Genomic DNA, 52,711 nt, shown 5'->3' on the forward strand with positions numbered 1-52,711 from the left:
CGGGCCCTGGCCACATAGGCGTCGTCGATGTGTCCGGTCAGCGCGCTGGTCTGGGCCCACAGGCCCCAGGCGAGCGAGACGGCGGGCAGCCCCTGGATCCGGCGGTGCCGGGCGAGGCCGTCCAGGCAGGTGTTGGCCGCCGCGTATCCGGCCTGGCCCGGGCTGCCGATGACGCCGGCGGTGGCCGAGAACAGGACGAAGCCGGCGAGGTCGAGATGCCGGGTCAGCTCGTGCAGATGCCGGGCCGCGTCGGTCTTGGGCCGCAGCACGGCCCGCAGCCGCTCGGGAGTCTGCGACTCGATCACACCGTCGTCGAGGCCGCCGGCGGAGTGGATCACCGCGATCAGCGGGTGCTGCGCCGGCAGGGAGGCGAGCAGTGCGGCCAGCGCGTCGCGGTCGCCGACATCGCAAGCCGCGACGGTCACCTGCGCGCCCGACGCGGTCAGCTCCTCGCGCAGCGCCTCGGCTCCCGGCGCGTCCGGTCCGCTCCGGCTGACCAGCAGCAGGTGCCGGGCGCCGTGCTCGGTGACCATGTGGCGGGCCATCAGACCGCCGAGCACGCCGGTGCCGCCGGTGATCAGCACGGTGCCCTCGGGGTCCCAGGCACGCGGGACGGTGACCACGACCGGGCCGTGCCAGTCCGCGGAGCCGGCCGCCTCGCGCACGTGCCGGACGTCCCAGGCGCGAACCGGCCCGCCCGCGACCGCCACGGCCTGCGCGAAGGACCGATCCGCCGCGATCGTGGTGAGGCGCCCGGCGTCCGCCACGGCGTGCGAGCCGATCGCGCCGGGCACGGTGCCGGCCACCCGGGCTCCCGCCGCCAGTTCCCGCACGCCGGGCCCGGTCTCGCTGACCACGCCCGCCAGGACCGCTTCGGGCGAAGCCGCGGGATCGAGGCTGCCGAGCGAGTCCAGGCGCGCGGCGCGGACCGCGATGCGGACCTGCCCGTCGCCCAGCGGCCGCGCCGCCTCCGGGTCGGGTGCCGTGGCCGGCGCGCCCGCCTCGCCGAGCACGACGCGCCAGGGCCGCCCGTCGTCGGGCAGGTGGAGCACGTCGCCGGCGGGCGGGCGCACGAGGCGTGGCACGTGCATGTCGCCGAGGCGCAGCGCCAGTTGCGGCTCGCCGGCGCGGACGGCGTCGGGCAGCGCGCGCCAGGACGCGGGATCGTCGTCGAGGTCCGCGATGACGATGCGGCCCGGGTGCTCCGACTGCGCGGAACGCACCAGGCCCCACACCGCGGCGCCGGCGAGGTCGGCGACATCCTCGCCGCCGTTCACGGCGACGGCCCCGCGGCTGAGCACCACGAGCAGAGTGCCGGCGAGCCGCTCGTCCGCGAGCGCGGCCTGCAACCGCGTCAGGACGCCGGCCAGGGCGTCGTCGACCGCCGTGTCCCGTCCGCCGGCCGGGATGACGACCACCTCGGGCGCCGCGTCCTCGGACAGTTCGTGCAGCGGACGCGCGTCGAGTCCGGCCCCGGCGAGCGCGGCCGGCACGTGGTCGAGGCCGTCGCCGGCCACCCGCCAGCCCGCGGTGCCCCGCTCGGCGAGGACGTCGAGCGGCGCCAGCGGCCAGTCGACGGCGAACAGCCAGTCCTGGACCGCCGCGTGGTGGTGTCCGGCCGCCACCGGCCGCAGCGCCACCGAACCGATCGAGGCGACGGGGCCTCCGGCGTGGTCGGTCAGCTCCATGGCCACCGTGTCGGAGCCGTCGGTGCGCACCCGTACGCGCAGCGCCGTGGCACCGCCCGCGTGCAGCGTGATGTCCTCCCAGGAGAACGGCACCTCGACGCGGCTGGTGTGGAGCTGACCGCGCAGGGAGGTCACCTGGAGCGCGGCGTCGAGCAGCGCCGGGTGCAGGCCGAAGCGCGCGACTCCCGCGTGTTCCGTCTCGGGCAGGGCCACCTCGGCGAAGACCTCGCCGTCGCGCCGCCAGGCGGCTCGGACGCACCGGAACATCGGGCCGAATTCGTGGCCGCGTTCGCGCAGCGCCGCGTAGAAGTCGTCGACGTCCACGGACTGCGCGTCGGCGGGGGGCCACGCGGCCGGCTCGGCGGCGTCCCGGACGGCGGCCGGAGCGACCGTGCCCGACGCGTAGAGGGTCCAGCCGCCGGCGTCCTCGCCGCCGGTAGGGTCGGCGGACCGCGCGTGCAGCGTCACGGGCCTGAGGTCCGCCTCCGGTGCGCCGCCGATCACGATCTGGACCTGCACATCGCCGCGCCTGGGAAGGATCAGGGGCCGGTGCATGGTCAGCTCGGCGATACGGCCGCAGCCCACCTCGTCACCCGCGCGGATCACCGCTTCGACCAGTGCGGCACCGGGCACCACGACCGTTCCGGACAGCACGTGGTCGGCGAGCCAGGGCTGGGCGCGCAGCGACCAGCGGGCCGTGGCGAGCGCTCCCTGGCCGGTGGCGAGGCCGACCGACGCGCCGAGCAGGCCGTGCTCGGGTGTGTCCAGCCCGGCGGCGGTGACGTCGCCGGGCTGCCCGGCCGAGGCGGGCCAGAGGTGTTCGTGGCGGAAGGGGTACGTCGGCAGGTCCACGCGGCGGGCGCCGGAACCGGCCCAGTACGCGGCCCAGTCGACCGGCACGCCGTGGCACCAGCCGTCGGCGAGCGAGGTCAGGAAGCGGTCCATGCCGCCGTCGTCGCGGCGCAGTGTGGGCGTGACGGCGGCCTCGACGCCGCTGTCCTCGATGGTCTCCTGCACGCTGGTGGTGAGCACCGGGTGCGGGCTGATCTCGATGAAGTGCCGGTGGCCGGCCTGCAGCAGCGTGCGGACGGCCGGCTCGAACAGGACGGTCTGCCGCAGGTTGTCGAGCCAGTACCCGGCGTCCAGGGCCGCGGACTCGACCAGGGATCCGGTGACGGTCGAGTAGAACGGGATCCGCGCCGCCCGCGGCGTCACCGGGGCGAGCACATCGAGGATCTCCGGTGCGACCTGGTCCACCTGGGCGGAGTGGGAGGCGTAGTCGACGGCGATCCGCTTGGCCCACACGCCGTCCGCCTGCAGGGCGGCGAAGAGTTCGTCCAGTTCCCCGGGCAGACCCGAGACCACGGAGGTCGCGGGGCCGTTCACCACCGCGAGCGACAGACGGTCGCCGAGGCCCGCGATCCGCACCCGCACCTCGTCCGCGGGCAGCGCGACCGACATCATGCCGCCGCCTCCGGCCAGCGCCCGCAACGCCCGGCTGCGCAGCGCCACGACCCGGGCGGCGTCGTCCAGCGACAGGGCACCGGCCACACACGCCGCGGCTATCTCGCCCTGGGAGTGGCCGATGACGGCCGACGGCTCGACCCCGCAGGCCTGCCACAGCGCGGCCAGCGAGACCATGACCGCGAACAGCATCGGCTGGACCACGTCGACCCTGTCCAGGCTCGGCGCGCCCGGAGCCCCGCGCAGCACGTCCGGGACCGAGAAGTCGACGTAGGGCCGCAGCGCCGCCGCGCACTCGGCCAGCCGGTCGGCGAACACCGGCGAGGTCTCCAGCAGGGCCTGTGCCATGCCCGCCCACTGGGCGCCCTGGCCGGGGAAGACGAACACCGGCCCGGCGCCGCCGGCCGACCGGATCGCGGGCGTGTGTGCCGCGGCGAGGTCGTCGAGGCCCGCGAGGAACGCGTCCACGCCGGCGGCGACCACGGCCGCCCGGCACTCCATCGCGGACCGGGACGTCGCCAGCGTGCCCCCGACGTCCACCGGGCCGGCGTCCAGGCCCGCGCGCACGCATGCCGCCAGCCGCGCCGCCTGATCCCGCACGGCCTGCGGATCGCGGCCCGAGAGCACCCACGGCACCGGCCCCCGGGCGACGCCCGGCTCGGGGCCGGGTTCTCGTTCCTGCGCGGGTGGCGCCTGTTCGAGGATCAGGTGCGCGTTGGTGCCGCTGACCCCGAACGAGGAGACGCCGGCCCGGCGGGCGCGGCCGGTGTCCGGCCACGCGACGGCCTCGGCGGCCAGCTCGACCGCGCCGGCCGACCAGTCCACGTGTGAGGACGGCGCGTCCACGTGCAGCGTCGCCGGTACGACGCCGCGGCGCATGGCCATGACCGTCTTGATCACGCCGGCGACCCCGGCGGCCGCCTGCGCGTGGCCGATGTTCGACTTCACGCTGCCCAGCAGGAGCGGCCGTGTGCGGCCCTGCCCGTAGGTGGCCAGCAGGGCCTGGGCCTCGATCGGGTCGCCGAGCCGGGTGCCGGTGCCGTGTCCCTCCACCACGTCCACGTCCGGCGCCTGCAGGCCCGCGCTGGCCAGCGCCTGCCGGATCACCCGCTGCTGCGAGGGGCCGTTCGGCGCGGTCAGGCCGTTGCTGGCGCCGTCCTGGTTGACCGCGGAGCCGCGCACCAGGGCGAGGATCGGGCGGCCGTTGCGCAGCGCGTCGGAGAGCCGCTCCAGGACGACGACGCCGGCACCCTCGCCGAATCCCATGCCGTCCGCGGCGTCCGCGTAGGCCTTGCAGCGTCCGTCGGCGGCCAGCCCGCGCAGTCGCGAGAACTCCCAGAAGGGTTCGTCGGTCGCCATCACCGTGGCGCCGCCGGCGACCGCCATCGCGCATTCGCCGTGCCGGACGGCCTGCGCCGCCAGGTGCAGCGCCACCAGCGAGGACGAACACGCCGTGTCCACGGTCACCGCCGGGCCTTCGAGCCCGAACGTGTAGGAGATACGGCCGGAGACGACGCTGGTCGCGTTACCGGTGAGCATGTGCCCGACGACGTCCTGCCCGGAGTTCTTGAGCAGCGACTGGTAGTCCTCGGAGAAGGCGCCCATGTAGACGCCGGTGGCGCTGCCGCGCAGCGCGGCCGGGTCGGTCCCGGCGCGCTCCAGCGCCTCCCACGTGGTCTCCAGCAGCAGGCGCTGGTGGGGGTCCATGGCCAGTGCCTCACGCCGGGAGATCCCGAAGAACCCGGGGTCGAACAGCGACGCCTCGGCCATGAACCCGCCCTCGCGGGCGTGGATGAAGCCCTCGCGCTCCGGGTCGGGGTCGTAGACCGCGTCGAGGTCCCAGCCGCGTTGTGGCGGCGGTTCGCCGATCGCGTCGCCGCGCCGCTCCAGCAGTTCCCACAGCTCCTCCGGCGACCGCACGCCGCCCGGGAAGCGGCAGGCCATGGCGACGATCGCCACCGGCTCGTCGGCCGCACCGGGACGGGACTCCGCCACCAGGGGCGCCGCCTGCTCGCCCAGCAGCCGCGTGTGCAGCTGCCGGGCCAGCACCGTCGCCGTGGGGAAGTCGAAGAGCAGGGTCGCGGGCAGCCGCAGGCCGGTCACGTTCATCAGACGGGTACGTGCCTCCACCGCGGTCAGCGAGTCGAGGCCCATCTCCTTGAAGGCCCGGCCGACGTCGACGTGCTGCGGCGAGGCGAGCCCGAGGACCGTGGCGACCTGGGCGCGGACCAGGTCGAGCAGCACGCGGTCCTGTTCGGCGGCGGGCAGTGCGGCCAGCCGCTCGCGCAGCGCGTCGGCGGGTTCCGCCTCGCCGGCGGCCGTGGCCGGCAGGCCGCGGGCCTCGACCAGGCCGGCGAGCACCGGGGCGGGCCGGGTGAGGGCCGCGGCGTAGGCGTTCCAGTCGACATCGGCGACGGTCAGCTGCGCCGCACCGGACGACACCGCGCGTTCCAGGGCGGCGACGGCGTCTTCCGGGGCCATCGGTGTGAGGCCGTTGCGGCTCATCCGGCTGTCCAGCACCGCGTTGCCGGCCGCGAGCCCGCTCTCGGCCCACGGTCCCCACGCCACCGATGTCGCCACCAGTCCCTCGGCCCGGCGGCGTTCGGCCAGCGCGTCGAGGTAGGCGTTCGCCGCGGCGTAGTTCGCCTGGCCGGCGCTGCCGAGCGAGCCGGCGATCGAGGAGAAGAGCACGAACATGGTCAGGTCGTGTCCGCGGGTGAGCTCGTCGAGGTGGGCCGCCGCCGCGGCCTTGGGCCGCATGACCGTCTCGAACCTCTCCGGCGTGAGCGACTGCAGCACCCCGTCGTCGATGACTCCCGCGGCGTGCACGACTCCGGTCAGGGGCAGGTCCGGCGGAATCCGCGCGAGCAGCCGTGCCAGCGCGTCGCGGTCCGCGGCGTCGCAGGCCTCCAGGGTGACGCGCGCCCCGAGGCCCTCCAGTTCCGCCGTGAGTTCGGCCGCGCCGGGGGCGGCGGGGCCGCGCCGGCCGGTGAGCACGAGATGCTCGGCCCCGGCGGCGGCCAGCCAGCGGGCCACATGCCCGCCGAGGGCGCCCGTGCCGCCGGTCACCAGGACGGTGCCGCCGATCGCCGGCCGCGTCCCGTCGGTGCCGGCCGCGGTCCTGGTCAGCCGGCGGGCGTAGCTCCCTTCCGGCCGTACGGCGACCTGGTCCTCGTCGCGGTCGGCGAGCACGGCGGCGAGCCGGGTGGCGACGCCCGGGCCGGCCTGTTCCGGCAGGTCGACGAGCCCGCCCCAGCCCTGGGGCTGCTCCATCGCGACGACTCGGCCGAGGCCCCAGATCTGTGCCTGGGCCGGGCTCGGGGGGGCGTCGCGCGGATCGGCGGCGACCGCACCGCGCGTGAGGCACCACAGCGGAATCCCGGCGTCGGCCGCTGCCATCGCCCGCACGAGTTCGAAGGTGGCGGCCAGACCCCGGGTGATCAACGGGTGCCGGGAATGCGGCGTCTCGTCGGGGGCGAGCAGCGAGAGCACTCCGGCGGGCCGCTCGGCGAGGGCGTCACCGAGCCGGCCGGCGAGCGTCCCGGTGTCCTCGGCGGACACGGCCAGCCGCTCGATGCGCATACCGAGGTCCGTGAGGCCGTCGAGGATCCCGGCGGCCCACACGTCGTCGGCGGGCGCCAGGGCAAGCCACCGTCCCGGCGGCGGGGCACTGCCGCCACCGCTCAGCGGGATCCACGACGGACGGTAGAGCCGGCCGTCCGCGGCACTGGGGCCGCGGCGCCGCCGGTGCCAGTCCGTCAAGCCGGCCAGCAGGTCGTCGAGGGACGCCGCGCGCTCACCCGGGAGCCCGAGCAGGGCGGAGAAGGCTTCCGCGTCGCCGCGCTCCACGGCGTTCCAGAACTCGGCCTCGGCCGGGTCCGGCGCGGTGCCGGGTGCCGTCGCGGGCCGGCCCGGCCAGAGGTGCTGGTACTGGAAGGGGTAGGTCGGCAGGTCGACGCGGCGTGCCCCGGTGCCGGCGTAGTGCGCGGTCCAGTCCACCGGCACACCGTGGCTCCAGGCGGCGGCGACCGACGCGGCGAGCCGGGCCGGCCCGCCCTCGTCGCGTTTGAGCGTGGGGACGGTCGCAGCGGTGATCCCCGCGTCCAGCGCGGTCTCCTCCACCGCCGCCGTCAGCACGGGGTGCGCGCTGACCTCCACGAAGTGCCGGTGCCCGGCGTCGAGCAGCGCCCGCACGGCTCGCTCGAAACGCACCGGCTCCCGCAGGTTGCGGACCCAGTACTCCGTGTCCATGTCGTTTCCGTCGACGACGGCCGCGGTCAGCGTCGAGAACACCGGCACACGGCCCGGTCGCGGCGAGATCCCGGCCAGCGCCTGCGCGATCTCGCCCGCGACCTCCTCCACCTGGGCCGAATGCGACGCGTAGTCCACTCGCAGGCGCCTGCACCACACGCCCTCGGCGTCCAGCGCGGCCTGCGTCGCCTCCAGCGCCTGCGGCGTGCCGGAGAGCACCACCGCGGACGGGCTGTTGACGGCGGCGACCGAGACCGCGCCGCCGGCCCGCCCGATCCACGCCTGCACCTGCTGTTCGCCGAGGGCCACGGACAGCATCCCGCCCGCGCCCGCGAGCGCGGTCAGTGCGCGCGCCCGCAGGGCGACCACCCGTGCCGCGTCCGGCAGGGAGAGCACACCCGCGACACAGGCCGCCGCGATCTCGCCCTGGGAATGTCCCACCACGGCGGCGGGACGGACGCCGGACGCCTCCCACACCGCCGCGAGGCCCACCATCACCGCGAACAGGATGGGCTGGAGCACGTCCACGCGGTCCAGCAGTTCGGTCTCGTCGCGCTGTCCCCGCAACACCTCCAGCACGCTGATCCCGAGATACGGCTCGAGTTCCCGGGCGCACTCGGCCACACGCGCCGCGAACACCGGCGAGCTCTCCAGCAGCGCCCGTGCCATGCCGGCCCACTGCCAGCCCTGGCCCGGGAAGACGAAGACCGCACCCGTGCCGTCCACCGCCTGCGACGGCTCCGTCCCGCCCTGCGCCACGGCGTCCAGGCCCGCGAGCAGACCGCCCGTGTCCTGCCCGGTGACCGCGACGCGCCACGGGAGGGCCGCACGCGTGGACGCCAGCGAGAAGCCCACGTCCACCGCGTCGGCGTCCGGACCCGCGCCGCGCACCCGGGCCGCCAGGCGGCCCGCCGCCTGCCGCACCGCGGTGGCATCGTTCGCCGAGACCACCCAGGACAGCGCGCCGCCCCGGTTCTCGGGAGTCCGGCTCACCTCCGCGGCGGGCGTCGGCGGGGCCTGCTCCAGGATCACGTGGGCGTTCGTGCCGCTGATCCCGAACGACGACACGCCGGCCCGGCGCACCCGGCCCGCGTCGGGCCAGGCGACCGGTTCCCTGACCAGTTCGACGGCACCGGCCGACCAGTCCACGTGCCTGCTCGGCTCGTCGACGTGCAGCGTCGCCGGCACCACGCCCTGCCGCATCGCGCACACCATCTTGATCACACCGGCGACCCCCGCGGCGGCCTGCGTGTGCCCGATGTTGGACTTGACGCTGCCGAGCAGCAACGGCGTCCGCCGGTCCTGGCCGTAGGTGGCCATCAGCGCCTGCGCCTCGATGGGGTCGCCGAGGGGGGTGCCGGTGCCGTGCGCCTCCACGACGTCCACGTCCGCGGGGCTCAGCCCGGCCCTCGCCATCGCCTGACGGATCACCCGCCGCTGCGACCGGCCGTTCGGCGCGGTCAGCCCGTTGCTCGCGCCGTCCTGGTTCACCGCCGAGCCGCGCACCACCGCCAGGACCGGATGCCCGTGCGCCAGCGCGTCGGAGAGCCGCTCCACGACGACGACGCCCGCACCCTCACCGAAGCCCATGCCGTCCGCGCCGTCGGCGAACGCCTTGCTCCGGCCGTCCGGCGCGAGGCCGCGCAACCGGGAGAACTCCACGAACGGCATCGGTGTCGACATCACCGTCACGCCGCCCGCCACCGCGAGGCCGCACTCCCCGTCGCGCACCGCCTGCGCGGCCAGATGGAGCGCCACCAGGGACGAGGAGCACGCGGTGTCCACCGTCACCGCCGGCCCCTCGAAGCCGAAGGTGTACGCCACGCGTCCCGAGGCGATGCTCGGCGAGGCGCCGTTCTGCCGGTGGCCCTCGAACTGCTCGTCGGCCAGCAGGGTGGCGTAGTCGCCGTACATCACACCCGCGAACACGCCGGTGTCGCTGCCGTGCAGCGAGGCCGGGTCGATGCCGGCCCGCTCGAACGCCTCCCACGTGGTCTCCAGCAGCAGCCGCTGCTGCGGGTCGGTGGCCAGGGCCTCGCGCGGGCTCATCGCGAAGAAGCCGGGGTCGAAGCGTGCCGCGTCGTACAGGAAACCGGCCGCACGGGCCGAGCAGGTGCCGGGCCGGTCGGGGTCGTCGTGGAAGAGCGCGTCCAGGTCCCAGTTCCGGTCGCCCGGGAACGCGGACACCGCGTCGCCGCGCCGCTCCAGCAGCTCCCACAGCTCCTCCGGCGAGCGCACACCGCCGGGGTAGCGGCAGGCCATCCCGACGATCGCCACCGGGTCCTCGCCGACGGGCGCCGCGCGAAGGCTCGTCACCTCGGCGGGGCTCTCCCCGGCGAGCAGCTTCGCGACGGCCGCCGGCGTGGGGCAGTCGAACACCAGCGAGGCCGGCAGCGCCGAGCCGGTGGCCTCGCTCAGCTCGCCGCTCAGGCGCGCGGCCAGCAGCGAGTTCACGCCCTGGCTGCGGAAGGTGGCCCCGGCCGCGAGCTGCCCGGGGCGGCGGCCGAGCAGCCCGGCGGTGCGCTCCAGGACCAGAGCGAGCGCCTGCGGGTACGTGAGCCGCGCGGGCTCGGAGCCTGCCCGGTCGCCCGCGTTCTCGTCACCAACCGCCACGATCCCTCCAGGTTTGCAGAAACAGGCTCGGCACACCGAACGGACCGAGGCTCATGATCAGGTGGCGCAGCAACCGGTCGTCGGCCGAGCCGGCCGAGGTGCACGCCGGCTCGGGATCCGAGTGCGCGGTCTTCGCCGCCGGCGCCGCGGCCGGAGCGAGGGAGTGGCGCTGCATCGCGGCTAGCCGCGCAGGCTGACCGGCAGCGCGCGCAGCGCGCGGAAGGTGGTCGACGGCTTCCACTGCGGATCCGGGTCGAGCAGCCGCATCTTCGGGAAGCGGGTGAACAGGCGTTCAAGGGTCTCGCTCGCGATGACCCGGGCCAGGCCGGCGCCGAGGCAGTAGTGGGGGCCGACGCCCATGGTGATGTGGCCGAGCGGCTCGCGGGACAGGTCCATCCGGTCGGCGTCGGCGGCCCGCCGCAGGTCCTGGTTGGCGGCCAGCACGTCGATGTAGACGATGTGCCCCTTCGGCACGACGTGTCCGGCGATCTTCCGGTCCTCGGGGGCGATGCGGATCAGCCGCTTGCTGGTGCCCTGCATCCGCAGCAGTTCCTCCACAGCCCGCGCCGGGTCGGCGAGCAGCGCGGGGATCTGCTCGGGCTCGCGCAGGATCGCCAGCGTCGCGTTGCCGATCAGCTTGCCGGTGGACTCGCCGCCGGCCGCGAGGATGATGAAGCAGGTGGTGAGCACCTCGTCGATGCTCAGGCCCTCGGCGGCGACCAGGGCGCTGAGGAAGTCGTCACCGGGCTCGGTGCGGCGCGCCTGCAGGATCGGGGTCAGGAAGGCGGCGAGGGCGGCCTCGGCATCGATGGTCGACTGGATGTCCGCGGGCGTCGGCCGCAGCTCCATCCAGCGCACCAGCCGGGGCGACTGCTCCAGGATGAGCAGCGCGCCGTCCACGCCGATGTCGAAGAGCTCCGCGATCACCGAGGGCGGCACGACGGTGCTGATGTCCGCGATGATGTCGGCCTCGTCCCCGCTCTCGAGGCCGTCCAGGGCGGTGTCCACGATCGCGGCGACGCGCGGCCGCAGCCGCTCGACGACGCGCGAGGAGAACGCGGGGGCCATCCGCGAGCGCATCCGGGTGTGGTCCGGCGGGTCCCGGAGCACGATGGCGCTGCGCAGATACGGCGTGCTGGAGCGCAGGCCGGCGCCGAGTACGTTGCCGGGGTCACTGCTCCACAGGGAGTTGTCGCGCAGCACCGACGCGGCCAGGTCGTAGCCGGTGATGACGTAGGCGTGCGACTGCTCTTCCCAGTACAGGGGCTCGGTCTCGGTGGCCGGGTCAGTGGGAGTGGGCATCAGGCTTCTCCGTCCGTCCCGCCTGCGCGGCGGATTCGAGCTTCGGGGTGGCGGGCGCGCCGCCGCGGTCGTGCTCCGCGCGGATCGCGTCCCAGTCGGCGGTGGCGCGCAGCGCCGCGAGCACGGCGGCGAGGCCGGTGTCGGCCTCGCCGGCGAACAGGCACGCCCGGCGCGCCTTCGGGCCTTCATGGGCGGCGGCGCAGGGCCGGTTCGCGGGCAGCGCGGCCTGTGCCGCGTCGACGGCCCATTCGGGGGTGCAGGCGGCCGGTCCCGGGCCGGCCAGCGGTCCGCGGATCCGGCGGTGCCAGGCCCACAGCGACTCGGCGTCGGCACCGGGATCGTTGTGGCCGCAGTGCTCGGCGTGCAGCGCACGCAGTGCTTCCACGTCGTGCTGTGCGACCGCCCGGTCCCGGCGCGCCAGGGCTTCGCTCTGCTGCGGATCCGGGCGGTGGCCGGCCGTACCGAAGCCGAGGACGGTCACCTTGCCGCCGTCGTCGAAGAGGTAGTTGCCGGGAGCGGGGTCGAGGGCGATGCGGGAGCGGTCGGCGAAGTGGAAGAGGGCCTGCCCCCACAGGTACCGCTCGGCGGCGGGGGCCCGCACCGCCTGCGCCCAGCTGCGGCCGGTGGCCAGGTCCATGGTCAGCATCCGGTCGGTGGACAGCTCCTCGATCACCCCGGGAACGTGGATCAGCGGATGGCGCCGGCCTGCGGCCGCGAGCCGTGCCCGCAGCGCGGCCTCGGCCCTCAGCCCGACGGCGTCCTCGACGCGGCCGCGCAGCTCACCGGCGGCGGAGTGGATCTGCGCGGCGGTCCGCTCACCGGCGGCGGCGCGCACCAGCGGCTGCAGGGCCCGGTGCAGTTCCGGTGCCGCCAGCGCGCTGCGCACGGCCTGGCTGAGGCCGCGGTAGCGGATCTTGACCGCGACCCGGCGGCCGTCGTGCAGCAGCGCCCTGTGCACCTGCCCGGTCGGCCCCGCGCCGAAGGGCTCGGGGGCGAACTCCGCGTAGGCCTGCGCCGGAGTCCGGCCGAGCGTGCCGCGGACCGTCCGTGCCGTCAGGTCGGCCGACATGACGGCGACGTCCTCGTCGTAGCCGGCCAGCTCCTGCTCGATCGCCGCCGCGTACCCGGCCGGCATCGCGGTGCCCACCAGCGCGGACCACAGCAGCCGCGCCGCTCTGAGCGCCACCGGCCTGGCCCGGCCGAGCCGGCGCGCGTACCGCTCGGCCTCGTCGGCCGGCTCCGCGCCGCGGCCCTTGCGGGCGAGCGCCATCGCCACCGTCTCGCCCGAGGTCCGGCCGGCCAGGCCGACGAGTGGCGCGACCCGGTCCGCCCGCCCGGCGCGGGCCGCACCGGAACCGCGGGCATTGAGTTCAACCATCGAGGGTCACCACCGGCCGAGGGGAGTCGACGAACACTGTCACGGCGGCAGTGAAGCCCGCCCTGCGCCTGGAAACCCCTACACACCGCCGCGCCCGGCGACGGCGCCCGATCGCGCCGAAGACTGGAGGTTTACCGGGTCCCGCTGTGACGTGATGGACGGCGACGACGAGTGGCCACGAGGGCGACAGCGCCCTCCCGGCCCCGCACGGAAATGAGGGTTCTGTCATGAGCGACGCGCTGACCAGGGACGATGTCGTCCAGGTACTGTCCGCGGCGGAGGGGTTCTTCCCCTCCAGCGTGCTGTTCGCGCTGATGCGCCTCGACGTGCTCGGCCGGCTGGCCGAGGAGCCGGCCTCCGCCGCGGAGGTGGCCGACGGCCTGCAGGCCGAGCCCGAGGCGGTCGCCCGGCTGCTGAACGCCGGGGTGATGCTGAACATCCTGGAGTACCACGAGAGCGGCATCTTCGCGGTCAGCCCGCCGTACCGTTCGATGCTCGTGCCCGGCTCCGGCCCGTTCCACATGGGCGATTGGGTGCTCAACCTCGAGTACTTCCGGGACGCGCTCTCCCGGCTCGACAAGGCCGTGCTGACCTCGAAACCGCAGGCCACGTACGTGGACGACGCGCGCGGCGAGCGGGAGCACACCCGCCTGTTCACCAAGGCCATGCACAACTACGCGCTGTTCGCCGGCCGCGAGCTGGCCGGGTATCTGGACACCTCCGGCTGCCGGGGCCTGCTGGAGATCGGTGCCGGGCCCGGCACCTACAGCTTCCACCTGGCCGAGGCCAACCCGGAACTGCGGCTGACCCTCGCCGACCTGCCGGAGGTGCTTGAGATCGCCCGTGAGATCGAGGCCTCCTTCCGGATCGCGCAACCGGTCGAGTACCTGGGGGTCGATCTGCGCACGGACACCATCGAGGGTGAGTACGACCTCGTGCTGCTGTCCAACACCCTGCACATGCTCGGCGAGGACGCCAGCCGCGAGCTGCTGGCGTCGGTCCGCCCGCTGGTGCGGCCCGGGGGCTCGGTGGTCGTCCAGGCCCAGTTCCTCGACGAGGACCGGCGCGGCCCGCGCTGGCCGGTACTGCTCGACCTGCTGCAGCTGTGCATCACCGACGCGGGCCGCAACCACACCGTCGCCGAGACCCGGACCTGGCTGGCGGACGCGGGATTCGCGGACGCCGAGCACGTGGCGATGTCCGAGGACAACGTCAACAGCTTCATCCGCGCGTGGAAGCGCTGAGCGGCGCGGTGCGGGAGGGACGAGACGAGCGAGACGGACGGGGGAGCGCGCGTGGGTGCGCGAGCTGAAGTCGGCGGGCGGCGACGGATCCTGCTGACGGCCGACACCGGCCGCAGCCACGTCGAACCGCTGATCGCGGTGGCCGCGGAGCTGGCGGCGCGGAGCGTCGAGGACCTGTGGTTCGCCTGCGGCGACGAGTACCGGGCCGCGGTCGAGGCGGTGGACCACGCGGCACCGCCGCGGTTCGTCCCGCTCGGCCCGGCCAGACCCGAACTCGACCCGGCCACCTGGTCCGACGCGGAGCTCGGCCGGGTGACGACCTCCTCACCGCTGCGCAACCTGGCCGCGGTCATCGACCTGAACCTGGACGTGGAGCACAGGCGGCGGCAGTACCTGCGGATGCTCGAGGTCATCGACACGGTGCGGCCCGCACTGGCCGTCGTCGACCTGTTCTCCTCCTGGGCGATCGACGCGCTGACGATGCGCGGGATCCCCTACGTCGCGCTGTGCGCGGAGCTCGCCAGCTCGGTCTACTTCGACCGGCTGCCGCGCAGCTACCCCACGCCGCTGTCCGGCCTGCGCCGGGAGATGTCACCGGCGCAGCGGGTACGCAACGTCGCGTTCCGGATGGGCCGGCGGCTGGTCGGCTTCCGGCCCGGCTGCCTGCGCGAGAACGTCGCCTTCTACCGTAGCCGGGTCGCCGAGGGGCAGCGCAACCCGGAGTCGAAACTCTCCCAGTACGCGGACGAGGCGATCGCCGTGTTCGCGTACTCCGTCTTCGGCCTCGAATACCCGTTCCCGCGCATCCCGGCGAACCTGCGGATGATCGGCACGATGCTCGGTCCGCGCCCGGAGCCCGCCGCGGACCACGGTGAGCCGGCCGGCTGGCTGGACCTGCACGAGTCCGTCGTCTACGTCTCCTTCGGTCCCGTCATGCGCCCGAGCGCGCAGCAGGTCGAAGCAGTCGTGCAGGCGGCTCGCCTGATCGCACCGGTGCACCACGTGCTGTGGAAGCTGCCGAAGGCGCTGCACCACCTGCTGCCGCCGGACCTGCCGGACAATCTGCGGGTGGAGTCCGAGGTCCCCTCGCGGATCGGCGTACTGGCCCACCCGCACGTGCGGGTGTTCTTCCACCACGGCGCGGCCGACTGCGTGCACGAGGGGCTCCACTTCGGCACACCGCAGCTGGTGCTGCCGTTCTGGATGAACGACGTGGACAACGCCGCCCGCATCAGCGACTCCGGTGCCGGGCTGACGCTCACCCGCCGGCAGAACGCCGACGGCCGGCTGATCGCGGACCGGCTGCGCCTGCTGCTCGACGACCCCTCGTTCCGCACGCACGCGCGTGCGTGGCAGGGCCGGCTGCGGGCGGCGGGCGGGTCCGCCGCGGCCGCGGACTCGATCATCGGGGCCCTGGACCGGATCGCCCGCACCCCGCAGTGAGCGAGGACGCGGAGGTGTCTACGGATTTCCCGGACTCACGGCCCTTACCGTCCGGTGACGGCCGACAGGCAAGCCACTGGAGGCACCTTGTCCACAGATCCGCTCGTCATCATCGGCGCCGGCGTCATGGGCACCGGAATCGCGGCGCTGGCCCTGGGCCACGGCACACCGGTCGTGCTCGTCGACGTCAGCACCGCGATCCTCGACCGGGCACGCCAGCGGGTGCGCCGACAGCTGCAGCACGGCCGGCTCATGGGCGCCTACCCGGCCGACCGGCCGGACGCCTCGCTCACCACGGTGGAAGCCCTCGACGCCGGCCTGCGGCCGGTGGCCGTGATCGAGGCGATCAACGAGGACGCGTCCACGAAGGCGAAAGTGCTCACCCAGCTGTCGGAAACGCTCCCGCCCGGCATCCCGCTGATCACCAACACCTCCTCCATTCCTCTCGCAGAACTCGCCGCGCCGCTCGCCCGCCCGGCCGAGCTGGTCGGCGTGCACTTCATGAACCCCGCCTATCTGGTGACGATGACGGAGCTGGTGTGCGGCCGCCTGACCGGCCAGGCGACGGTGGCCGCGGCGTCCGGGCTGCTCGAGAGCTGGGGCCGGCGGGTCGTGGTGGTGCGCGACGCGCCCGGCTTCGTCACCAGCAGGCTGCTGCATCCGATGATCAACGAGGCCGCGCGGCTGGTGGACGCCGGCACGGCGGGCGCCGAGGAGGTGGACGCGCTGATGGAGGGCTGCCTCGGGCATCGCGCCGGTCCGCTGCGCACCGCGGACCTGATCGGCCTGGACAATCTGGCCGACTCACTGCGGGAGCTGGCCAAGCGCACCGAGAACCCCGGTTACGAGCCGTGCGACCTGCTGCTTTCCAAGGTCGCACAGGGTCACCTCGGCCGTAAGAGCGGCCGGGGCTTCTACGAGTACGGAGATGTGATGTCGTGAGCGAAGAGACCAAGAGCGAAACAGCGGCCGACATCGAGCGGGGAGTCCAGGACTTCCTCGCCGGCCGGCTCAACACGACCGTGCCGAGGGACCAGGACCTGTTCGCGACCGGCCTGGTGACATCGATGTTCGCGATGGAGCTGGTGGTCCACCTGGAGTCCGTCCACGGCGTGTCCATCATCGGCGGCGATCTGCGCCTGGACAACTTCCGGACGGTCGAGCGGATGGCGCGGCTGGTGACCCGGCTGAGGACCCCGACCGGCGCGTCCCATGCCCATGGCTGAGGACTTCGCCGAACTGTGCGCCGAGGTCGACACGCTGGAGGCCGGCCAGGCGGCGGACTGGGACCGCGCCGGACTGCTGCCGGAGGCGGTCCTGCGCAAGCTGGCCGCCGAGGGCCTGCTGTGCCCCGAAGTGCCGGCCGACCACGGCGGACGGGGCCTGTCCAGCGCGGTGGCCGGCGAGTTCACCGCGCACGTGGGCAGCCGGTGCAGCTCGCTGCGCAGCGTGATGACCTCGCAGGGCATGGCGGCGTGGACGATCGCGCGGATGGGCTCGCCCGCACAGCGCGCGGATCTGCTCCCCCGGCTGGTCCGCGGGAAACTCGCCGCGGTCGCGTTCAGCGAGCCGGACGCCGGCAGCGACCTGTCCGCGATGCGCACACGCGTCCGCCGGGACGGGGAGCGGATCGAGCTGAACGGGCAGAAGGTCTGGACGACCGCGGCCCGATACGCCGACATGGTCGTCGTGGTGGGCCGGCTCGAGGACGAGACCGGCGCCGCCGTGGTGGTACCGGTCGACGCCCCCGGGGTGACGGTCCGTCCGGTGCCCGGCCCGAGCGGCTGCCGCGCGGCCGGCCACGCCGACGTGCGCCTGGACTCGGTACGGCTGCCGGCCGGCGCGATGCTCGGCGGCGGCGGCCAGCCGCTGTCCCTTCTGTGCACGACCGCGCTCTCCTACGGACGGCTCTCGGTGGCCTGGGGCTGCGTCGGGATCCTGCGCGCCTGCCTGACCGCGGCGACCCGGCACGCGGCGACCCGGCAGCAGTTCGGCAAGCCGCTGGCCGAGCACCAGCTGGTGGCCGGGCATCTGGCCGAGCTGTACTCCGACGAGCAGGCGGCGAGCCGGGCCTGCGAGCACGCCAGCCGGTGCTGGGACGCCGGCTCCGCGGACCTGGTGATGGGCACGGTGCTGGCCAAGTACGTCAGCGCCCGCGCGGCCGCCCGCGGTGCCGCCACGGCGGTGCAGGTCACCGGCTCGGCCGGCGCCCTGGAAGGGCATGTGGTGGAGCGTGCGTACCGGGACGCGAAGCTGATGGAGATCATCGAGGGCAGCAACGAGATCAGCAAGCTGATGCTGGCCCGGCACGCCGTGGCGACACGGCGGTGAGCAGTCCGGAGGACGTGGTGAGCGAACGGCCGACCATGGTCAAGTGCCTGGTCTGGGATCTGGACGAGACCCTGTGGCGGGGCACTCTCGCCGAGGGGGACGAGGTGCGCCCGCTGCGACGGGCGCGGGAGCTGGTCGAGGAGCTGGACCGGCGCGGCATCCTGCAGTCGATCGCCAGCAAGAACGACCACGACCAGGCGTGGTCCGCACTGGAGAGGTTCGGGCTCGCCGAGTACTTCGTGCTGCCGCAGATCGGCTGGGGACCGAAGTCCGCCGCGGTGCAGGCGATCGCCGACGGCCTGAACTTCGACGTGGGGACCATCGCCTTCGTGGACGACCGGCCGACCGAGCGCGCCGAGGTCGCGTACCACCTTCCACGGGTGCGCTGCTACGACGCCGTCGAGGACCTGCCGCGGCTGGCGACGCTGCCGGAGTTCACGCCCGCGCAGGTGACCGCCGACTCCGCCCGCCGCCGGTCGATGTACCAGGCGGGCTTCCGGCGCACCTCGGCCCAGGAGCGGTTCACCGGCTCCGACGAGGAGTTCCTGCGCACGCTGGATCTGCGTATGGCGATCTCCCGGGCCGGCGAGTCGGGCCTCGCGCGGGTCGAGGAGCTGACGCTGCGCACGAGCCAGATGAACGCCACAGGGGTGCACTACTCGCTCGGCACGCTGCGCGAGCTGATCGCGGACCCCCGGCACGAGGTCCTGGTGGCCACACTGGAGGACCGGTTCGGCCCGCACGGCGCGATCGGCATCCTGCTGCTGGAGCGGCACCGCGAGGTGTGGCACCTGAAGCTGCTGGCGACCTCGTGCCGGGTCGTCTCGCTCGGCGCCGGGGCCACGATCATCAACTGGCTGATCGACCAGGCCGCGCGGGCCGGCGTGCACCTGCTGGCGGATTTCCGCAGCACCCCGCGCAACCGGATGATGGAGGTCGCCTACCGCTTCAGCGGGTTCACCGACGAGCGCTGCGACTGTGCGGACACGGTGCCGGACGCGCGGCGCCCGGAAGGCCTCGTACGCCTGCATCTCGTGCCGGAGCAGCAGCGGCCGTCGGCCACGGCCGTCAGGGTCAGCGCCCCCGACCTCGCACAACCGGTCGCCGAAGGGGCGTGACCGGCTGACGTGTGCCCGGGGCCGGGGGCGGGGGCTATTCGATATCCGCTTCGCCACCGGCCCCCGGCCCTGTATTTTTTTGTATCTGTTTGTATTTCTCCGTGATTCTTCGAGTTCGGGATCGTACTTCCTCGGGCTCGCGTGCGTACTCCCTCGGGCTCGCGTGCGTACCCCCTCGGGCTCGGGTTCGTGCTTCCTCGAGGTCGGACAACTCGGCCCCGGACGGCTGCGTTTCAGGCGACTCGGTTGCAGCCGGCCGTGGGCCGTTTCCGTGCCAGGGTCACGCCGTCGGCGACCGGCAGCAGCGAGATGTCGACCCGGTCGTCCTCGAGCAGCCGGGTGTTCAGCTCGCGGACCGCGGCGACCTGGGGATCGGGGTCGGCCGGGTCGACGACCCGGCCGAAGAACAGCGTGTTGTCCGCGACGACGAGCCCGCCCTCGCGGACCAGGGCGAGCGAGAGCTCGTAGTACACCGGGTAGTTCTGCTTGTCTGCGTCGATGAACACGAGGTCGAACGATCCCGGCCCGTACTCGGCGAGCAGTTTCTCAAGGGTGTCCGCGGCGTGACCGATCCGCAGGTCGATGCGGTCGGCGACGCCGGCGCGCTTCCAGTACGGGGCGCCGATGTCGGCCCACCGCTGGTGGAGTTCGCAGGTGATCACACGGCCTCCCCGCGCGAGCGCGCGGGCCATGCACAGCGCGCTGTAACCGGTGTAGGTGCCGACGTCCAGCACCCTACGGCCGCCGGTCAGCCCGACCAGAAGCGCGAGGAACTGGCCCTCCTCGGCCATGACCTGAAGGCTGGTGCCGGCCGGCAGCGCCACGGTCTCCTCGCGCAGCTGCCGAAGGACATCGTCCTCGCGCAGGGACACCGCTCGTACGTATGCGAGCAGTTCGTCCGACACGTACTGCTGATCGGCCATCAGCTGGCTCCCGTCATTCGGATGTACGGCGGAGTCGGCGGGCCCGAGCCGACGCGAACAGGCACGCGCGCGGAGCGGATCGAGCACGTCATTGACCGAGCTCCCGATCGAGCAGGTCGAAGACCTCGTCGTCGGAGGCCGAGTCGAAGTCGATGCCGCCCCCCGACGTCCCGGCGCCGTCACGGCCCCCGGGGCCGGAACCTCGGCGCTCCTGCCACCGGCTCCGGATCACCTCGAGCCGACCCGTCACCCGCTCCATCAGCCCCTCGTCGACCTCGTCGGTCTCGTCCAGCCCGGAGAGCACGCTTTCCAGGCGGTCGAGCTCGGCCAGGACGGATTCCCGCGCGGAGGGCCGCTGCGGGGCGAGCGCCTGGTGCAGCACCGGCACCAGTTCACGCGGGGTCGGATGGTTGAACACGAGCGTGGCGGGCAGCCGGAGCCCGGTGAGCGAACCGATGCGGTTGCGGAACTCCAGCGCCTTGAGCGAGTCGAAGCCGACTTCCTTGAAGGCGAGATCCGGCTCCACGTGCGCGGCGTCGGCATGTCCGAGAACGACGGCGGCCTGCGCGCAGACCAGGTGCAGCAGCTCCTCCTCGGCCTCGGCCGCGGGCAGTGCGGCGAGGCGTGCGGCGAGCCCGGCGGCGGAGGGCGCGGTCGACCGCGGGGCCGCGGGTGCCGCGGCGACGAGGGAGCGCAGCACCGCGGGTACGGTTCCCCGGGCCCGCAACGCCGCCGGGTTGAGCCGGGTGAGCAGCGCCACGGCGTCTTCGTCCTCCGCCTGGCCGGCCGTCGCCGCGTCGAACAGGTCGAGCCCCAACTGCGGAGCGAGCGGCGGGATTCCGGCACCGGTCATCCGCCGGGCGGTGGCCTCGTCGATCAGGCCGACTCCGCTCCACGGACCCCAGGCGAGTGAGACGGCCGGCAGCCCGGCCTCACGGCGGCGGCGGGCGAGTGCGTCGAGGAACGCGTTGGCGGCCGCGTAGTTGCCCTGGCCGGCGCTGCCCGTCGTGCCGGCCAGCGAGGAGAAGAGCACGAAGGCGGACAGGTTCAGGTCGGCCGTGAGTTCGTGCAGGTGCCAGGCGGCGTCCGCCTTGGGCCGCAGCACCGCGTCGAACCGCTCCGGGGTGAGCGAGTCGATCACCCCGTCGTCAAGTACCGCGGCGGCGTGCACGACCGCGCTCAGCCGATGCCCGTACCGCGCGACGAGCCCGGCGAGCGCCTCGCGGTCGCCGACGTCGCAGGCCTCGATGTCGACGCTCTGCGCGCCGAGGCCGGCGAGTTCCGCCGCCAGGTCCGCCGCGCCCTCGGCGGCGGCGCCACTGCGGCTGACGAGCAGCAGATCGCGGACGCCGTGCTTCTGGACAAGGTGCCGGGCCACGACGCCGGCCAGTCCGCCGGTCCCGCCGGTGATCAGTACCGTGCCGCTGCCCCACGAAGGCCGGGCCGATGCGTCGTCCGACCGCCCGACCCGGATCGCCCTCGGCGCGAGCAACTCGCCGCCGCGCACGAGGAGTTCCGGCTCGTCGACGGTCAAGGCACCGGCCGGGAGCGTGCCGTCGCAGGGATCGAGGTCGATCAGCGCGAGCCGGCCGGGGTCCTCCGCCTGCGCGCTGCGTACCAGTCCGCGCACGGCCGCCGCGGCCAGATCCCCGCCGCCGGCCGCGCCGCGTGTCACGAAGACGAGCCGCGCACCTTCGGCCCGGGAGGCGGAGAGCCATTCCCGGATCAGCGCGAGCGCGTCGGAGGTGGCGGCCCGCACCGAGGCGGGTACGTCGTCGCCGGACGTGGTCACGGGGACGAGGATCGTCGTGGCGTCGGCGGGAACCGAAGCCAGGTCAGGGCAAGGATGCAAGGCAGTGCCGGACACGAGGATCGTTTCGTCCGTTCCGACAAGGGCCGGCGGCACGCCGGGCTGCAGACCGGCCGCGACGGTGGCCCGGTCGATACGGTAATGCGCGTCCCCGGCGGCGGCAGGACGCAGCCCTTCGGCCGGCACCGGCCTGGCCACCAGCGCCTCGACCGAGGCCACCGGCGCGCCTCCCGCATCGGCAAGAGCGATCGAGACGGCGCCGTCTCCGGCGGGAGCGAGCCGTACCCGTACCGCCGGTGCGCCCGGGGCGTGCAGCGACACGCCGGTCCAGGAGAACGGCAGGCCGTTCCAGCCGTCGCCGGCGCCGGTGGCGAGGGCGCCGGTGTGGAGGCAGGCGTCGAGGAGCGCGGGGTGCAGTCCGTAGCCGGTGCCGTCGACGTCTTCGGGCAGCGCGGTCTCGGCAAACAGTTCGTCGCCTCGCCGCCATGCCGCGCGCAGTCCTTGGAAGGCCGGCCCGTAGCCGAACCCGGTGTCGGCCAGCCGCTCGTACAGTCCGGCGACTTCGAGCGGCTGCGCACCGGCCGGGGGCCAGGCCAGCAGGTCGACGGGTTCGATCCGCGCAGCGGCGGCCAGCCGGCCGGAGGCGTGCTCGGTCCACGGGGCCTGCGGATCGTCGGCGGGCTGGGAGTGCACGGTCAGCGAGCGGTCGCCGGACTCGTCGGCGGCACCGGCCCACATCTGGATCCGCACCTCTGCGCGCTCCGGCAGGACCAGGGGTGCGGCGAGGGCCAGTTCGGCCACGCTGCCGCAGCCGGTGTCCCGCGCCGCCTTCATGGCGAGTTCCAGGAACGCCGTGCCGGGCACCAGCACCTCGCCGTGCACGGCGTGGTCGGCGAGCCAGGGCTGCATGAGCGCCGAGACCCGCCCGGACCATACGAAAGCGCCGGTTCCGGCGATCTCGACCGCGGCGGACAGCAGCGGGTGCGTGTCGCCGCCCTGCGCGTTGCCCGCGATGGTCGCTGCGGACCAGTAGCGCCGGTGCTGGAAGGGGTAGGTCGGCAGGTCGACGCGGCGCGCACCGGTGCCCGTAAACCACTCGGCCCAGTTCACGCCGGTGCCGCTCACATAGAGCGCGGCCAGCGCGGCCAGCAGACCAGCCGGCTCATCCTCACCCCGACGCAACGGAGTGGCCGTCACGCTCCGCTCGTCGTCGCCCTCGGCCTGCGCCACCAGGGCGCTCAGTGTCCCGCCCGGGCCGGTTTCGACGTAGCGGGTCACGCCCGCACCGCGCAGCCGGTCGACGGCGTCGGCGAACCGCACCGGCTCACGCACCTGCCGCACCCAATACCCCGGATCACTCATATCGGCGTCCGCCGACAGCGACGACACCACCGACAACTCCGGCTGCCGGAAGGCCAGCCTGCTCACCACAGACCGGAAGTCGTCCAGCATCGGCTCCATCAACGGCGAGTGGAACGCGTGCGAGACCCGCAACCGCCGCGACCGCCGGCCCGGGAACTGCCCGACCACAGCCTCCACCGCCGACGCCTCACCCGACACCACCACCGACCGCACACCATTCACCGCCGCCAACGACACCCCAGCGCCCGCCCCCAGCAGCGGCGACACCTCCGCCTCCCCCGCCTCCAGCGCCACCATCACCCCACCCGCCGGCAACCCCTGCATCAACCGCCCACGCGCCGACACCAACGCACACGCATCCCCCAGCGACAACACCCCCGCCACATACGCCGCCGCGACCTCCCCCACCGAATGACCCACCACCGCATCCGGCCGCACCCCGAACGACTCCACCAGCCGGAACAGCGCCACCTCCACCGCGAACAACGCCGGCTGCGCCCACCCCGTCCGGTTCAACTCATCCGCATCCGCCTCCGCACCCCACATCACATCCCGCACCCCCGGATCCAGACAGGCAAGCACCTCATCCAAAGCCCGCGCGAACACCGGGAACCGCGCATACAACCCCCGACCCATCCCCACCGACTGCGCACCCTGACCCGGGAACAGCAGCGCCGTCTTCCCCGCGGTCACCGCACCACGCGCCACCACGCCCGGCCCACCACCAGCGCCCGCCAGCACCACGGCACGATGCGTGAACGCCGAACGCCCCGCCAGCGACACCCCCACATCCACCGGCGAAAGCCCGCTCAACTCCCCCAACCGCTCGACCTGGACGTCCAGCCCCGCAACCGACCGCGCCGACACCACCCACGGCACAACCCCACCCTCCACCTGGGGCACACCAGGCGTCGGATCGTGAGCCTCGACCGGCTCCGGCTGCTCCAGGATCACGTGCGCATTCGTCCCACTGATCCCGAACGACGACACACCCGCCCGACGCACCCGACCCACCTCAGGCCAGGACGCCGACTCCGTGACCACCTCCACCGCACCCGACGACCAATCCACCTGCGCGGACGGCTCATCCACATGCAAGGACGCCGGCACCACACCATGCCGCATCGCCTGCACCATCTTGATCACACCCGCAACACCCGCCGCAGCCTGCGTATGACCGAGGTTCGACTTCACACTCCCGAGCAGCAAAGGCTCCCGACGCTCCTGCCCGTACACGGCCGACAACGCCTGAACCTCGATCGGATCACCCAGTCGCGTCCCGGTTCCATGACCATCGACGACGTCCACATCCGCAGGACTCAACCCGGCCCCCGCCAGGGCCTGCCGGATCACCCGCTGCTGCGACGGACCATTCGGCGCCGTCAAACCGTTCGACGCACCATCCTGATTCACCGCCGACCCACGGACAACAGCCAGCACCGGATGCCCGTTCGCCACCGCATCGGACAAACGCTCAAGGACCAGGAACCCGGCGCCTTCGGAGAATCCCGTGCCGTCCGCATCATCCGCGTACGCCTTGCAACGGCCATCGAGCGAAAGTCCGCCGAGCCGACCGAATCCGGCGAACACGGCGGGCGTGGAGAGCACGGTCACGCCGCCGGCCACGGCGAGCGAGCACTCGCCCTGACGAAGGGCCTGCGCCGCAAGGTGGATCGCGACCAGCGAGGACGAGCAGGCCGTGTCGACGGAGATCGCGGCGCCTTCGAGGCCGAACCGGTATGCCACCTGGCCGGAGACGACGCTGCCACTGCCGTCGGTGCCCGGATAGTCGTGATACATGACGCCGGCGAAGACACCGGTCCGGCTGCCGCGCAGGGCGAGCGGGTCGATGCCCGAACGCTCGAACGCCTCCCAGGCCAGTTCCAGCGCGAGGCGCTGCTGCGGATCGGTGGCCACAGCCTCCTTCGGGCTCATGCCGAAGAATTCGGCGTCGAACTCGGCGGCCGAATCGAGGAACCCGCCTCCGGCCGCGTAGTAGCGGCCGGGCTCGTCCGCCTCGTGGTCACGCAACGCGGCCAGGTCCCAGCCGCGGTCAGTGGGGAACGGGGTGATGGCGTCAGTGCCGGAGGCGACCAGGTCCCACAGCTGGTCGGGCGTCGCGACACCGCCCGGATAGCGGCACGCCATGCCGACGATGACCACCGGATCATCAGCCGTGCTCGCCAGAGCGGGCGGCGCGGTAGCAGCCACCTCGGCCACACTGCCGGACAACCCGCTCACGATGAACCCGGCGAGCGCCTCGACAGACGGGTAGTCGAACACCAGCGTCGCCGGCAGCCGCAGACCGGTCGCCGCCGCCAGTCGGTTACGAAGTTCCACAGCGGTCAGCGAGTCGAAGCCGAGCTCCGTAAACGCACGGCCGACTTCCAGCATCCCCGGGGAACTGTGCCCAAGAACAGCAGCGACCTGTTCGCGCACGACAGCGAACACTTCCTCGGCTCGCCGCTCCGCGGGCAGCACGGCGAGCCGCTGAGCCAGGTCCCCGGTCCCGGCCGAACGCCGCCGCACCGGCAGGCGCACCAGTCCGCGCAGCAACGGCGGTACCTCACCGCTGGCGCGTACGGCGGCGGTGTCGATGCGTGCCGGGACGACGACGGGCTCACCACTGGCAAGGGCCGCGTCGAACAACTCCAGCCCCTCGTCCGCCGACAACGGCACCAGACCGGCCCGCTCGATACGCCGCTGACCGGCAGCCGACAGACCACCCGTCATCCCTCCCCCAGCAGCCTCCCACGGCCCCCACACCAACGACGTCCCCACCAGACCCAGCGACCGGCGATGCCTGACCAGCCCGTCCAGATACGCATTCGCCGCGGCATAGCTCGCCTGCCCCGCCCCACCGAACACACCCGCCGCAGAAGAAAACACCACAAACGCAGCCAGACCCAGCCCCGCCGTCAACTCATGCAACCACCACCCACCATCCGCCTTCGGCCCCAGCACCACCCCCAACCGGTCGGCATCCAACGACTCCACCACCCCGTCATCCAGCACACCCGCCAGATGCACCACCCCACTCAACCGATCCCGATACCGCCCCACCAGACCGGCCACCGCATCACGATCACCAACATCACACCCCTCCACCACCACCCGCGCATCCAGACCGGCCACCCACTCCGGCACCGAACCACCCCGGTTGACCAGCACCACATCCCGCACCCCGTACCGCTGCACCAGATGACCGGCCACCAACCGACCCAGACCACCCGTACCACCCGTCACCAACACCACACCATCACCGAACACACCAGACTCAACAGCCCCACCGCCGGCCACGCTCGTGACCCGGACCAGACGCGGTAGCAACACCTCCCCCTCACGCACCCACAACTCCGGCTCACCCGACGCCCACACCCACGCCGGAACACCACCCCCCGCATCCACATCCACGTCCACGTCCACGTCCACGTCCACGTCCACCAGAGCGAACCGGCCCGGATGCTCCGCCAGCGCCGACCGCACCAGACCCCACACCGCAGAACCCGCCACATCACCGCCGTCCACCGCACCCGAGGTCCGAAACACCAACCGCGACCCCGCAAACCGCTCCTCCCCCAACCACCCCTGCACCAGCCCCAACACCCGCGCACACTCACCACGCACAGACCCCGAAACCTCAACCACCACCGCATCCGGCACCACCACAAGCGACGCCAGACCACCATCCAGCACCACCCACGAACCCGGCTCACCCTCCCCCCGCCCAGCCGAAACCCACTCCACCCGCCACAGATCATCACGACGACCCAACTGCTCACCCGACACCGGACGGGCGACGAGGGACTGCACGGACGCGACCGCCCCTCCGGCAGCATCGACAGCTTCGATCGACACTGCGCCGTCCGTAGCCGAAGACACGCGAACGCGGACCGTCGACGCGCCGGCGGCGTGCAGAGTCACGCCTGTCCAGGAGAACGGCACTCGCCCCTCGACGTCCGTATCCGTGCGCAGGAGTGCGCCGGCGTGCAGGCAGGCATCGAACAATGCCGGATGCAGGCCGAACGCCTCGGCGTCCGTGGTGTCGGACGGCAACTCGACCTCCGCGAAGACCTCGTCTCCGCGGCTCCACGCCGTGCGCAGCCCACGGAATGCCGGACCATAGTCGAAACCGACGTCCTCGAACCGGTTGTAGATGTCGGCGACATCCACTTGCTGCGCGTCTTCCGGAGGCCAGATCGCGGTGTCAAAAGATACTGCGGCGGGTGCCTGCGACGGGGACAAGGCGCCGGAAGCACAAAGGGTCCAGGGCCGACCGTCGCCTGTATCCGAGTGGCGTGCCTGGATGGTGATGGAGCGTCGGCCCGACTCGTCCGGCGCGTCGACTCTCACCTGGATCGCGACGCCCCCCTGTGCGGGAAGGACCAGCGGCTCTGCGAGGGTCAGCTCTTCGACGCAACCGCACCCCACCTCGTCGGCGGCGCGCAGGGCCAGTTCCAGGAATCCGGTGCCCGGGAAGACCACGGACCCGCGAATCATGTGCTCCCTCAGCCACGGATCCGACTGCGCCGAGAGCCGTCCGGTGAAGACGACCTGTCCGGTGTCGGCCAGTTCGACTGCCGCGCCGAGCAGGGGGTGTTCGACGCTGTCCAGGCCGACTGCCGCCGCGCCGGCCCCGACGGCTCCAGAGCGCGGCCAGTAGCGCCGCCGCTGGAAGGGGTAGGTCGGCAGGTCGACGCGGCGCGCGCCGGTGCCGGTAAACCACTCGGCCCAGTTCACGCCGGTGCCGCTCACATAGAGCGCGGCCAGCGCGGCCAGCAGACCAGCCGGCTCATCCTCACCCCGACGCAACGGAGCAGCCGTCACGCTCCGCTCGTCGTCGCCCTCGCTCTGGCCCACCAGGCCCGACAGCGCAGCGCCCGGACCGGTCTCCACGAACCGGGTCACACCCTGGGAACGCAACACCGCGACCGCGTCGGCAAACCGCACCGGCTCACGCACCTGCCGCACCCAATACCCCGGATCACTCATATCGGCGTCCGCCGACAGCGACGACACCAGAGTCAACTCCGGCTGCCGGAAGGCCAGCTTGGTCACCACAGATTGGAAGTCCTCCAGCATCGGCTCCATCAACGGCGAGTGGAACGCGTGCGAGACCCGCAGCCGTCGCGACCGCCGGTCCGGGAACTGCCCGACCACGGCCTCCACCGCCGACGCCTCACCCGACACCACCACCGACCGCACACCATTGACCGCCGCCAACGACACCCCCGCGCCGGCGCCCAGCAGCGGCGACACCTCCGCCTCCCCCGCCTCCAGCGCCACCATCACCCCACCCGCCGGCAACCCCTGCATCAACCGCCCACGCGCCGACACCAACGCACACGCATCCCCCAGCGACAGGACACCCGCGACATGCGCCGCCGCGACCTCCCCCACCGAATGACCCACCACCGCATCCGGCCGCACCCCGAACGACTCCACCAGCCGGAACAGCGCCACCTCCACCGCGAACAACGCCGGCTGCGCCCACCCCGTCTCGTTCAACACCTCATCCGCGTCCGCCTCCGCACCCCACATCACATCCCGCACCCCCGGATCCAGACAGGCAAGCACCTCATCCAAAGCCCGCGCGAACACCGGGAACCGCGCATACAACCCCCGACCCATCCCCACCGACTGCGCACCCTGACCCGGGAACAGCAGCGCCGTCTTCCCCGCGGTCACCGCACCACGCGCCACCACGCCCGGCCCACCACCAGCGCCCGCCAGCACCACAGCCCGATGCGTCAACGCCGAACGCCCCGCCAGCGACACCCCCACATCCACCGGCGAAAGCCCGCTCAACTCCCCCAACCGCTCGACCTGAACGTCCAGCCCCGCAACCGACCGCGCCGACACCACCCACGGCACAACCCCACCCTCCACCTGGGGCACACCAGGCGTCCGATCGTGAGCCTCGACCGGCTCCGGCTGCTCCAGGATCACGTGCGCATTCGTCCCGCTGATCCCGAACGACGACACACCCGCCCGACGCACCCGACCCACCTCAGGCCAGGACGCCGGCTCCGTGACCACCTCCACCGCACCCGACGACCAATCCACCTGCGCGGACGGCTCATCCACATGCAAGGACGCCGGCACCACACCATGCCGCATCGCCTGCACCATCTTGATCACACCCGCAACACCCGCCGCAGCCTGCGTATGACCGAGGTTCGACTTCACACTCCCCAGAAGAAGCGGCTCCTGCCGGCCCTGCCCGTACGTGGCCAGCAGCGCCTGGGCCTCGATCGGATCACCGAGCGTCGTGCCCGTGCCGTGACCATCGACGACGTCCACGTCCGCCGGGCTCAGCCCGGCCCCTGCCAGCGCCTGCCGGATCACCCGCTGCTGCGACGGACCATTCGGCGCCGTCAAACCGTTCGACGCACCGTCCTGATTCACCGCCGACCCACGGACAACGGCCAGCACCGGATGCCCGTTCGCCACCGCATCGGACAACCGCTCGACCACGACGACGCCCACGCCTTCGGACCAGCCCGTGCCGTCGGCAGAGTTCGCATACGATCGGCAGTGCCCGTCCGGGGAGAGACCGCCCTGACGCGAGAACTCCGTGAAGGTGTGCGGTGTGGCCATGACGGTGACGCCGCCGGCCAAGGCCAGCGTGCACTCACCACCGCGCAACGACTGCGCGGCAAGGTGGAGCGCCACCAGCGACGAGGAACACGCGGTGTCCACCGTCACCGCCGGGCCCTCGAGCCCGAAGGAATACGCGACTCGACCGGACACGATGCTCGGAGAGCCACCGTTGCCCCGGAATCCGTCGAACTGCGCGCCGGTCAGGAGATCGCGGTAGTCGCTGTACATGACGCCGGCGAAGACACCGGTCCGGCTGCCGCGCAGGGCGAGCGGGTCGATCCCCGAACGCTCGAACGCCTCCCACGACGCCTCCAGCAGCAAGCGCTGCTGCGGATCCATCGCCACCGCCTCACGCGGCGAAATACCGAAGAACTCCGCATCGAACTCGGCCGCCTCGAACAGGAACCCACCCGCACCAGTCGAGGAACTCTCACGCAACGCCGCCAGATCCCAGCCACGATCGTCAGGGAAGGGAGCGATGGCGTCGCGGCCGTCGACGAGCAACTCCCATAGATCCTCCGGGGAGCGCACGCCACCCGGATAGCGGCATGCCATGCCGACGATGACGACCGGATCGTCCGCAGTACTCACAAGAGCAGGTGGCAGGACCGCGGCAGCATCCGCCACGCTGCCGGACAGCTCAGTCATGAGAAAGTCGGCCAGCGCTTGAGCTGACGGGTAGTCGAACACCAGCGTCGCCGGCAGCCGCAGACCGGTCGCCGCTGCCAGCCGGTTGCGTAGATCCACAGCGGTCAACGAGTCGAAGCCGAGCTCGCTGAACGCACGATCCGGATCCACCGCCGTGGCGGATCCGTAGCCCAGGACGCCGGCGGTCTTCTCGCGTATCAGCGTGAGGACTTCTTCGGCACGCTGAGATGGCGGAAGACTGACCAGTTGCCTGGCGAGGTTGGGTGTGCCCGCCGTCCGGCGTCGCGTTGACGCGGGTACGAGGCTGCGCAGGAGTGCCGGAGTGTTCCCGTCGGCGCGCAACGAAGCCAGGTTGATGCGTGCCGGGACGACGACGGGCTCACCACTGGCAAGCGCCGCATCGAACAACTCCAGCCCCTCGTCCGCCGACAACGGCACCAGACCGGCCCGCTCGATACGCCGCTGACCGGCAGCCGACAGACCACCCGTCATCCCTCCCCCAGCAGCCTCCCACGGCCCCCACACCAACGACGTCCCCACCAGACCCAGCGACCGGCGATGCCTGACCAGCCCGTCCAGATACGCATTCGCCGCGGCATAGCTCGCCTGCCCCGCCCCACCGAACACACCCGCCGCAGAAGAAAACACCACAAACGCAGCCAGACCCAGCCCCGCCGTCAACTCATGCAACCACCACCCACCATCCGCCTTCGGCCCCAGCACCACCCCCAACCGGTCGGCATCCAACGACTCCACCACCCCGTCATCCAGCACACCCGCCAGATGCACCACCCCACTCAACCGATCCCGATACCGCCCCACCAGAGCCGCCACCGCATCACGATCACCAACATCACACCCCTCCACCACCACCCGCGCATCCAGACCGGCCACCCACTCCGGCACCGAACCACCCCGGTTGACCAGCACCACATCCCGCACCCCGTACCGCTGCACCAGATGACCGGCCACCAACCGACCCAGACCACCCGTACCACCCGTCACCAACACCACACCATCACCGAACACCGGACCCTCGCCGACCGCACCACCCTCACCGGCCGTGCCAGCGACCCGGACCAGACGCGGTAGCAACACCTCCCCCTCACGCACCCACAACTCCGGCTCACCCGACGCCCACACCCACGCCGGAACACCACCCCCCGCATCCACATCCACGTCCACGTCCACGTCCACCAGAGCGAACCGGCCCGGATGCTCCGCCAGCGCCGACCGCACCAGACCCCACACCGCAGAACCCGCCACATCACCGCCGTCCACCGCACCCGAGGTCCGAAACACCAACCGCGACCCCGCAAACCGCTCCTCCCCCAACCACCCCTGCACCAGCCCCAACACCCGCGCACACTCACCACGCACAGACCCCGAAACCTCAACCACCACCGCATCCGGCACCACCACAAGCGACGCCAGACCACCATCCAGCACCACCCACGAACCCGGCTCACCCTCCCCCCGCCCAGCCGAAACCCACTCCACCCGCCACAGATCATCACGACGACCCAACTGCTCACCCGACACCGGACGGAACGTCAGCGAGCCCACGGACACGAGCGGAACACCGGTCGTGTCCGTGACGGCGAGGGCTACCGATCCGTCAGCCCGCCGGGTCAGTCGCACACGCGCTGCGGCGCCTCCCCGGGTATGGACCGACACACCGGTCCACGAGAACGGCAGGACGCGGTGGTGGCGGCCGTCATCACCAGCGGAGATGGTGGTGGTGTCGTCGGCCAAGAGGGCATGCAGGCAGGCGTCGAGCAGTGCCGGGTGCACGCCGAACGCCTCGGCATCGGCGGCGTCATCCGGCAGCGCGACCTCGGCGAAGAACTCCTCACCGCGGCGCCACAAGGCCGTCAGCCCCTGAAACGCCGGACCGTAGTCGAACCCGGACGCGGCAGCCGAGGCATAGAGGCCGGTCGTGTCCACGAGGAGGGCATCGGTCGGGGGCCACTGTGAGTCGTCGACTTCGGTCGGGACTTCGTCGCGGCAAACCATGCCGTTCGCGTGCAGCGTCCACTCTCGCGTGGCATCGGTCCTGGAGCGGACGGTCAGCGCGCGACGGCCGGTTTCGTCCGGCGGGGCTATGGTGACCTGCACCGTGACTGCGCCGTCGAGCACGAGCGGCGCGGCAAGCGTGAGCTCTTCGACCTGCAGGCATCCGACCTGTTCGGCGGCGCGCAGCGCCATCTCCAGCAGTGCGGTGCCAGGCACCAGCACGGAACCGAGAACGACGTGATCGGCAAGCCAGGGCTGGGCCTGTACCGACAGACGGCCGGTGAGAAGGAATCCTCCGGTGTCGGCCAGTTCGACTGCCGCGCCGAGCAGGGGGTGTTCGACGCTGTCCAGGCCGGCTGCCGCCACGCCGACCCCGACGGCTCCAGAGCGCGGCCAGTAGCGCCGGTGCTGGAAGGGGTAGGTCGGCAGGTCGACGCGGCGCGCGCCGGTGCCCGTAAACCACTCGGCCCAGTTCACGCCGGTGCCGCTCACATAGAGCGCGGCGAGCGCGGCCAGCAGACCAGCCGGCTCATCCTCACCCCGGCGCAGCGGAGTGGCCGTCACGCTCCGCTCGTCGTCGCCCTCGGCCTGCGCCACCAGGGCGCTCAGTGTCCCGCCCGGGCCGGTTTCGACGTAGCGGGTCACGTCCGCACCGCGCAGCCGGTCGACGGCGTCGGCGAACCGCACCGGCTCACGCACCTGCCGCACCCAATACCCCGGATCACTCATATCGGCGTCCGCCGACAGCGACGACACCAGAGTCAACTCCGGCTGACGGAACGTCAACGACGCGACCACCGACCGGAAGTCGTCCAGCATCGGCTCCATCAACGGTGAGTGGAACGCGTGCGAGACCCGCAGCCGCCGCGACCGCCGGTCCGGGAACTGCCCGACCACGGCCTCCACCGCCGACGCCTCACCCGACACCACCACCGACCGCACACCATTCACGGCCGCCAACGACACGCCAGCGCCGGCCCCCAGCAGCGGCGACACCTCCGCCTCCCCCGCCTCCAGCGCCACCATCACGCCACCCGCCGGCAACGCCTGCATCAACCGCCCACGCGCCGACACCAACGCACACGCATCCCCCAGCGACAACACCCCCGCCACATACGCCGCCGCGACCTCCCCCACCGAATGACCCACCACCGCATCCGGCCGCACCCCGAACGACTCCAGCAACCGGAACAGCGCCACCTCCACCGCGAACAACGCCGGCTGCGCCCACCCCGTCTCGTTCAACACCTCATCCGCGTCCGCCTCCGCACCCCACATCACATCCCGCACCCTGGGATCCAGACAGGCAAGCACCTCATCCAAAGCCCGCGCGAACACCGGGAACCGCGCATACAACCCCCGACCCATCCCCACCGACTGCGCACCCTGACCCGGGAACAGCAGCGCCGTCTTCCCCGCGGTCACCGCACCACGCGCCACCACGCCCGGCCCATCACCAGCGCCCGCCAGCACCACAGCCCGATGCGTGAACGCCGAACGCCCCGCCAGCGACACCCCCACATCCACCGGCGAAAGCCCGCTCAACTCCCCCAACCGCTCGACCTGAACGTCCAGCCCCGCAACCGACCGCGCCGACACCACCCACGGCACAACCCCACCCTCCACCTGGGGCACACCAGGCGTCCGATCGTGAGCCTCGACCGGCTCCGGCTGCTCCAGGATCACGTGCGCATTCGTCCCGCTGATCCCGAACGACGACACACCCGCCCGACGCACCCGACCCACCTCAGGCCAGGACGCCGGCTCCGTGACCACCTCCACCGCACCCGACGACCAATCCACCTGCGCGGACGGCTCATCCACATGCAAGGACGCCGGCACCACACCATGCCGCATCGCCTGCACCATCTTGATCACACCCGCAACACCCGCCGCAGCCTGCGTATGACCGAGGTTCGACTTCACACTCCCCAGAAGAAGCGGCTCCTGCCGGCCCTGCCCGTACGTGGCCAGCAACGACTGGACCTCGATCGGATCACCCAACCGCGTCCCGGTCCCGTGCCCCTCCACTACATCCACGGCGCCCGGGCCCAACCCCGCACTCGCCAGGGCCTGCCGGATCACCCGCTGCTGCGACGGACCATTCGGCGCCGTCAAACCGTTCGACGCACCGTCCTGATTCACCGCCGACCCACGGACAACAGCCAGCACCGGATGCCCGTTCGCCACCGCATCGGACAACCGCTCAAGGACTACAACGCCGACGCCCTCGGACCACCCGGCGCCGTCCGCGGCGTCCGAGTACGACTTACACCGGCCATCGGCGGCCAGTCCGCCCTGACGGGTCGACTCGGGGAACATGTCGGGCGCGGCCATGATGGTGACACCGCCGGCCAGGGCCAGCGTGCACTCACCACCGCGCAACGACTGCGCGGCCAGGTGGAGCGCCACCAGCGACGAGGAACACGCCGTGTCCACCGTCACCGCCGGGCCTTCGAGCCCAAAGGAATACGCGACTCGACCGGACACGATGCTGGGTGCACTGCTGTTGGCGCGGTGGCCGGCGTACTGCGAACCGGCCAGAAGGTTGCGGTAGTCGCCGTACATGACGCCGGCGAAGACACCGGTCCGGCTGCCGCGCAGGGCGAGCGGGTCGATGCCCGAACGCTCGAACGCCTCCCACGACGCCTCCAGCAGCAAGCGCTGCTGCGGATCCATCGCCACCGCCTCACGCGGCGAAATGCCGAAGAACTCCGCATCGAACTCGGCCGCCTCGAACAGGAACCCACCCGCACCAGTCGACGAACTCTCACGCAACGCCGCCAGATCCCAGCCGCGGTCGGTGGGGAACGGGGTGATGGCGTCGGTGCCGGAGGCGACCAGGTCCCACAGCTGGTCGGGCGTCGCGACACCGCCCGGATAGCGGCACGCCATGCCGACGATGACCACCGGATCGTCCGCCGTACTCACCAGAGCGGGCGGGCTGACCGATGCCGCTTTCGCCACCGTGCCAGACAACTCGGCAGACACGAAGCCTACGAGCGCGTGAACAGACGGGTAGTCGAACACCAGCGTCGCCGGCAGCCGCAGACCGGTCGCCGCCGCCAGCCGGTTACGGAGTTCCACAGCGGTCAGCGAGTCGAAGCCGAGTTCGCTGAACGCACGATCCGGATCCACCGCGCTCGCCGATCCATATCCCAGGGCCGCGGCGACCTGCCTGCGCACCAGATCCAGCAGCACCTCCTCGCGCTGCTGGACTGGTACGCCGTCCAGCGTCTCGCCGGCTGCGACGCGGCGTTGCACCGGCACGCGCACGAGGCTTCGCAGCAACACTGGGATGTTCCCGCTGGCGCGTACGGCAGCGGTGTCGATGCGTGCCGGGACGACGACGGGCTCACCACTGGCAAGCGCCGCGTCGAACAGTTCCAGCCCCTCGTCCGCCGACAACGGCACCAGACCGGCCCGCTCGATACGCCGCTGACCGGCAGCCGACAGACCACCCGTCATCCCTCCCCCAGCAGCCTCCCACGGCCCCCACACCAACGACGTCCCCACCAGACCCAGCGACCGGCGATGCCTGACCAGCCCGTCCAGATACGCATTCGCCGCGGCATAGCTCGCCTGCCCCGCCCCACCGAACACACCCGCCGCAGAAGAAAACACCACAAACGCAGCCAGACCCAGCCCCGCCGTCAACTCATGCAACCACCACCCACCATCCGCCTTCGGCCCCAGCACCACCCCCAACCGGTCGGCATCCAACGACTCCACCACCCCGTCATCCAGCACACCCGCCAGATGCACCACCCCACTCAACCGATCCCGATACCGCCCCACCAGAGCCGCCACCGCATCACGATCACCAACATCACACCCCTCCACCACCACCCGCGCATCCAGACCGGCCACCCACTCCGGCACCGAACCACCCCGGTTGACCAGCACCACATCCCGCACCCCGTACCGCTGCACCAGATGACCGGCCACCAACCGACCCAGACCACCCGTACCACCTGTCACCAACACCACACCATCACCGAACACACCAGACTCAACAGCCCCACCGCCGGCCACGCTCGTGACCCGAGCCAGACGCGGTAGCAACACCTCCCCCTCACGCACCCACAACTCCGGCTCACCCGACGCCCACACCCACGCCGGAACACCACCCCCCGCATCCACATCCACGTCCACGTCCACGTCCACGTCCACCAGAGCGAACCGGCCCGGATGCTCCGCCAGCGCCGACCGCACCAGACCCCACACCGCAGAACCCGCCACATCACCACCCTCCACCGCACCCGAGGTCCGAAACACCAACCGCGACCCCGCAAACCGCTCCTCCCCCAACCACCCCTGCACCAGCCCCAACACCCGCGCACACTCACCACGCACAGACCCCGAAACCTCAACCACCACCGCATCCGGCACCACCACAAGCGACGCCAGACCACCATCCAGCACCACCCACGAACCCGGCTCACCCTCCCCCCGCCCAGCCGAAACCCACTCCACCCGCCACAGCCCGTCCCCACGGCCCGCCGTCTGAACGGCCGGAGCACGCAGAACCAGCGACTCGACGGAGGCCACGGGGTTGCCCGCCGGATCGGTGAGTTCTGCCGAGACGGTGTCTTCGGAGGTCCGGTTCATCCGGACGCGTACCGTGGTCGCACCGGTGGCGTGCACGGTGACGCCGGACCACGAGAACGGCACGGCAGCCGCGGTCCCGGCGATGGCCGTCGCATGCAGGGAAGCGTCGAGCAGCGCGGGATGCAGTCCGAATCCGGTGACGTCGGTGCCTGCCGGCAACGCGACCTCGGCGAAGACCTCTCCGCCGCGGCGCCAGGCCGCGCGAAGCCCGCGGAAGATGGGGCCGTACACGAACCCCGACTCCGCGATCTGCTCGTAGAAGCCGTCCAGATCAACGGGTTCGACGCCGGCCGGCGGCCAGTCGGCCGTGGCGGACGGGTCGGTTGACGCTCGAGCCGGAGAAAGGGTGCCGACGGCGTGCTCGGTCCACGAGTCCGACCCGTCGGCGCGGGAGCGGATGGTGACGGAACGGCAGCCCGATTCATCGGCTTTGCCGACACGTACCTGCACGAGAACCGATTCCCTGGCGGAGAAGGTCAGCGGTGAGGCGAGCGTCAACTCGTCGACGCGCGGGCAGCCGGCTTCGTCGCCGGCGCGTACGGCCATGTCGAGCAGGGCGGTGCCGGGCAGCAGCGCCGAGCCGAGCACAACGTGCTCACCGAGCCACGGCTGGGCGGCGACCGACAGCCGACCGGTCAGAATCAGGCCGTCGTCGGAGAGATCCACCGATCCGGTCAGCAGCGGATGGCCGGTCGGCTCCAGGCCGGTCCCGCTCATGTCGGTGCCCGGTGCGATGGGCGGCCAGAAGCGTTCGCGCTGGAAGGGGTAGGTCGGCAGGTCGACGTGACGCGCGCCGGTGCCCGCGAAGAAGCCAGGCCAGTCGACCGGAACACCACTGACATACAACGCGCCGAGCGCGGTCAGAATGCTGCGTTCCTCGGCCCGTCCGTCACGCAGTACCGCGACCGTCTGTACGCCGTCGTCGGCCACCTGCCCGACCATGCCTGAGAGCGTCGCGCCCGGGCCGGTTTCGACGTAGCGGGTCACGCCCGCACCGCGCAGCCGGTCGACGGCGTCGGCGAACCGCACCGGCTCACGCACCTGCCGCACCCAATACCCCGGATCACTCATATCGGCGTCCGCCGACAGCGACGACACCAGAGTCAACTCCGGCTGCCGGAAGGCCAGCTTGGTCACCACAGACCGGAAGTCGTCCAGCATCGGCTCCATCAACGGTGAGTGGAACGCGTGCGAGACCCGCAGCCGCCGCGACCGCCGGTCCGGGAACTGCCCGACCACGGCCTCCACCGCCGACGCCTCACCCGACACCACCACCGACCGCACACCATTGACCGCCGCCAACGACACCCCCGCGCCGGCCCCCAGCAGCGGCGACACCTCCGCCTCCCCCGCCTCCAGCGCCACCATCACCCCACCCGCCGGCAACGCCTGCATCAACCGCCCACGCGCCGACACCAACGCACACGCATCCCCCAGCGACAACACCCCCGCCACATGCGCCGCCGCAACCTCCCCCACCGAATGACCCACCACCGCATCCGGACGCACCCCGAACGACTCCACCAGCCGGAACAGCGCCACCTCCACCGCGAACAACGCCGGCTGCGCCCACCCCGTCCGGTTCAACTCATCCGCGTCCGCCTCCGCACCCCACATCACATCCCGCACCCCGGGATCCAGACAGGCAAGCACCTCATCCAGAGCCCGCGCGAACACCGGGAACCGCGCATACAACCCCCGACCCATCCCCACCGACTGCGCACCCTGACCCGGGAAGAGGAACGCCGTCTTCCCCGTAGTCACCGCGCCCTCGACCACACCGGCCGGGGACTCGCCGCGCGAGATGGCGGCCAGTCCGGCGGTCATCGCTTCCGCGTCGGAGCCGACGACCACCGCGCGATGCCCCAGTTGCGCGCGGGTCGTCGCCAGTGAGAACCCGATGTCCTTCAGATCGGCCAAGTCGTCACCGGCCGACGGCAGCAGACGTTCGGCCGCAGCGCGAACGGCCGCAGCCGTCTTGCCCGACAGCACCCACGGCACCCACGGCACCTGGCGGCCCGATTCCGCCTCCTCGTGGAGTTCGTCCGACGCCTCCCCGGACGCCGTGCCGGCTTCAGCCTCGGGCGCCTGCTCCAGCACCACATGGGCGTTCGTTCCGCTGATCCCGAACGCCGAGACGCCGACGCGGCGGGGTTGGCCGGAGGCGGGCCAGTCGGTCCGTTCGCGCAGCAGGTCGACCGCGCCGGCGGTCCAGTCCACGTGCGTGCTCGGTGCGTCGACGTGCAGGGTGGGCGGCAGCACGCCGTGCCGCATCGCCTGCACCATCTTTATGACACCCGCGATGCCCGCCGCGGCCTGGGTGTGACCGATGTTCGACTTCACGCTGCCCAGCAGCAGCGGACGGTCCCGGTCGCGGTCCTGCCCGTACGTGGCGAGCAGCGCCTGCGCCTCGATCGGATCGCCGAGGGTCGTGCCGGTGCCGTGCGCCTCGACCGCGTCGATCGCGTCGGCCGGCAGGTGCGCGTCGGCCAGCGCGGCCATGATGACACGCTGCTGCGCCGGACCGTTGGGAGCGGTCAGACCGCTGCTCGCACCGTCCTGGTTGACCGCCGAGCCTCGCACGACGGCGAGGATCGGATAGCCGGCTCGCTGGGCGTCGGAGAGGCGGGCCAGCAGTACGGCGCCGACCCCCTCGGACCAGGCGGTGCCGTCGGCCGCGTCGGAGAAGGCCTTGGCCCGGCCGTCCGGGGCGAGCCCGCGCTGCCGGGAGAACTGGACGAACAGGCGCGGTGTCGGCATGACGCCGACACCACCGGCCAGCACCAGGTCGCACTCCTGCCAACGCAGCGCCCGCACACCGAGGTGCATCGCCACCAGCGCGGAGGAACACGCGGTGTCGATCGACAGGGCCGGCCCCTCGAGGCCGAGGGCGTACGCGATCCGTCCCGACATCACGCTCACCGCGTTGCCGGTCAGCACGTGCCCCTCGGCCTCCTTGGCCTGGCCGGCCAACTCGGCGTAGCCGACGTCGGCACCGCCGATGAACACGCCGGTCCGGCTGCCGCGCAGCGAGACCGGGTCGATCCGGGCGCGCTCGATCGTCTCCCACGCCGTCTCCAGCAGCAGCCGGTGCTGCGGGTCCATCGCCAGCGCCTCACGTGGCGAGACGCCGAAGAAGTCGGCGTCGAAATCGCCGATGCCGTCGATGAACCCGCCGTGCCGCACGTAGCTGGTACCCGGCTGATCCGGGTCGGGGTCGTAGAGCGACTCCAGGTCCCAGCCGCGGTCGCCCGGCACCGTGGACATCGCGTCCGTGCCGGTCTCGACCAGCCGCCACAGCTCCTCCGGAGAGTTCGCCTGGCCGGGGAAGCGGCATGCCATGCCGACGATCGCGATCGGCTCGCCGTCCCGGGACTCGATCAGCTCCAGGCGCTGCTTGGTGTGCTGCAGGTTGGTGGTGACCAGCCGCAGGTATTCGCGGAGCTTGTCTTCGGAACTTGACACGGTGTACTTCCCCTCCGGCGGCGGACGGTGGAGTGCGGGCGGTGCGGTGGCGACGCTCAGCCGGTGCGCTGTGACCGGAAAGCGCGGCCCGGAAAATCGCGCGAACCTTTTCGGTCACGGCGCTGGGGCCCGTCGTCGGACTCCCGTCGGACTCCCGTCGAAATTCCCTTCGGACTCCCGTCGTCCGCCCGGAGGGCGTGCCGGGCGTCGCCGGGCCGGGGGAGCTCGACGACAGGGTCTAGGGTCCGGCGGGGCCCGCCAGGGCCGGGGCGAGTTCGGTGGCGAGCCAGTCCTCGACGATCCGCGCCGTGGCCGCCGAGTCCTCCCGGGCGAGGGAGACGTGGTGCGCGTCGACCAGGCGCAGCGCGGCGGCCTCGACCACCGGTGGCGCCGGGTCCGCGCCGGGCTCGAACTGCCCCTCGAAGAAGGGCTTGGTGGCCCGGATGAACAGCACCGGTGCGCTGGTCGGGGTGATCTCCATGGTTTGCAGCAGCGCCATCCAGCGGCCCATCGCGGAGAGTCTCGAGTTGGTCAGCCGGATCGGGTTGCTCGTTGTCTGCGTGAAGTTCATCCGCATCAGCGCGGTGTAGTCGATGCCCTCGCCCTCGGCGTGCGCGAAGCTCAGTGTGTCCAGCATGACCACGGCCTGCGGCCGGATGCCCCAGGTCGTCTCCATCGTCCCGGCGGTCGTGTAGGCGAGCGAGCCGGCCGAGGAGTGGCCCATCAGCACGAACGGACGGCCGTCGGCGGCGCGCAGCGCACTCTCCGCGATGGACTTGACCGCGACCTCCGGGTTGGCCGGCAGGTGTTCGCCGGGCGTGAACCCGAGCAGCGGCAGAGCGCTGACCTTCCGCACGCCCCGCCAGTGCGCGGCCAGCGCGGCGTACTGCTGCGGGCCGGCGTTGGCCGTCGGGGTGCTCACGCAGATCAGCGCCGGCTCGGCGGGCCCTTCGGCGAGCGTGACCGGCCACGGCAGGTCCGGCAGCTCGGCCGTCACCTCGACGCTGGGCCGGATGGCGGCCACCGCCTTGATCATGGTCCTGATCTCGTTGTCCCTGCCGCCGGCCGAGAGCGCGTCGAGGAACATCACTTCGAGCGAATCGGGCTCCTGCTCGGCGGGGACGGCGTCGGCCGGGGTGCCGGTGACGGACAGCCCGGCGAGCAGTCGCTCGGCCAGTGCCGTCGGGTTCTCGGTGTCGAAGATCAATGTGGCCGGAAGTTGGAGGCCGGTCGCCTCGGCCAGCCGGTTGCGCAGCTCCACCGAGGTCAGCGAGTCGAAGCCGAGTTCCATGAACTGCTTGTCGCGGTCCAGCTGCTCCGCGGAGGCCACCCCGAGCACTGCGGCCGACTCGGCGTGTACGAGCTCGAGAACGGCCTGGAGCTGCTGCTCCGGATCCATCGCGGCGAGCCGCTGCTTGAGCGTCGCTCCGCCCGCCCGATCGGCCCCGGCGGTTGCCGCGCGTCGGCGGGCGCCCTTGACCAGGTTGCGGAACAGCGGCGGAATCAGCGCGGGCATCCGGCCGCGGCCGGGCGGCCGACCCTGCGGCACGACGTACGGATCGGCGGTGGACACGGCCACGTCGAACAGCGCCAGCGCCTGAGCGGGGGCGAGCGCCTGACCGGCGGTACCGGCCAGCCGACGCCCGACGTCGCCCGAGGCGCTGCCGGCCATGCCGTCCGACAGGTCCCAGGCCGGCCACGCGATGCTCTGGCCGGCCAGCCCGCCGGCCGCCCGGCGGTTTGCCAGTGCGTTGAGTACGAGGTTCGCGGCCGCGTAGTTGGCCTGTCCGGGCGAGCCGGTGACGGCGCCGACGGAGGAGAACACGATGAACGCTGCCAGGTCGACGCCTTTGGTCGCCTCATGCAGGTTCCAGGCGCCGTCGGCCTTGGGCGCCAGGACGACGTCGAGGCGGTCCGCGGTGAGCGAGGTGAGGACGCCGTCGTCGAGGACGCCGGCGGCATGGATCACCGCGGTCAGCGGATGCTCGGCGGGTATCGACGCGACCAGGGCCGCCGTGGCGTCGGGGTCGGCGACGTCGCACGCCGAGACGGTGACCGTCGCACCGGCCCCGGCCAGTTCGTCGCGCAGTTCGGCGACGCCCGGCGCATCCGGGCCGCGCCGGCTGACGAGATTCAGGTGCTGGACACCGCGCGCGGTGACCAGGTGGCGGGCCAGCAGCGCGCCGACCCCGCCGGTGGCGCCGGTGATCAGGACCGTCCCGTCCGGGTCCCACACGCGGGTCGCGGTTGCCGAGGCCTCATCGGTGGTGGCGCGGGCGAATCGGCCGACGAGCACGCCGCCGTCGGCGATGACGAACTGCTCTTCGTCCCGGGCGGCGAGCAGCTGCGCGAGCGGCAGCGGCCCGGCGGATTCGCCCTGGAGGTCGGCGAGGACGAGGCGGCCGGGGTGTTCGGCCTGGGCGGAGCGGCCGAGACCCCAGACAGCCGCGCCGGCCAGATCGACGCCCGTGAGCGCGTTCTCGGTCAGCAGGATCAGCGGCACGCCGAGAAGCCGGTCGGCGGTGAGCCAACGCTGCAGCACGTCCAGTGCGCCGGCGGCCGTCGCGTGCATCGCCTGCGGCTGCTCGTCAGCCCCGTCCGCGTCCCCGAGCAGGTCGGAGACGGCGAACAGCACGGCGGTCTCCGTGCCGGTCAGCTCGTCCAGCGACGCCACCGAGGCGCCGACGCCCCACCGGTCGTGGCCGAGCACCACGCATCCGGCCGGCGCGGACGCGGTCGTGTTCGCGGTCGTGTTCGCGGTCGTGTTCGCGGTCGGCTCGGCGTCGGCGAGCGGAAGCCAGTCCAGTCGGAGCAGCGCGCCCTGGCCGGACGCGTCCGCCTGCGCCATCGACGGCGTACGCAGTGTCAGGGACCGTACGTGCATGACCAGGCGGCCGGCCGGGTCGACGGCCGTCACCTCGGCGCTCGCGTCGCCGAGGTTCCGGATGAGTGCCCGCACTCTGGTCGCGCCGGACGCGTGCAGCGTCACACCGCTGAACAGGAAGGGCACCCGGGTCACGCCCGGCGTCCCGACGTCCGCGTAGTTGACCGCCTGCAGCACGGCGTCGAGCAGGGCCGGGTGCATGCCGTACGACCGGGCGTCGGCACCCGCGTCGGTGGGGAGTTCGACCTCGACGAGCGCCTCGTCCGGCCGCCGCCGGATTCCCTGGACGCCGAGGAAGGAGGGACCGTAGTCGATGGCCGTCGCCGCGTAGAGCTCGGCCGGGTCGACCGATGTCGTGTCGGTCGGTGGCCACGCCTGCGCGTCGAGCGCGTCCAGGTCCACCGGCAGCTGCGCGGGCCCGGTGGCGGCCAGGGCGCCGACCGCGTACTCGGTCCACGGCGCGTCGGGGTCGTCCGCGGGCCGGCTGAAGATGCGCAGCGGCCGCTTCCCGCTCTCGTCGGCCGGTCCGACCTTCAGCTGCACGAGGGTCGGCGTGTCCCGGCTCAGAACCAGTGGGCTGCCGATGGTGAGTTCGTCGACGCCGCCGCAACCGACCTCGTCCGATGCGCGCAGGGCCAGCTCGAGGAATCCGGTCCCCGGAAAGAAGGCCGTACCGCCGATCGCGTGATCCTCCAGCCATGGCTCGGCGTCCAGGGCGAGTCGGCCGGTGAGCACGACCTCTCCGCTGTCGGCCAGTTCGACCGCCGCGCCGAGCAGCGGATGCCCGACGACGTCCATCCCGGCCGACGCCATGCCCGCGCCGGAGGTCGCTCTGCTCCGCGGCCAGTAGCGCTCGCGTTGGAAGGGGTAGGTCGGCAGGTCGACGCGGCGCGCGCCGGTGCCCGCGAACCACTCCCCCCACTCCACCCCGGCACCGCTCACATACAGCGCGGCCAGCGCGGCCAGCAGACCAGCCGGCTCATCCTCACCCCGACGCAACGGAGTGGCCGTCACGCTCCGCTCGTCGTCGCCCTGGCTCTGGCCCACCAGGCCCGACAGCGCAGCGCCCGGTCCTGTCTCCACGAAGCGGGTCACGCCCGCGCCGCGCAGCCGGTCGACGGCGTCGGCGAACCGCACCGGCTCACGCACCTGCCGCACCCAATACCCCGGGTCACTCATATCCGCGTCCACCGACAGCGACGACACCACCGACAACACGGGCTGACGGAACGTCAACCCCGCCACCACCGACCGGAAATCCTCCAGCATCGGCTCCATCAGCGGCGAGTGGAAGGCGTGCGAGACCCGCAGCCGCCGCGACCGCCGGTCCGGGAAGTGCCCGACCACGGCCTCCACCGCCGACGCCTCACCTGACACCACCACCGACCGCTCACCATTCACGGCCCCGAGAGACGCCCCGGCGCCCAGCAGCGGCGACACCTCGCCCTCCGAGGCACGCACCGCCACCATCGCCCCACCCGCCGGCAACCCCTGCATCAACCGCCCACGCGCCGACACCAACGCACACGCATCCCCCAGCGACAGGACACCCGCCACATACGCCGCCGCGACCTCCCCCACCGAATGACCCACCACCGCATCCGGACGCACCCCGAACGACTCCACCAACCGGAACAGCGCCACCTCCACCGCGAACAACGCCGGCTGCGCCCACCCCGTCTCGTTCAACACCTCATCCGCGTCCGCCTCCGCACCCCACATCACATCCCGCACCCCGGGATCCAGACAGGCAAGCACCTCATCCAGAGCCCGCGCGAACACCGGGAACCGCGCATACAACCCCCGTCCCATCCCCAACCGCTGCGAGCCCTGACCCGGGAAGAGGAAGGCGGTATCGCCGTCCCCCGCGATCCCGCGCACCACCTCGCGGACCGCGTCGCCCTCCGGGATCAGCACCGCCCGATGCGGCAGCCCCGACCGTCCAACCGCCAGCGAGAACCCCACATCCACCGTCGATGAACCGCGCACCGCACCGACCTGTGCCGCGAAGGCATCCAGTGCCGACCAGGACCGGGCCGACACCACCCACGGCACCGGACCCGACACGCCCTCGCCCGGCTTCAGTCCCCTCGCATCAGAGGCATCCGCATCAGCAACCTTGGAATCAGAAGGTTCCGTATCGGGAGCTCCCGTGTCAGGGGCCTCCGTATCTGGAGCCTCCCTACCAGGGGCCTCCGTATCAGGGGCCTGCTCCAGGATCACGTGCGCATTCGTCCCGCTGATCCCGAACGACGACACACCCGCCCGACGCACCCGTCCCACCTCGGGCCACGCACGCCCCTCACTCACCACGTCGATCGCACCCGACGACCAGTCCACCTGCGAGGACAGCTCGTCCACGTACAGCGTCGCCGGCACCACACCGTGCCGCATCGCCTGCACCATCTTGATCACACCCGCAACACCCGCGGCCGCCTGCGTGTGACCGATGTTCGACTTCACACTCCCGAGAAGAAGCGGCTCCTGCCGGCCCTGCCCGTACGTGGCCAGCAACGCCTGCGCCTCGATCGGATCACCGAGCGGCGTGCCCGTCCCGTGGCCCTCCACCACGTCCACGTCCACCGGGCTGAGCCCGGCCCCTGCCAGCGCCTGCCGGATCACCCGCTGCTGCGACGGTCCGTTCGGCGCCGTCAAACCGTTCGACGCACCGTCCTGATTCACCGCCGAGCCCCGCACCACCGCCAGCACCGGATGCCCGTTCGCCACCGCATCGGACAACCGCTCGACCACGACGACGCCCAGGCCCTCGGACCAGCCGGTGCCGTCCGCGGCGTCCGAGTACGACTTGCACCGGCCGTCGGCGGCCAGTCCGCCCTGACGGGAGAAGCCCGCGAAGCTCATCGGCGTGGCCATCACGGTGGCGCCGCCGGCCAGGGCCAGTGTGCACTCGCCACTGCGCAGTGCCTGCGCGGCCAGGTGGAGTGCCACCAGCGACGAGGAACACGCCGTGTCCACCGTCACCGCCGGGCCCTCGAGCCCGAACGAGTACGACACTCGGCCGGACAGGACGCTCGGGCTCAGACCGGTCATCGCGTGGCCCTGCACGTCGTCCTCGGCGGTGAGCACCAGGTTCGAGTAGTCGACGCCGGAGACGCCGACGAACACGCCGGTCCGGCTGCCGCGCAGGGTGAGCGGGTCGATGCCCGAACGCTCGAACGCCTCCCACGACGCCTCCAGCAGCAGGCGCTGCTGCGGATCCATCGCCACCGCCTCACGCGGCGAAATACCGAAGAACCCGGCGTCGAACTCGCCGACCTCGTCGATGAATCCGCCGTAACCGGTCGCGATGTCGCCGAGTTCGCCGGAGCCCGAGGCGTCGAGGTTCCAGCCCCGGTCGGCGGGGAACGGCGTGATGCCGCCGCGGCCCTCGACGAGCAGTGCCCACAAATCCTCAGGGGTGCGGACCCCGCCGGGCAGCCGGCAGGCCATGCCGACGATGGCGATCGGTGCCTGTCGGCCCGCCTCGACCTCGCGCAGCCGGTCCTTGGTCTGCCGCAGGTCGGCCGTGACCCACTTGAGATACTCGACGAGCTTGGCGTCCTCGGACATGAATCAGCGCCTTTCGGTGTGCAATCCGGCAGAGAGCCGACGGTCGAGCGGCGGCAGTGGGATCGGTCCAGCCACGGAGTCTGCGGCGCGGCGTTGACGAAAATCCCCAGTGTTCGCGCGTGGCGCCGACGCGCCCCGACCAGGTCCGGCAGACGAGGGAAAGCCCTAGTTCTGCGGTGGGCTAATGGCCGCTGACAGCATGCGGACGACGGCAGCCGCGATGGCACCGGGGTCCGCTCGAACGATTCGAGGGGACCATGGAAGTCGCGCAGAACCAGTTGAGCACCCGCACTTCCCGTGACCCGGCCGCGGGCTCGGCGCCGTACGAGACGGCGGCCGTCGGCGGGCCCGGGCTGATCGAGCGGATCCTGCTGACCACCGACGGAACGGTCACCATCCTGCTCGAACAGATCGTCGGAGAGGGCATCACGACCTCCGCGCTCGCCCATCGCAGCGCCCCGGTGGACCCGCTCGCCGCCGCCGCGCTGCCCCATCCGCCCGGCAGCCTGACCACCCGCACGACACAGCTGATCGGAACCGAGACCGGCACCGTGTACGTCCGGGCCACCTCGCTGTTCTGCCCTCAGGCGCTGCCCGAGCGGATCCACACGAGTCTGATGACCACCGGGGAACCGCTCGGCCGACTGCTGCGGCGCAACCGGATCGAGTCCTTCCGGGAGATCCTCTCCATCGACCTTCCGGACGGGCACGGCCGCCAGGAGCCGCGCCGGCGCTACGTCATCTGCATCGGCGGCAGCCCGGCGGTGCACATCGAGGAGATCTTCAGCGCGCAGTGCTTCCGGTCGCGGACGGCCGCGGCCGTCGCCGCCGACTGACCGCGTGCACCGTGAGACCGCACGAGGACGAGAGCGGACGAAGGGGTCCGGATACATGATCGGTCAGCACACCAAGACTCAGAACGACGTCCACCCCGACGCCGAGACGGACACCGGGGCGGACACCAGGGCGGACACCAGGGCGGACGTCGACGTCGTGGACTTCCCGGCGCGGCTGGCCGGGCAGCCGTTCCCGCCACGGCAGTACGCGGATCTCCGCGAGCGCGGCTGCCCGGTGCGCAGCCATCTGCCGAACGGGCAGCCGGTCTGGCTCGTCTCCGGATACGAGGACGTGCGCACGGTGCTGACCGACGAGCGGATCAGCGCCAACCCGGCCAACCCGGGCTTCCCGCGTGTGGCCCTTACCGGGGGCGTGCCGACCCAGGATCAGATCCCGGGCTGGTTCGTCGGCCTCGACCCGCCTGAGCACGACCGCTATCGCAAGGTGCTGATCCCGGAGTTCTCGGTCCGCCGGATCCGGGGCTGGCGCCCGGTGATCCAGCAGACGGTGGACGAATGCGTCACCGCGTTGCTCGAACACGGCGGTGAGGCGGACCTCGTCTCCGCGTTCTCCGTGGCCGTGCCGTCCCGGATCATCGCGACGATCCTCGGCGTTCCGCTCTCGGACCGCGACTTCTACGAGTCGCGTACCCAGATCCTGGTGAACCTCGGGAACAGCACCGACGAGGAACGCACCGAGGCGGCGCAGCAGTTGCTGCGGCACATCCACCGGCTCATCACCATCAAGCAGAAGTGGCCCGGCGACGACCTGATCAGCCGGATCCTGGCGACCGGCGTTCTGGCACCGCGGGAGCTGTCCGGCGTCGTGATGCTGCTGCTGATCGCCGGGCACGAGACGACGGCGAACAACATCTCGCTCGGGATCCTGACGCTGCTGCGCCATCCCGAGTGGATCGGCGGCGAGGGCATCGTGGACGAGTTGATCCGGTTCCATTCGGTCGCCGACCTGGTGGCGATGCGCACCGTGCTCGAGGACGTCGACGTCGGTGGCCGGGTGCTGCACGCCGGCGAGGGCATCGTCCCGCTGCTCGGCTCGGCGAACCACGACGGCGCCGTGTTCGACGATCCGGACCGGTTCTGCCCCGGCCGCTCGGCCCGCGGGCACGTCGGCTTCGGCTACGGCGTGCACCAATGCCTCGGCCAGAACCTTGTGCGCGTCGAGATGGAGTGCGTGTTCGACACTCTGTTCGCGCGCATCCCCACGCTGCGGCTGGCCTGCCCGCCCGAGGAGGTCCCGTACAAGTACGACGGGACGGTGTTCGGCGTGCGCAGCCTGCCGGTCGCCTGGTGACCGGCCGCTCAATCTCGAGGAGTCAAGGGATGCATATCGTCAGCGATACGGACAAGTGCGTGGGCGCGGGCCAGTGCGTGTACTCCGCGCCGGAGTTCTTCGACCAGGACGAGGACGCGATCGTCATCGTGGTCGACGAGGCGCCGGAAGCCGGCCGGTTCGCGCTGGTCCGCTCGGCGGTCGACCGGTGCCCCTCCGGGGCGCTCTCCCTGGTCGAGGACCGGGTGGCCGAGGATCGGTTGGCCGGGGACCGGATGGCCGAGGACCGGGTGGCCGGGGACCGGGTGGCCGGGGACCGGATGGCCGGGGACCGGGTGGAGGGCTGAGCAGGCCATGACCGCAGTGGAACACCCGGGGCTGATGGCCTCGGACCTGCCGGTCGAACGGCGTGTGTGTCCGCGTCGGCGGCAGGCGACCGAGGGCCCGGCCGTGCGCCGCGTCCGCACGCCGGCCGGCGACCAGGCATGGCTGGTGACCGGCTACGCGCAGGTGCGGGACCTGCTGCGGGACGAGCGGCTCGGCCGCTCGCACCCCAGGCCCGGCCTGCGCGCGCGGTACGCCGGAGATCCGACCTACGACCAGGTCATGTCCGCCGACCACACCCAGGCCGACACGATGCACCACGGCATCCGCAACCTGATCAAGCCGCAGTTCACCACGCGGCGGATGCTCGCCATGCGCCCGCGCGTGCGGCGTTACGCCGCCGAGCAGGTCGACGTGCTGATCGCCAAGGGTCCGCCGACCGAGCTGCGTACGGACTTCTCCGAGCCGCTGATCCGCCGGGTGCTGTGCGACCTGTTCGGAGTTCCGGACAGCGAGGTCGGGCAGTGCGTGGAGTTCATGCGGCGCAGCGCGAGCGGGGACACCGCGCTCGCGACGTATCTTCGACGGCTCATCATGGTCAAGCGCTTCCGCCCGGACGACGGTGTCGTCGCACGGCTCTGCCAGACCGACACGCCCGACGAGCAGGTGGTCCAGGCGTTGATGCTGATGCAGTTCGCCGGTGTGGGCGCGACGAGCAAGCAGATCGCCTACGGTGTGCTGCTGCTGGCCGAACACGCCGAGCAGCGCAGCGCGCTGGCAGCCGATCCGGCGCTGGTGCCGTCCGCCGTGGAGGAGCTGCTGCGGCTGTCCGGGAGTCTGAGCCTGCCGCGGTACGCGCGCGAGGACATCGAGATGGCCGGAGTCACGATCGGCGAGGGCGACCTGGTCCTGCTCGACCTGACCTCGGCGAACTTCGACGAAGCGGCGTTCGCCGATGCGACGACGCTGGACCCGGCGCGGTCGCCGAACCGGCACCTGACCTTCAGCTACGGCGTCTGGACCTGTCTGGGCGCCCCCCTGGCGCGCATGCTCCTCGCCGTGGTCTTCGAGGAGCTGCTGACCCGGATGCCGAACCTGCGGCCGGCTGCCCCGGTCGATCCGAGGAGCGGGCCGCTGACCGGCGGCCTTCCCGAGCGGCTCGAACTCACCTGGTAGCGCCCGGCTCACCTGGCGGTGCCTGGTTGGTACGCCTGGTGGCGCCCGGTTGGTACGCCTGGTGGTGCCCGGTTGGTACGCGTGCCGGCAGGGCCTCTTCTTCCCGTTCTCCACCTGTCCCGACGTCCATGAGCGGCCGGCGCCGCCTCCTTTCACGGGAGGCGGCGCCGGCCGCTTCTGCCGGGAGGGGTCAGTTGCTGCGCCTGCCGAGTTCGTCGTCGATCAAGGCGAAGATCTCCTCGGTGGTCGCGGCCTGGATCCGGTCCGCCTCCGATGTGCTCTCGGCGCCGTTCTGCCCGCCCGCGGCCAGGCTGCACCGGTCGAGCAGCTGCCGCAGCCGGGTCGCGATCCCGACCCGGTTCACTTCGTCCAGCTCGGCCGCCGCCATGACGGACTCGAGACGGTCGAGTTCGGTGAGGACCGACGGGCCCGTGTCGTCCGCGCCCTGCGGGCACAGCTCGTCCAGCAGGTATTCGGCGAGCCTGCCAGGCGTGGCGTAGTCGAAGACGAGGGTCGCGGGCAGCCGCCGCAGGCCGGTGGCCGCCATCAGCCGATTGCGCAGCTCGACGGCGGTGAGCGAGTCGAAGCCGAACTGCTTGAACTCCCGGTCGGTCCGGACGCGGTCGGGCGTGTTGTGGCCGAGGACCGCGGCAGCCTGGGTGCGGACCAGGTCGGTGAGGTGACGTATCCGGTTCTGCGGGGGCATCGCGGCGATCTGCTGTGCGGTGTCCGCCGCGGTGCGGGTGATCCCCGCGGCGGACCGGCGCCGCGCGCCGATCAGGTCGCGGAACATCGCGGGCACGCTGTCCAGACCGCCGCTGGATCGCGGGGTTCGCAGGGCGATGGCGACGAGCGACGCATGGGTGGCGTCCGTGGCGGCGTCGAACATGGCGAGGCCCCTGTCGACATCGATCCGCGCGAACGGGCCGGTCCGGGCGTCGGCCGCGTCGGCGGACCTCCCGAGGTCCTCCCAGGGACCCCACGCGATCGAGACCCCGGGCAGTCGGAGGGTCTCCTGCCGGTACGCGGCCAGCGCGTCGAGGTAGGTGTCGGCGGCCGCGTGACCCGCCCGGCCGGGCACGCCGATGATCCCGGTGATGGACGAGTACAGCACGAACGCGGCCAACGGCTGGTCCAGCGTCGCCTCGTGAAGGTTCCACGCGCCTTCCACCTTCGGCGCCAGAACGGTCGCCAGGCGCTCGGCGCTCAGCCCGCTGATCAGACCGCTGTCGTCGTCGAAGGCCTCCTCGGCGTACACGACCGCCGTCAGCGGCCGCTCGAGCTCGCTGACGAGTGCGCGCACCGCCGCCGCGTCGGCAAGGTCGCACACCGCCACCGCGACCTCGGCGCCGTGGGCCGCGGCCTCCTGCTCGAGTACCTCGCGGTCCGCGTCGCTGCGGGCCGCCAGGACCACGTGGCGTTGCCCGCGATCGACGACGAGATGCCGGACGAGCGCACCCGCCAGCCCGGCCACGTCCCCGGTGACCAGCACTGTGCCCTCGGGATCCCACGCCCGCGCTGTCGCCGGGTCACTGTCACCGGCAGGCATCCGGGCAAGACGTCCCACGAGCGGGATGCCACCGCGCACCACGACCTGCGGCTCGTCGGCCGGCAGAGCGAGCCCGACGGCCACGTCCTGGTCGGACTCGACGTCGAGCAGCCCGAAGCGGCCGGGGTGCTCGGACTGCGCGGTGCGCAGCAGTCCCCATACGGCGGATGCCGCGAGATCGGTCGGTCCACCCGGCCCGGCGGCTCCGCGGGTGACCGCCACGAGCCGGGACACGGCCAGGCGCTCGTCGGCCAGCCAGGCGTGGACGAGCTCCAGCACACGGGCGGTGACGGAACGGACCTCCCGCCCCCCGGCGGCTTCGGTTCCACGGACATCGACCAGCACCGTGTCCGGGACGGGATCGAGGCCGGCGAGCGTGCCGAGATCGTCACCCCGCACTACGGTGAGGCCGTCGACGCCGCGCAGCCCGGACAGCCCTTCGCCGAGCACGCCCACCGTCTGCGGGGTCGTGGCCGGCTCGGCGTCCCTGGGCAGCCAGCGCGGAAGGAAGAGCGAGTCGGCGGCGGTTTCGCCGGACGCGGCGGGTCCGTGGAAGGTTCCGTCCTGCGGGCGGTCGCGAAGCGTTCGGACGGACAGTACGGGCTGACCGCCGAGGTCGGCCGCTTCGATGGCGACCTGGTCGGTGCCGGTGTCGGTCAGGCGGACGCGCAGCGCCGATGCGCCGGAGGCGTGCAGGCCGACTCCGTCCCAGGCGAACGGCAGCCGCTGCCCCTCACCGGCGTCCCGCGTGAGCAGCAGCGCGTGGAGAGCGGAGTCGAGCAGGGCCGGGTGCAGGCCGAAGCGGTCCGCG

At 72.4% G+C, this 52,711-nt stretch carries 16 protein-coding genes and 1 pseudogene (1 of these 17 only partly in view); 10 read left to right on the top strand and 7 right to left on the bottom strand.

Going from position 1 to position 52,711, the window contains the following annotated elements:
• The 3 genes and pseudogenes from ACJ9NR_RS40405 to ACJ9NR_RS40415 form a co-directional block, all read right to left on the bottom strand.
• Positions 1-9,875, bottom strand: a pseudogene (locus ACJ9NR_RS40405) (type I polyketide synthase) (its annotated part extends 5,125 nt beyond the left edge of the window); the annotation flags it as partial.
• 321 nt (positions 9,876-10,196) lie between these two features.
• Entirely contained in the window at positions 10,197-11,318 is a 1,122-nt protein-coding gene (locus tag ACJ9NR_RS40410; protein WP_412494704.1) for a cytochrome P450, read from the bottom strand.
• Entirely contained in the window at positions 11,302-12,696 is a 1,395-nt protein-coding gene (locus tag ACJ9NR_RS40415; protein WP_412494705.1) for an AarF/UbiB family protein, read from the bottom strand. The genes ACJ9NR_RS40410 and ACJ9NR_RS40415 overlap by 17 nt, the downstream gene beginning before the upstream one ends.
• A 227-nt stretch (positions 12,697-12,923) precedes the next feature.
• On the opposite strand from ACJ9NR_RS40415, the gene ACJ9NR_RS40420 reads away from it, so the two are divergent.
• The 6 genes from ACJ9NR_RS40420 to ACJ9NR_RS40445 all read left to right on the top strand — a co-directional run bounded on the left by ACJ9NR_RS40420 (position 12,924) and on the right by ACJ9NR_RS40445 (position 18,832).
• Positions 12,924-13,940, top strand: coding sequence for a methyltransferase (locus ACJ9NR_RS40420; RefSeq protein WP_412494707.1), 1,017 nt, complete (start codon positions 12,924-12,926; stop codon positions 13,938-13,940).
• Between the two features lie 51 nt (positions 13,941-13,991).
• A complete protein-coding gene (locus ACJ9NR_RS40425; protein ID WP_412494708.1) occupies positions 13,992-15,383 on the top strand; it encodes a glycosyltransferase in 1,392 nt (463 codons plus the stop codon).
• Positions 15,384-15,470: 87 nt separating this feature from the next.
• Complete coding sequence (locus ACJ9NR_RS40430; protein WP_412494709.1) at positions 15,471-16,325, top strand: 3-hydroxyacyl-CoA dehydrogenase family protein; 855 nt, start codon at positions 15,471-15,473, stop codon at positions 16,323-16,325.
• Positions 16,322-16,609, top strand: a complete 288-nt coding sequence (locus tag ACJ9NR_RS40435; protein ID WP_412494710.1) for an acyl carrier protein — start codon at positions 16,322-16,324, stop codon at positions 16,607-16,609. Before ACJ9NR_RS40430 ends, ACJ9NR_RS40435 begins: the two co-directional genes overlap by 4 nt.
• Entirely contained in the window at positions 16,602-17,714 is a 1,113-nt protein-coding gene (locus tag ACJ9NR_RS40440) for an acyl-CoA dehydrogenase family protein (protein ID WP_412494711.1), read from the top strand. Before ACJ9NR_RS40435 ends, ACJ9NR_RS40440 begins: the two co-directional genes overlap by 8 nt.
• Before the next feature lie 35 nt (positions 17,715-17,749).
• Positions 17,750-18,832, top strand: a complete 1,083-nt coding sequence (locus ACJ9NR_RS40445; RefSeq protein ID WP_412494718.1) for an HAD-IIIC family phosphatase — start codon at positions 17,750-17,752, stop codon at positions 18,830-18,832.
• A gap of 233 nt (positions 18,833-19,065) precedes the next feature.
• Here the strand turns inward: ACJ9NR_RS40445 and ACJ9NR_RS40450 are convergent, their stop codons facing one another.
• The 3 genes from ACJ9NR_RS40450 to ACJ9NR_RS40460 all read right to left on the bottom strand — a co-directional run bounded on the left by ACJ9NR_RS40450 (position 19,066) and on the right by ACJ9NR_RS40460 (position 46,724).
• Positions 19,066-19,755: an O-methyltransferase gene (locus tag ACJ9NR_RS40450; RefSeq protein ID WP_412494712.1), complete on the bottom strand. Its 690-nt coding sequence runs from the start codon at positions 19,753-19,755 to the stop codon at positions 19,066-19,068.
• Between the two features lie 88 nt (positions 19,756-19,843).
• Positions 19,844-40,270 carry an SDR family NAD(P)-dependent oxidoreductase gene (locus tag ACJ9NR_RS40455; RefSeq protein WP_412512791.1) on the bottom strand — a complete coding sequence of 6,809 codons (20,427 nt, stop codon included), beginning with the start codon at positions 40,268-40,270 and terminating at the stop codon, positions 19,844-19,846.
• Positions 40,271-40,508: 238 nt separating this feature from the next.
• Entirely contained in the window at positions 40,509-46,724 is a 6,216-nt protein-coding gene (locus ACJ9NR_RS40460) for an SDR family NAD(P)-dependent oxidoreductase (RefSeq protein WP_412494787.1), read from the bottom strand.
• Between the two features lie 257 nt (positions 46,725-46,981).
• On the opposite strand from ACJ9NR_RS40460, the gene ACJ9NR_RS40465 reads away from it, so the two are divergent.
• Genes ACJ9NR_RS40465 through ACJ9NR_RS40480 form a run of 4 tightly spaced genes read left to right on the top strand, consistent with a single transcriptional unit; the run spans position 46,982 to position 50,351 of the window.
• The gene (locus ACJ9NR_RS40465; RefSeq protein ID WP_412494786.1) at positions 46,982-47,560 is read left to right on the top strand and encodes a chorismate--pyruvate lyase family protein; all 579 of its coding nucleotides are present in this window, start codon (positions 46,982-46,984) and stop codon (positions 47,558-47,560) included.
• Between the two features lie 55 nt (positions 47,561-47,615).
• Complete coding sequence (locus tag ACJ9NR_RS40470) at positions 47,616-48,872, top strand: cytochrome P450 (protein ID WP_412494784.1); 1,257 nt, start codon at positions 47,616-47,618, stop codon at positions 48,870-48,872.
• 29 nt (positions 48,873-48,901) lie between these two features.
• Positions 48,902-49,198: a ferredoxin gene (locus ACJ9NR_RS40475; RefSeq protein WP_412494783.1), complete on the top strand. Its 297-nt coding sequence runs from the start codon at positions 48,902-48,904 to the stop codon at positions 49,196-49,198.
• Between the two features lie 7 nt (positions 49,199-49,205).
• Positions 49,206-50,351, top strand: coding sequence for a cytochrome P450 (locus ACJ9NR_RS40480; RefSeq protein ID WP_412494782.1), 1,146 nt, complete (start codon positions 49,206-49,208; stop codon positions 50,349-50,351).
• A 190-nt stretch (positions 50,352-50,541) separates the two neighbouring features.
• Here ACJ9NR_RS40480 and ACJ9NR_RS40485 read toward each other — a convergent pair.
• A partial coding sequence (locus ACJ9NR_RS40485) for a type I polyketide synthase (protein ID WP_412512792.1) occupies positions 50,542-52,711 on the bottom strand: 2,170 nt, incomplete at its 5' end.

Source organism: Streptomyces sediminimaris, assembly GCF_047049295.1.
GTDB lineage: Bacteria > Actinomycetota > Actinomycetes > Streptomycetales > Streptomycetaceae > Streptomyces > Streptomyces sediminimaris.

What these genes read in the sequence shown, in the direction of transcription:
- ACJ9NR_RS40420 (WP_412494707.1), top strand. Translation starts at nt 12,924, where the DNA reads ATGAGCGACGCGCTGACCAGGGACGATGTCGTCCAGGTACTGTCCGCG.
- ACJ9NR_RS40480 (WP_412494782.1), top strand. Translation starts at nt 49,206, where the DNA reads ATGACCGCAGTGGAACACCCGGGGCTGATGGCCTCGGACCTGCCGGTC.
- ACJ9NR_RS40465 (WP_412494786.1), top strand. Translation starts at nt 46,982, where the DNA reads ATGGAAGTCGCGCAGAACCAGTTGAGCACCCGCACTTCCCGTGACCCG.
- ACJ9NR_RS40475 (WP_412494783.1), top strand. Translation starts at nt 48,902, where the DNA reads ATGCATATCGTCAGCGATACGGACAAGTGCGTGGGCGCGGGCCAGTGC.
- ACJ9NR_RS40445 (WP_412494718.1), top strand. Translation starts at nt 17,750, where the DNA reads ATGGTCAAGTGCCTGGTCTGGGATCTGGACGAGACCCTGTGGCGGGGC.
- ACJ9NR_RS40415 (WP_412494705.1), bottom strand. Translation starts at nt 12,696, where the DNA reads ATGGTTGAACTCAATGCCCGCGGTTCCGGTGCGGCCCGCGCCGGGCGG.
- ACJ9NR_RS40410 (WP_412494704.1), bottom strand. Translation starts at nt 11,318, where the DNA reads ATGCCCACTCCCACTGACCCGGCCACCGAGACCGAGCCCCTGTACTGG.
- ACJ9NR_RS40440 (WP_412494711.1), top strand. Translation starts at nt 16,602, where the DNA reads ATGGCTGAGGACTTCGCCGAACTGTGCGCCGAGGTCGACACGCTGGAG.
- ACJ9NR_RS40460 (WP_412494787.1), bottom strand. Translation starts at nt 46,724, where the DNA reads ATGTCCGAGGACGCCAAGCTCGTCGAGTATCTCAAGTGGGTCACGGCC.
- ACJ9NR_RS40470 (WP_412494784.1), top strand. Translation starts at nt 47,616, where the DNA reads ATGATCGGTCAGCACACCAAGACTCAGAACGACGTCCACCCCGACGCC.
- ACJ9NR_RS40450 (WP_412494712.1), bottom strand. Translation starts at nt 19,755, where the DNA reads ATGGCCGATCAGCAGTACGTGTCGGACGAACTGCTCGCATACGTACGA.